This is a genomic window from Rhizobium sp. 10N414 (assembly GCF_056394785.1).
Genome location: NZ_JBFTIN010000001.1, coordinates 165,813 through 221,918, shown reverse-complemented (window position 1 = coordinate 221,918; position 56,106 = coordinate 165,813). Strand labels below are relative to the sequence as shown.

Here is a 56,106-nt window from a genome sequence, read left to right as displayed (position 1 = left end):
GGGTGTCGAGACGCTGCAGATCAAAGGGGAGCCACCTTCCAAAATCGGTCAAGCCTACTGTGCACGCTGATCGGGCAAGCCTGCCTACAGCGAAATGTTGCCTTCTTGGCATGCGTCCAGCGCATTGCCTTGCCGGAGAAATCGAATTGCGAGCGGCTCTTTAGATCCCGACCTTACGGCCGGTGACTGAAGCGGGCGATTTGCGCGTCCTTCATCAGGTTCCGGAAGCTGGGGCCGCTCATATGCACCAGCGTCGTGTGGTCGCCGCCCTCGAAATAGACATCACTGGCGTCGCCGAGGCTTTCGTCGAGGATCACAGGCACGTTGTAGGCCGATCCGATCGGTGGGACAGCGCCAATGTCGCAGTCGGCGAAAAGCGAGCAAACCTCATCTTCCGAGGCGAGGCCGAGGCGCCTGTCCATGACATCTTGCAGCGTGCCGAGTTCGATCCGGTGCGTGCTGGGAACGACCGCCAGGACGTAGCCCATTTCATGATGCACGACGACGGATTTCGCCAGTCGGCTGCCCGGAACATGGGCGGCTTGCGCCGATTGGCTGGTTGTCGCTGTGCGATGATGCGGGACGGTATCATACGCGATACCCTCACCGTCGATATAATCCTGAAGTTTCCTTGCTATCGTCATCGTGGGCACCCCTTATATTGCGTGGGGAGGCATAACAGGCATTCTCCTCTCATCGTCTGTGAAGTCAACGGCGAACGGGTCTGGTCGGTCGGTTGGCCGATGACCGCCACGGGACGATGGCGGTCATCTGGGCTCTTCAGAGTCAGCCCGCGTCGAATGGCGCCCGATGCCGCCCCCTCTAAGCCGTGACCCTTAATTCGCCGCGCATGGCGAGTGCCTCGTTGGTCGAGAGCACGGAGGCGTAGGCGAAGGCGAGTGCCGCCATGAAGGCCGCATGCGCTTGCGCGGCAGGGACGAGCGTGCCGTTGAATTCGAGGTCGCGCGTTGCGCAAGCGTCATGGATGACCGTCACCTGATAGCCGAAATCGTTGGCGGCCCGCGTCACGGCGTCGATGCACATGTGGCTCATGCTGCCGACGACCGTGACGTCCTCGATACCATGGCGGTCGAGTGTCGCTTTCAGATCCGTTTCACGGAACGAGTTGATATGGTTCTTGACGATGACGGACTCGCCGGGTCGGTTCAGCACCTTCGGATGAATCTGGGCGCCCTCTGAGCCGGCCAGGAAAAAGGCGGCATTCTCGCTCGCCGACTCATGTCTGACGTGAACGACAAGATCGCCTGCATCTCGAGCAGCCGCGATGGTCCGCGCCGCATTGTCGGCAGCCGCCTCGGCACCGCTCAACGGCCATTTGCCGTCCGGAAAATAGTCGTTCTGAATGTCGACGACGATGAGGGCTCGCTTGCTCATGTGCTTGTGTCCTTTCGGTTCTTCCGGGGGCGATCCCCGCCGTTGATGGACAAACTATGTCTGAATCGGCATGGTGTGGATTGGCGAAATTGACATTATCGAGGCGAAAACTGACAAATGAGCCAAACCGACGCGCCGGCCGAGATCGGCATCCTGCTTTATCCGAACGTCCAACTCGCAGCCGTCCACGGTCTGACCGATCTCTTCCACCTGGCCAATCGGTTCGCAACTGCCCGGCAGCCGTCAGGAGGCCCCGCCCTGCGCGTCAGCCATTGGCAAGGGGCAGAAACCTCGCCAGCGGTCGAGCGCGTCTTCGATACGGCACCCGGCACTCCCGGATCGCCGGCCGTGCTCATCCTGCCGCCGAGCTTCGGCGACCCGATGACGTCAGAGCAAGCCGCTCCGCTGGCGCAATGGCTTCGTGCGCGGCATGCCGAGGGAACGACGCTGAGTTCCGTCTGCGTCGGCGCCTTCCTTCTTGCTGAAACGGGCCTTCTGGCGAACCGTTTGGCGACGACCCACTGGGTCTGCGCGGACGCGCTGGCTCAGCGCTTTCCCGAGGTGAGGGTCGACGCCGACAAGCTTATCATCGACGATGGCGACGTGATTACCGCGGGCGGCCTGATGGCCTGGACCGATCTCGGCCTCAAACTCGTCGACAGATTGTTGGGATCGACGATCATGCTCGAGACCGCGCGCTATCTTCTCGTCGATCCGCCGGGCAGGGAGCAGCGCAACTACAGCAATTTCTCGCCGCGTCTCAATCATGGCGACGAGCAGATCCTGAAGGTCCAGCACTGGCTGCACGCGAGTGGTGCGCGCCAAGTGACGCTTGCGGCGATGTCGGAGCGTGCCCGCCTGGAGGAGCGCACGTTCCTGCGTCGTTTCCGCAGGGCGACCGGCCTTCGCCCGACTGAGTATTGCCAGCATCTGCGGATCGGCAAGGCGCGCGAAATGCTGGAGTTTTCCAACCGCACGGTCGAGCAGATTGCGGGTGCGGCCGGCTACGAGGATCCGGGCGCGTTCCGAAAGGTGTTCCACAAGATCACGGGGCTATCGCCCGGAGACTACCGCAACCGCTTCGGATTGACCGGGCGGGCATGAAGGCTGCTGCAGAGCTGACGCGCTAGCTTGGCGCAATATTACGACGCCATGGTGAACTTGGCGCTGCGTGCAGCGGTTCGTGGCGCATGGCCGGAGGGAATATGTTGAGGGGTATGGGGCGAGCGTTTGCGTTGTGCGTGGTGGTTGCGGCGCTTGCCGGTTGCGTCGACTCCAATGCGCCGACCCTCGTGCCCGTGGCCACGCCTTTCGATCCACCGCTCAATCCGCCGGGCATCGCGCATCACATCTGCGCCGGCGATGGCAATTTCATGTATCGCGAGGCGAAGAAGCAATACGAACTGCGCGTCGGAATGGCCGGCGCTCCGATCGATCCGGCCCAAGAGGAAGCGAATGCGACCGCTGCCGCACACCGGCAGTATATCGCGTGCCTGTCGAGCCAGGGATACCGAATCGCAAATAGATGAGTTTGCGGGCCTGCTGAGTTCCGAGGCCGGATCACTTGATCCGCCATGCCACGATCGAGTGCGCGCTGTAAAAAATCAGGACCCACACATCACGCACAGTCGCTGCCGATCACGAATGCAGGAACCCGCGTGTGATGGCGGAACTTTGCTACGGTAGAACGCATTTTTCTAAGGTAAATCCAGAAGGAGGATTTATCATGAAAATGTTCAGCTTCGCTTCCACTCTCTCGGCCGGAACTCTTCTCGCGCTGGCATCAATCACTCCCGTTCAGGCGGCACCTGTGCAGCAGGTTCCTCTCCCAGGTGCCTCGAACGTTGAGATGGTGCAGTACAATCAGCGGGCAGGTCACTTGAACGGCTATCGTGGCTCGCGCACCGAGCGCCCCGGCACCCGCCGCGGTCCGGATGGCTACTGGTATCCGCTGGCAGCCTTCGGTGTCGAGGGCGGTACGACCGGCTCGATCGGCACTCAACCGGCACGGCCGATGCAGCGGCAAACCTACTGTCAGAACACATTTGGCGGCACCAATGGCGATGGCAGCATGCCATGCGATAACGGCTATTGATGGGGTTGAGCCGAGGGAAAGGCGAGACGAATTCTCGCCTTTCCGTCATCTTCTTTCTTCAACCTTTGGTGATGTTTTTCTGTGCTGGCGGGGTCTCCGGGCCAACCAGGAGATCTGCGGTGCCCCGAGATCGTTTCGGGACGGCGTTACCCGATTGCCGTCTCTCGCCGCCGCAGGCACAATCTCACGGCCGACGTTGTTTAAGAAAAATTGATCAGTCGATCAAATATGCCGCAAAAAGAGGCTGCAAGATTGGTGGAGCTATGCGGGCACCGCAATGCTGCATTGCGGTAATCTCCCTATTCCTGATCGAAACAATGGGCTATCTATTACCTCGAAGGCAGCGCACTCCTCCTCCCAGCGCTCCTTCATCGGACTGACAACACTCCTCCTCCCAGTTGTCAGTCAGGATCAAGAGCCCGGTGCACCTCCTCCCGCACCGGGCTCTTTTCTTTTTCGGTCCTTCCTGCAAATCATCAGCGCTGTGCCGGCCCAGTTTTTCGGAGCTGCGGTACGCTGGCTTTATGCCGTCAGCCGCAGTGTCGCCTGGAAGTTTTTCACCGGCGAAGATTCCCCGTAGGCAATCGACTGCGATCTGATATATCAGGAATACTGGCTGCAACGACACTCACGCGCCTGCGGATACGCGAGATCTGAACCAAGCTCATTGGCGAAATACTGGATTGCTGCCGGAGGGTGTCGACAATATTGCCGGACAATATTCGCGTGATGGCGAGATCACGCGCTTGAGAGGAGTTGACGAATGAGATGGAAGCGCACGATCCAGCTTCTGGATGTCCACGCGGAAGGTGAAATCGGCAAGGTCGCGATCGGCGGTGTGCCGAAGATCCCCGGCAATACGGTCGCCGAACAGCTGAACTGGCTGAACACCGATCCGAAGGGCCAGGAACTGCGCCGCTTTCTCTGCCTCGAGCCGCGCGGCGCGCCGATCGGCTCCGTCAATCTGCTGTTGCCGCCGAAGCATCCGGCTGCCGATGCGGCCTTCATCATCCTGCAGCCTGACCAGGCGCATGCAAGCTCGGGCTCGAACTCGATCTGCGTCACCACCGCATTGCTGGAATCCGGCATCGTCGAGATGAAGGAGCCGGAAACCATCGTCACGCTGGAGACGGCCGCGGGCCTCGTCAAGGCGACGGCGACCTGCCGCGACGGGCGCTGCGAGAAGGTCAAGCTCACCATGGTTCCGTCCTTCGTGCATGAGCTCGACGTGGACGTCGACACCCCGCACTGGGGCAAGATCAAGGTCGATATCTGCTACGGCGGCATCTTCTACGCGCTGGTCGATGTCGGACAGATCAACCTGACGATCGAGAAGGGCAATGCCGCGGCGCTCGTGCAGGCCGGCATGGTGCTGAAGGAGCTGATCAACCGCAGCATCGAGGTTGTCCATCCGGAAATTCCAGCGATCTCGGGCGTTGCCTACGTCATGTTCCGCGACCTCGAGCCGGACGGCACCGTTCGTACCTGCACGACCATGTGGCCGGGGCGCGCCGACCGCTCGCCCTGCGGCACGGGCAATTCCGCCAACCTCACAGCACGCCATGCGCGTGGCGAGGCAAAGGTCGGCGACATCTTCAAGTCGCGCTCGATCATTGGTTCGGAGTTCGAGGTCGGTCTGCTGGCGGAAACCGAAGTCGCCGGCCGTGCCGCGATCATTCCGACGATCGCCGGGCGTGGCTTTACCTTTGGTCTTTCGCAGGTCGCGCTCGATCCCTTCGATCCGCATCCGGGTGGCTTTGCCCTAACTGATGTCTGGGGGCCATTGGCAGGGGAAATCTGACGCTCAATAGGTAAAGGGGTCGACCTCTGCCTTTTCAACGGCGTGGTCGCCCGCCTGCTCTGGGTAGATGACGCCCTTCCGCAGGATGACGTTGGCGTAAAGTCGCGGTTCGCTTGTTTGGATGACGGCGTGAGCGGCCCGAACGCGATTGTAGAAGTCAGCCCCGACCAGCGGCACGACCTGCCGGTGTGGCTCGTGGCGGGCGCAGCAATCGATTATCTCTTCATGAACAGGGTCGAGCTTGTCGCGCTCGGCCTTTACGGTCGACCGGAAAATCGCATCCGGAACGAAGTCGTCGATCGGCAGGACGCTGAGAACGGCATCGAGCACGGGTACGATACCGTGGCCATCGAGGCGGATCAGCCGCCTTGCATGTTCGACACCGGGATAGTTGCCGTCAACGATGGCGATTTCGTCGCCATGCCCCATGGCGCGTAAGGTCGAAAGCAAGTCCGGGCTCAGAAGCGGGTTAAGTCCCTTCAGCATATTCGACCTCCTTGAATAGAACGTTCTGGTCCGTAAGGTAGCGCGCGAAGATCGGCAGGCTGGCGCCGCCGATGGCGCGCGCATGAGCGCCGACCGCGCCTTCGATAATGTCCGGCATGACAACGCCCTGCAGATCGAGCATCGCTGCTTCATGGATCGTCGCTTGCACAATCCGTTCCCGTACCCATCCGGGAAAGCCACCGTCGATGACGGCCGCACTGAAGTCGATGATCGAGGCCGCGGCGACGATTGCCTGTGCGAGCGCTTTGGCGGTGTCCTGGATCCACGTCTCAAGAGGCTCACCGAAGTCGATCCAGTCGTCGGCCGAATACCAGAGCGGCTGCGGGTCAATGCCGCGCTCGCGCAGCATGTTCTCCAGCACGAAGATCGAGGCAACTTCGAGCAACTGCAGTGTTTCGCCATTCTTGCCGCGAACGGGAAGGGGGCCGATGGCTCCGGCTGTGCCCGTGCGACCGGAAAAGATTGCCGAATTGAGAACGATACCGCCGCCGATGAAGGAGCCGATGAAGAAATAAACGAAATCGGGATAGGACGGCCCGATACCGAACACGAGTTCGGCGCCGCAGGCACTTGTCGCATCGTTCTGCAGGTAAACGGGGTAGGGCACGCGGGCGGCGATTTCTGCGTGGAGATCGAAGTCGCGCCACACGTCCATCGCGCCTTTGGGCGATCCCACTTCCTCTTCCCAGTTCCAAAGCTCGAAGGGTGCTGCGATGCCGATGCCGGCAATGCGGCTGCGCTGCTGCTCGTCGAGCCGGCTTTCAAGCTCGCGGATGCCTGACGTAATGAAGTCCAGGAAAACCTCGGGCAGCGGATAGGCATAGGTTTGGTGAAGTTGCAGGCGGATATTGCCCACGAAATCCATCAGCACCAGGTCGGCGCTGCGTCGGCCCATCTTCACGCCGAACGAGTAAACAGCGTCGGCATTGAGGCGCATCGGGATCGAGGGTTGACCGACGCGCCCGCGCACCGGCTCGCCGCGAGAGAGCAGCCCTTCCTTCTCCAGTGCCCGCATGATGACCGACACCGTCTGTGCCGAAAGGCCGGTGCGGCGTGCGATATCCGCCTTCGACTGGGAGCCGTAAAGGCGCACCAGCGACAGCACAAGCCGCTCGTTATAGGCGCGGACCCTGATCTGGTTCGCGCCGCCCGCGGGACTCGATATAGGCGGTTGGGCCGGTGTGTGAACCGGACCGTCTAAAGACGACATTGGCCGCTCCTCCCGTCTCGTGGCCTATGCGCTATTTTTGCTCAGCATGCCATAGCGAATTAATAATTCAATTGGATTTATTTATTGACAAGGCGATTTCTTTCGCTCTTAATTACCCTCGTCAAACGGCACAGAACGGCTTGGAGGAGGCCCGTCGGCGAGACTGCAGCGTTCTTGTGCTCGTCAATTCCGGCACCGCCAGGGGGTGGGTCGGCTATTTCTGGGAGGATTAAATGAAGAAATCAGTGCTTTCCGCAGCGCTTGGCGCGCTCGCCCTCGGTGTCGCCTTCTCGGCGCCGGCAATGGCCGCGGATGTTTCCGCCTGCCTCATCACCAAGACCGACACCAACCCCTTCTTCGTCAAGATGAAGGAAGGCGCGACAGCGAAGGCCAAGGAACTCGGCATGACGCTGAAGGCCTACGCGGGCAAGATCGACGGCGACAGTGAAACCCAGGTTGCCGCAATCGAAACCTGCATTGCTGACGGCGCTAAAGGCATTCTGCTGACCGCCTCCGATACGCAGGGCATCGTTCCCGTGGTGAAAAAGGCGCGGGACGCAGGAATTCTGGTGATCGCGCTGGATACGCCGCTTGATCCTATCGATGCTGCCGATTCCACCTTCGCCACCGACAACTTCCTTGCCGGAAAGCTGATCGGCCAGTGGGCCCTCGCAACCCTCGGCGATGCCGCCAAGGACGCGAAAGTCGCGTTTCTCGACTTGACCCCGGCACAGCCGACAGTCGGCGTCCTCCGGGACCAGGGCTTCATGACGGGCTTTGGCATGGATACGAAGGATGTCAAAAAGATCGGTGACGAGGACGACCCGCGCATCGTCGGCCATGACGTCACCAACGGTAACGAGGAAGGCGGACGCACCGCGATGGAGAACCTTCTTCAGAAGGATCCGACCATCAATGTCGTCTATACGATCAATGAGCCAGCCGCTGCCGGCGCCTTCCAGTCCCTGAAGGCCGTCGGACGCGAAAAGGACGTCCTGATCGTCTCCGTTGACGGTGGCTGCCCGGGCGTCAAGAACGTCACGGAAGGCGTGATCGGTGCGACTTCCCAGCAGTATCCGCTGCAGATGGCTGCGCTCGGCATGGAAGCCATCAAGAAGTTCGCCGACAGCGGCGAAAAGCCTAAGCCGACCGAAGGAAAGAATTTCTTCGATACTGGCGTTTCGCTGGTGACCGACAAGCCCGCTTCGGGTGTCGAGTCGATCGACACCAAGGCCGGCATGGAAAAGTGCTGGGGCTGAGAAGCCGCAGCCGAGATGAAGGCGGGGGCGCGCGCCGCCCCCGCTGCCCGACTCATCTTTGACAGCACGCCGAACTGGGTGCAGCTTATTCGAAAGCGCTAAAATAACTCACGCTGGAAGCGGGGCAGCGATGCGCCCCCGAAAGCGCGGGTCAGGCGGGAGAAAGATCCATGAGCGAGCCTACAACAGCCGCACCGCACCACGAATACGAAAAAGTTCTCAAGGAAAGCTCGACCGAGGTCGCCTCGTTCGACACACATGACCGGACGGCCCTTCAGAAGTTTCAGCATTTCCTGCATTCCAGCCCTTCGGCCGTCTCGCTGATCGTGCTGGTACTGTCGCTGATCATCTTCGGAGCCATGCTTGGCAGCAAGTTCTTCTCAGCATTCGCGCTGACGCTGATCCTGCAGCAGGTCGCGATTACCGGCATCGTCGGCGCGGCCCAGACGCTGGTCATCATGACCGCCGGCATCGATCTGTCGGTTGGCGCCATCATGGTGCTCTCTTCCGTCGTGATGGGGCAGTTCGTCTTCCGCTACGGCTTTCCGCCGAGCATCGCCATTCTCTGCGGCTTCGCCCTCGGCGCGCTCTGCGGCTATATCAACGGGGTGCTCGTCGCACGCATGAAGCTTCCGCCGTTCATCGTCACGCTCGGCATGTGGCAGATCGTGCTGGCGACCAATTTCCTCTATTCGGCCAATGAGACGATCCGGGCGCAGGACATCGAGGCGACGGCACCGATGCTGCAGTTCTTCGGCAACACGTTCCGTTTCGGCGGTGCGGTTCTCACCTATGGCGTCATCGTCATGGTGCTGCTGGTGGCTCTGCTCTGGTACGTGCTCAACCACACAGCATGGGGCCGGCATCTCTATGCAGTCGGCGACGATCCGGAAGCGGCGCAACTATCCGGCGTCAACGTCAAGCGCATGCTGATTTCAGTCTACGTTCTTTCGGGCGTGATCTGTGCGCTCGCCGGCTGGGCCTTGATCGGCCGGCTTGGTTCCGTCTCTCCGACCGCGGGCCAGTTCGCCAATATCGAATCCATTACGGCGGTTGTCATCGGCGGTATCTCGCTCTTCGGCGGGCGCGGCTCGATCCTCGGCATGCTCTTCGGCGCGCTGATCGTCGGCGTCTTCTCGCTCGGTCTGCGCCTGCTCGGCACAGACGTGCAGTGGACTTATCTCTTGATCGGCGTGCTCATCATTGCTGCCGTCGCGATTGACCAGTGGATTAGAAAGGTAGCAGGCTGATGGCTCAGGAACCGATTCTCACCGCACGCGGCCTCGTCAAACGTTATGGCCGAGTCACGGCCCTCGACCATGCCGACTTCGATCTCTACCCAGGCGAAATCCTTGCCGTTATCGGCGACAACGGCGCCGGCAAATCCTCGCTCATCAAGGCGATCTCCGGGGCTGTCCGTCCGGACGAAGGCGAAATCCGCCTGGAAGGACAGGCGGTGCATTTCCGTTCGCCGATCGACGCCCGCAAGGCGGGTATCGAGACGGTCTATCAGAATCTGGCTCTTTCGCCGGCACTATCGATTGCCGACAACATGTTCCTTGGCCGTGAAATCCGCAAGCCGGGCTTTATGGGGCAATACCTGCGCAAGCTCGATCATAAGGCGATGGAAAAGACGGCCCGTGCCAAGCTTACCGAACTCGGCCTGATGACCATCCAGAACATAAACCAGGCGGTGGAAACGCTCTCGGGCGGCCAGCGCCAGGGTGTGGCGGTGGCGCGTGCGGCCGCCTTCGGCTCGAAGGTGGTTATCATGGACGAACCGACGGCGGCTCTCGGCGTTAAGGAAAGCCGGCGGGTTCTGGAACTGATCCTCGACGTGCGCTCGCGCGGTCTGCCGATCGTGCTGATCTCGCACAACATGCCGCATGTCTTCGAGGTTGCCGACCGTATCCATATCCACCGGCTCGGTCGTCGCCTGACGGTCATCAATCCGAAGGAATACACGATGTCCGATGCGGTCGCCTTCATGACCGGCGCCAAAGCCGCTCCGACGGAGCCGGTTGCCGCATGAGTGCAACGATCGATGAAATCGCCGGCGAGGTCATCGATCGCGCCGGTGACACCAAGCGCTTCCTGATCGCCATCGCCGGCCCGCCCGGCGCTGGCAAGTCCACCATGGCGGACAACCTCGCCGACGCCCTGAAAGCCAGGGGCGAAACGGCCGAGGTCCTGCCGATGGATGGCTTCCACATGGACAATGCCATCCTCATTGAACGCGGTCTTCTGGCGCGCAAGGGTATCCCGGAAACCTTCGACGTCAGGGGCTTTCTCGATATCATCCGGGCCGTGCGTCCCGCCGACCAGGACGTGCTGATCCCTGTCTTTGACCGGTCCAGGGAAATCGCCATCGCCTCGGCGCGTGTGGTTTCGCCGGAGCATCGCTTCATTATCGTCGAGGGCAATTACCTGCTCTTCAGCCAGGGCAAATGGGCAGAGCTCGAAGGTATCTTCGACTACTCTGTCATGCTCGCCCCGCCGATCGAGGTGCTCGAGGAACGGCTGTGGGCGCGTTGGCGCGGCTACAAGCTGACAGAGGAAGAAGCGAGCGCCAAGGTTTACGGCAACGATTTGCCTAATGGTCGATTGATCCTTGGCAATCGCCGCAGGGCCGATGTGACGCTCGAGATCGCCTGACCTGTCTGGCGGTCTGGCTGAATGCCGGGACTTGCATCGCCTGATGGAATCGTTGCAGGCTCACCTTCATACAACTTTTGCGGTTTGGCACCCTGTGTGGACATGAAGGAAGAGCGCATGAGTTTCACGGAAGCAGTCTCATCGGTCTTCTCTAAATACGCGGTTTTAAGCGGCCGCGCCGGTCGCCCGGAATTTTGGTGGTTTGCGCTCTTCAACGTCATCGCCTCGGTGATTCTGGGCGCCGTCGACTATCTTCTCTTCGGCCGCGAAATACTCGGCGCCGTCTATGGGCTTGCCGTGCTGCTTCCGGGTCTCGGCGTGGCGGTCCGCCGCCTCCATGATATCGGCCGCTCCGGCTGGTGGATTCTCGTCGGCATCATTCCGCTGGTGGGCTGGATCGTTCTGCTCGTGTGGTATCTCACCCCCGGCACGCCCGGCTCCAACGAATATGGTGCAGCACCAGCCTGAGTGTCGCGGGCAAAGTGTTTGCCATGGCCCGCTTCGGGGTGATAATGCGCAGGGCTGAACCTTATAGGCCAGCCTCCGGAGTCCAGCGCATGCAATCGATCACCATCCGTCGCCCCGATGATTGGCACCTGCACCTGCGGGACGGCGCCATGCTGGAAGGTGTGATCGGCGATACCAGCCGCGACTTTGCCCGCGCGATCATCATGCCGAACCTCGTGCCGCCGGTGGTGACCACGGCGGATGCCGAAGCTTATCGCGGCCGCATCATGGCGGCGCTGCCGAAGGGCGACATATTCCAGCCGTTGATGACGCTCTACCTGACGGAACATACGAATCCCGATGATGTCGAGGTCGGTAAGACGAGTGGGCTGATCACGGCGGTCAAGCTCTACCCGGCCGGTGCCACGACCAATTCACATGGCGGGGTGCGTGATATCGAAAAGGCGATGCCGGTGCTGGAGCGCATGGCCAAGATCGGCCTGCCGCTCTGCGTTCACGGGGAGGTGACGACGCCTGAGGTCGACATCTTTGACCGTGAAGCGGTGTTCATCGAGACGGTGCTCGATCCGATCCGCAAGCGCTTGCCCGAACTCAAGGTGACGATGGAGCACGTCACCACGAAGGACGGCATCGACTACATCAAGTCCGCGAAGGGTGGTCTCGCAGGCTCGATCACCACCCACCACCTGATCATCAACCGCAACGCCATCCTCGTCGGCGGCATTCGCCCGCATTACTATTGCCTGCCGGTGGCCAAGCGCGAAAACCATCGTCTTGCGTTGCGTGCCGCTGCAACGAGCGGCGATCCGCGCTTCTTCCTCGGTACGGATTCGGCGCCGCATGTCGATCCCTTGAAGGAGTGTGCCTGCGGCTGCGCCGGCATCTATACTTCGATCAATACGATGAGCTGCCTTGCGCATGTCTTCGAGCAGGAAAATGCGCTCGACAAGCTCGAAGCCTTCGCATCGCTGAACGGACCTACCTGGTATGACCTGCCGGTCAATGAAGAGAGAATAACGCTGGTCAAGCGTAACGAACCCGTCAGTTTTCCCGCCAAGATCGAAACCGGCGCTGGCTCCGTTACGGTTTTCGATCCGATGTTCCCGCTCCATTGGGATGTCGTGCGCTAAAGCTTTCCATTGGCAATTTTTCGCGTACTGCAGTCCCTCCCGCTTAGATGAGCATCAAGGCGCGGACGAAGGCCATGGATGCGAGCAGCGAGGCGATTGTCCTCACATGGTTCCACCACGTCCAATCCTTAAGATAGCTCGCCCAGAGCGCGGTCGCCTCGGCGCCGCCACCGCCGACTTTCGCCAGCGCGTCGTTCATCGGCACGTTGAAGACGATCGTCGAGAGGAACGATGCAAAGATATAGAGCACCGCTCCGGCCAGCATCCAGACGCTGATGCCTTCGCGCCAGTTGAAGAATGCGAAGGCAGCGATCACAAGGCAGAGGACCGCGGTCGGCACGAAAAGCAGCATGAAGGGCGAGCGCACGATCGTGACGTTGATGGAGTTCATGGCCGCTATGCCCTGTTCGGCGGGAATGCGGGCGAACGACGTCATGATGAAGGTCGAAAAGGCAAAGAAGATGCCGGCGACGAGGCCGCTACCGATCGCAGCAGCCGCCAGAACGATCCAGAGAACCAGTGTCATGTTCATATCCTCCACGGGCCATTGGCGGCAGCATCACGCAGATGGGGCCGAAAATCCTTGGCGGGGCGGTCGAAAAATTACTGGGTCCCGCGCGTCGGTGAGAATGGAATGCCGCATAAGAATACTCCTCCGGCAAAACAAGAGAAAGTCTTTCATTTGTAAAATGAGATAAGCTCTCTTATTTTCGTCGTCAAGGAAAAACGGAGAGTGGAATGGGCGAAGAGGTTTCCGTGAGCCGCAGAAGACAGCCGGAATCAACCGGCCAACCGCGCCGGATTCCGCAGCAGAAGCGCGGGCGGGAGCGCTTCGAGAAGATCCTTTCGGTGGCGCTCGAGCTCATCGAAATGAATGGCAGCGATGCGCTGAAGATGAGCGAGATCGTTGAAAAGGCAGAGCTATCCTTCGGCGCGCTCTACCAGTATTTCCCGGACAAAAGCTCGATCATCCGCACACTGGCCGAACGCTTCAACGAGCAGGGCAAAGCCTGCGTCAAAGCCGAGCTTGCGGCGGTAAGGGACGCGGCGACGCTGCGGCAGGCGCTTTGTAACATCGCCGACCAGTATTACGACTTTTTCCGGCAAGAGCCGGTGATGCGCGATATCTGGGTCGCCACCCAGGCCGATCGGCTACTGCAACAGATCGATGCCGAGGACATGGAGTTTCATGCCCAGGCGTTGCTTTCGGTTCTCGCCACGCTGGAACCAGGGCGGAGCAAGGGCGAACTTGTCGCCATTGCCAGGCTGACCATGCAGCTGCTGGCAGCCGCCGTCCGCTATGCGATCTCGCTGGATGATACCGAGGGACGGGCTGCGATTGTGCTTTACCAGCGAATGCTCCCGATCGATATCGGCCGGTTGTCGTAGTCACGGCGACTGGTGGAACTGGTCACGCCGGTCCAATTGTTCAGGCCGGCAAAAAGCTGCGCGCCGCGAAATAGCCGATGGCTCCGAGCGCGACCGCCACGACCGAAGCCAGCCCGAGCGCCATCGCGTACTCCCGCCGGCCGGCGGTGAAGGCAAGCACCACCTTTGTCACCGCGTTGACCGCGACGGCGATCAGAATGACGTCAGCCGCCTTAATCACGTCGATCGTCGAGCCGGCGAGGCGCGCGGTGGATAGCGTGATGGCATCGACGTCGACGAGGCCGGAGATCGCCGCCACGACGAAGAGCGCGGACGGGCCGACATATTCGATCGCGATCTTCGACACGAGACTGATCAGGCCGAGCAGCAGAGCAAAGGAAATGACCGTGGTGAGCTCGAAGGGGTTCTTGAGGTCGATCTCCGGCGCCTTTGTCGCGGTCTCCGAACGCCAGACCGAAAACAGCGCCGCTGCCAGGAAACCGATGATTGCAGGGACCAGCGCGGCGGCGAGGGGCGCCAGCAAGGTGAAGGAAAGCGCGCTGGCGATGACGAGAACGCGGGCGAAGGAGAGGGCGCCGGCAATGCCTGCCCCTGCCGCAAGGTGGCGTGCGCCCTCCGGCGCCTGCGCCGAATAGCGGGCGAAGGAAAGCGTCAAGGCGGTGGACGAGACAAGCCCGCCCGCGGCACCTGCCAGCAGAACGCCACGGCCCGGGCCCATCAATCGAATGGCGGCATAGCCGGCGAAGGACAGGGCTGCGATGGTGATCGTCAGCAGCCAGAGCGAGTAGGGGTTGAGCGCGCCCCAGGGATCCAACGCCCTGTTAGGCAACAGCGGCAAGGCGATGACGGTCATTGCAAGCAGCACCAGCGCCGAGCGGAGCTCCACCCACGTCAATCCTCTGAGGAAGCCATGCAGGCTATGGCGAGCCGCAAGAATGACCGTCGTTGCGACACCGCCGGCTGCCGCGGTAACGATGTCGCCGACAGCTGCCAGAAAGCCGAGCCCGAACACCACCAGGGCGGCCACGACCGAGGTGATGCTGTAGTCTTCATTTTCCTTCGTCTCCTGCCACTTGCCGGCAATGTAAATGGCCCCCAGGAGCACGGCGATCGTCGCAGGCAAAAATGGGCCGGTCATCGCTTGAAGCGTTCCGGCTATTCCGCCGAGAAAACCGGTAAGGCCGAACGTCCGGATGCCCGCCGCTCTGCCGCCAGCGCGAATGTCGCGCTCCTGCCATCCCCGCTCGACCCCGACGAGCAGGCCAATAGCAAGGGCGACGCCGAGCCGCTGAAAAACCTCAATATGCTCCATGACGTGACGATATCGCCGCCGCGCCGGCGCGCAAGCGCAAATAACTGAAAGAATTGATGCATTGCTGGCTCAGCGCAACGAAGGCGGTGCCTTCAGGCACCTCTGGACAAATGCCCGGCCGACGTCTTCAAGCGCTGTCGCGTTTTTCTCCCTCATTGACGGCGTGGAATCGCTCGCCGTTCTGGAAAACTGCCGCGCTTGCTGCTATTGGCCCATAAATTTGACCAAAGGAGAGAGCGATGATCCAGACGACATTCACCGACCGCGCCGTGATGGCGGAACTCGTGGCGAAGATGCTCTGGGAGATCAAGGCGGTGCACTTCAATGCAGCGCAGCCCTACAAATTCGCCTCCGGCATGGCGAGCCCGGTCTATATCGATTGCCGCAAGCTGCTCTCCTTTCCGCGCGTGCGCTCGACCGTGATGGATTTCGCTGCCAGCGTCGTTCTGCGCGAAGCCGGTTTCGAGCAGTTCGATTGCGTGGCCGGTGGCGAGACTGCGGGCATCCCATTTGCAGCCCTTCTCGCCGATCGCCTCAGCCTGCCGATGATCTATGTCCGTAAGCAGCCGAAGGGTCATGGCCGCAACGCGCAGATTGAAGGCAACATGCCGGAGGGCTCACGCGTCCTCGTCATCGAGGACCTGACGACGGCAGGCGGCAGCATGTTCAAGTTCATCGATGCCGTCAGGGCTGCTGGCGGCGTGGTCGATCATGGTATCGCCCTGTTCTATTACGGTATTTTCGATGAAGGCGCGCTGCGCTTTGCCGATGGCAAGGTGAAGCTGCACTACATCGCCACCTGGCGCGATGTGCTTGCGGTTGCCAAGGCGCAGAAGCTGTTCGACGAGAAAACCTTGAGCGAAGTCGAAGCCTTCCTCGATGCGCCGCTCGCCTGGTCGGGACGCAATGGCGGCATTTCATCACTTTGAATGAAGAATTGCGTCGTGGCGCTTTGCTTTTGCCACGAAATTATCTAATCGATTTGAGCATCGATGGATCGTAATGCTTGGGAGGCCGGAATGATTTTGTGCTGTGGCGAAGCGCTGATTGACATGCTGCCGCGGGAGACGACTCTGGGCGAGAAGGGCTTTGCCCCATATGCAGGGGGCGCGATCTTCAACACGGCGATCGCACTCGGACGCCTCGGCATTCCGACAGCCTTCTTCACCGGCCTCGCCGACGACATGATGGGCGAAATCCTGCGCGATACGCTGCAGGCGAGCAATGTCGACTTCAGCCTCTGCGCCATCACCCCACGCCCGTCGACGGTCGCCTTCGTCAAGCTGGTCAACGGCCAGGCAACCTATGCCTTCTACGACGAAGGCACGGCCGGGCGCATGATCACGACCGACGATCTGCCTGTCCTCGGCGACGATTGCGAGGCGTTGCATTTCGGCGCGATCAGTCTCATCCCGAGCCCCTGCGGCGAGACCTATGAGGCGCTGCTCGACCGCGAATGCGACAAGCGGGTGATTTCGCTCGATCCGAACATCCGCCCCGGCTTCATCAAGAACAAGGACGCCCATATGGCGCGCATCAAGCGCATGGCGGCGAAGTCCGACATCCTGAAATTCTCTGACGAGGATCTGGAATGGTTCGGCCTCGAAGGCAGCCATGACGACCTGGCGGCCTACTGGCTGAAGCAGGGCGCCAAGCTCGTGGTCATCACCAAGGGTGCCGAGGGCGCGTCGGGCTACACCAACGAGCGCAAGGTCACCGTGCCGAGCGAGCGCGTCACTGTCGTCGATACCGTCGGCGCTGGCGACACCTTCGATGCCGGCGTGCTTGCCTCGCTGAAGATCGACGATCTCCTGACCAAGGAAAAGGTCGCTTCGCTCAGCGAAAAGGCGCTGCAGAACGCGCTTTCGCTTGGTGCCAAGGCCGCTGCCGTCACCGTCTCGCGCGCCGGCGCCAATCCGCCCTGGGCGAAAGAAATCGGCCTCTGAGACAGGCTATAGCCGATCGAGAAAGGCGAGCACTTCGCGGTTGAAGTGCTCTGGCCGCTGCAGCGGCGCGAAATGGCTGACCTCCGGAAGCAGGATGAGTTCGGCATCGGGAATGCTGCGGGCCAGATAATCGGCGTGCTCGCGCTTGATGAACTCGTCATTGTCTCCGAGCACGACCGCGACCGGCACCTTGATGCCAGCGAGATCGGTAGCCGTATAGTTTGGCTCGCTTGCCATCATCTTCGACACATCGCCCACGAAGCTCTCGAAGGCATCGGGCGTGGCGGATAGCGCCTGATAATCCTTCCGATGACGACTGAAGCAGCGATCGATGACCGGTGTCGGCTTGAATTCAAGCGTGCCACTGGGATCCATATTGCAGGCGAAGAAAAACACACCGGGTACCCGCTCTGGCCGCTGGTCGGCGAGGATCAGCGCCGTACAGGCCCCGTCGCTCCAGCCGACAAGGGCGGACTTCGTAAGCTCAAGGCAATCCATCACCGCAAGAACGTCGCCTGCCATCTGGGCATAGTGATAGGGGCGCATGTCGCGCGTGCTGCGGCCGTGGCCGCGACTGTCGATAACGACGACCTGTCGGCCCGCGGCGACCAGTGCCGGCACCTGATAGCCCCAGTTCCCCGCATTGCCGAGCCCGCCATGCAGCAGGATCACGGCTGGGCCGGAACCGTAGGTCGCATACCAGATGCGAGCGCCGTCGTTCTCGACGAAGCCTTCGCGCTGCGGCCTTGGCAGGGGCGCTGCGCCATGTGCTTCGAAATTCAGAAGCTCGTCGTCGGTCACATCCATTCAACCTCTCCTCATAGCGATGTACCTAAGACGCATCGTGAAGCCGAATTTCGACATTGACCAAGCGCTACCACAAGACAAATGCCGGCGCATGTCATACTTAATAGACTGCTAATATTGCGGCCTGTAGCTTCAGCGTTTAACGTTGGAGGAGAAGAAATGGTTCTACGCGTTGATGGTCAAGGCTGGTCGCTCAGCAGCGTCGAAGCCGGACATTGTTCGGCGGCGACCAAAGCCGCGGTCAAGTGCGCACTGGAAGCGTCATCGGAGTTCGACAGCACGCAGATCGTTGTTTCAATGCTTGGCGATTTCGTGGTGCTTGAAGGCTTCGTCCGCTGTCGCGGAGATGACGAACTAGCCGCGGATGTCGCCGCTGCCATCGTCGGATCGACTCAGGTTCACAATCGACTGATATGTCGAGGCTTCCCGAAGAGGTCGAACTAGAGGACGGGCTTTAAGCCCTCAAGTCAATTCCCAGACTGTGTAAAGCTCCCGCGGCCAGCCGCGGGAGCTTTTTGATCTCAATGCTCTGTTACTTGGCAAGTTTTGCCAGTGCGGCAACGAGGCCCTGCGTCGAGGAGTCGTGGCCGGCAGCGCTTTCCTTGCCTTCCACGACAGGCAGCAGACCAGTCGCCAGTTCCTTGCCGAGTTCGACGCCCCACTGGTCGAAAGAGTTGATGCGGAACAGCACGCCTTCGACGAAGACTCGGTGCTCATAGAGCGCGATCAGGCGACCGAGCGCGTAGGGCGTCAGCTTGTCGTAGACGAAGGTGATCGACGGGCGGTTGCCGGTGAAGACACGGTGCGGTGCGATGAAGTCGGCCTTCTTGTCGTCCATGCCCTTGTCGGTCAGCTGCTTCTTCGCCTCGTCGAAGGTACGGCCCTTCATCAGCGCTTCGGACTGCGCAAGCACATTCGATATCAGAAGCTCGTGCTGGTGGCGCAGATTTGGCTCGAAGGCGTTCGCCGCGATCATGAATTCGGCCGGGATGACGCTCGTGCCCTGGTGGATCAGCTGGTAGAAGGCGTGCTGGCCATTGGTGCCGGGCTCGCCCCAGACAACAGGACCGGAATTACCCTCGACGGGCGTGCCGTCGATCGTAACACCCTTGCCGTTCGATTCCATGTCGAGCTGCTGCAGATAGGCCGGGAAGCGCGACAGGCGCTGGTCGTAGGGCAGGACGGCACGGGTCGGATAGCCGAGTACATTGCGGTGATAGAAGCCGATCAGGCCGAGCAGCATGGGCAAGTTCTTGGTGATCGGTGCGGTGCGGAAGTGGTTGTCGACGGCATGGGCGCCCTCGAGAAACTTGATGAAATTTTCCGGGCCGATGGCGATCATGATCTGCAGGCCGATCGCCGACCAGAGGGAGTAGCGGCCACCCACCCAGTCCCAGAAGCCGAAGACGCGTTCGCTCTCGATGCCGAAGGCCGCGACCTTGTCGAGTGCGGTCGAAACGGCAGCGAAATGATGCTGGACGGCGGCCTCGCCGAGCGCGTCGGCGATGAACTTGCGCGCCGTTTGCGCGTTCGTCATCGTCTCTACGGTCGTGAAGGTCTTGGAGGCGACGATGAACAGTGTCGTCTCGGGCTGAACGAGCTTCAACGTGTCGGCGATATGGGCGCCGTCGATGTTGGAAACGAAATGCGCGCGCGGTCCATCATGGAAGGGCGCCAGCGCCAGCGTTGCCATCACGGGGCCGAGGTCAGAGCCGCCGATGCCGATGTTGATGACGTCGGTGATGGCCTTGCCGGTCGCGCCCTTAAGACTGCCAGAGCGGATGCCATCGGCGAATTTGCCCATGGCGCCAAGCACGGCGTTGACATCAGGCATGACATCCTTGCCGTCGACAAGCACCGGCGTATTGGAGCGGTTGCGTAGCGCCGTGTGCAGAACGGCTCGGTTTTCGGTGAAGTTGATCGCCTTGCCGGCGAACATTTCGTCACGCTTGACTTCAACGCCGCCCGTCTCCGCGAGCTTGACCAGGAGAGCCAGGATCTCGTCGTTCACGGCCGTCTTGGAATAATCCATCAGGAGGTCGTCGAGCGACACGCTGAAGCGCGAGAAACGCTGCGGGTCGGCGGCAAAGGCGGCGCGCAGATCGGTTGCCTTGGTGGCGGCTGCAGTGCTCTTCAATTGTTCGACGATGGCATTCATGGGAGGCTCCTTTGCAGGGCGAGAGGGTCGCGGAAACTATTCGCTTTGTAGGGCGCAAATCAAGTTCGGCGACCTCTCGGAACGCAAAAAAGCCATCTGAACAAACGGATGGCTCATAATTTCACGCGACCGTCAAACTTAGCCGCGCAGATCCTTGCGCAGGATTTTTCCGACTGGCGTTTTTGGCAGTTCGGTGCGGAATTCCACGAAGCGCGGCCGCTTGTAGTTGGTGAGGTTTGCCGCGCAATGCGCCTTGACGTCTGCCTCCGTCAACGCCGGGTCCTTGCGAACCACGAAGAGCTTCACGGCTTCGCCGGAATGCCCGTCGGGGATGCCGACAGCCGCCGCCTCGAGGATGCCGGGATGCATCGCCGCCACTTCCTCGATCTCGTTCGGATAGACGTTGAAGCCGGAGACAAGGATCATATCCTTCTTCCGGTCGACGATCTTGGTGTAGCCGCGCGCATCCATGAAGCCCATGTCGCCGCTGCGGAAATAGCCGTCCGGCGTCATCACGCGGGCGGTCTCCTCCGGTTTGTTCCAGTAACCAGCCATCACCTGCGGGCCGCGGATACAAATCTCGCCGATCTCACCAAGCGGCAGCGAATTGCCGTCCTCGTCGCGAATGTCGAGATCGGTGGATGGAATCGGTAGCCCGATGGAACCGGTGAACTCTGCCGAATCGAAGCGGTTGGCGGTAGCGACCGGCGATGTCTCGGAGAGACCATAGCCTTCGGTGATATGGGAGCCGGTGATCTTCATCCAGCGCTCGGCGACCGGTCGCTGCACCGCCATGCCGCCACCGAGCGACATCACGATGGAGGAAAAGTCGAGCTTGGCGAAATCGGCGTTGTTCATCAGCGCGTTGAAGAGTGTGTTGAGGCCGGGGAAGATGTGGACCTTCACCCTGCCGAATTCCTTGACCAGCGCCGGAATATCGCGCGGGTTGGCGACGAGGATATTGTGGGCGCCGAGCGACATGCCCATCAGCGAATTCACCGTCAGTGCGAAGATATGATAGAGCGGCAGGGCACACAGGAAGTTCAGAACCTCTGGGCGCGGCTTCTTGTCGAAAGCCGATCGCAGCCACAGTTCGAGCTGCAGCTTGTTGGAGAGCAGGTTCCGGTGCGTCAGCACCGCGCCCTTGGCAATGCCGGTCGTGCCACCGGTATATTGCAGAAAGGCGATGTCGCCCCCCGTCAGGCTTACAAGTTTGAAAGGTTGGCCGGCACCTTCCGCGAGCACCTGCTTGAAGGTCTTGTGCTGCGGAATAGACCATGAAGGAACGAGCTTCTTGACCCTGCGCACGAGAAGATTGACGATCAGCCCCTTGGCGCCCAGCATCTCGCCGAGCGACGTGACGACGACATGGCGCACATCGGTTTTGACCAGTACCTGCTCGACCGTTCGCGCGAAGTTTTCGAGCACGAAGATGGCCTTGGCGCCCGAGTCGCGCAGCTGATGTTCCAGTTCGCGGGGTGTGTAGAGCGGATTGACATTCACGACCACGAAGCCGGCCCGCAGGATCCCGTAAACGGCGACCGGATTCTGCAGAACGTTCGGCATCATGACGGCAACGCGGTCACCCTTCTCGAGGCCGATGCTCTGCAGCCACGCTGCAATCTTGCGGGTCTGGCTCTCAAGCTCGCCATAGGTCAGCGTCTTGCCCATGCTGGAAAAGCCGATGCGATTGGCATAGCGCGCGCAGGATTTCTCGAGCAGTTCCGCAAGCGATTCGTATTCCAGCGGTGGAAGCTCTGCCGGCACGCTGTTGGGATAGGTCGCAAGCCAGGGCTTTTCGGGCTTCGCACCGCCTGGATGGACGGAAATGCTGTTCATATGGTCTCTCTCCCTGTCGCTGCCGGCCGGTCCCACCGGCAAGCCGATTGGACGATCCTCCATCTTCCAACGCGGCAGCTTATGTCATCGCCTGAATGGTTCAAGCTGAGAATAGAGCTACACTAACCTTAACGTAAACGTCAATAATCATGTATTGGCGGTTGCTGTGAGTAAATTGGGAACATCGAGTGCGGGGCAGCGTTTTTTCTCCGTGGGCCAACCACGAGGAAACAAAAGGAGGTGCACCATGCTGCATCAGGACGCTGACAAAACCCGCCGTGACCCAAATGTGAAGGACACACCGACACTGATTGCCAGCGACCGCGTGGAAGGCACCCGCGTCTATGGAGCCGATGGCAAGCATATTGGCTCTATTGAACGATTGATCCTCGGCAAGCAGGATGGCCGCGTTGCCTATGCCGTACTCGAGTTCGGCGGCTTCTTGGGCATCGGCCACGATCACTATCCGCTGCCGTGGGAAAAGTTGACCTACGATACCCAGCTGGACGGCTATCGCATCGATCTGACGAAGGATCAGATCGAGGGCGCGCCGAGCTATGCGGACGATGACGACACCTGGTACAACGATAATGGCCGCCGAGTTTACGACTACTACGGCGTGCCTCCCTACTGGATGTAACGTCGTCCGCACACGCGCGGTCCCTTGATCGCGCGTAGATGCGCTGCGCCGCACTCTGCCCACTTGGCGCGCGGCGTGGTAAAACGACCTGGATGGGCCCCGTCGCAGACGGGGCCTTTTCAGTGTGTGGCGACGAGATCGTTGGCGGAGCGCAACACGGTGCCAATGCTGATGTCGCTTACCGACATCGCTTTTGCAGTCCGTAGCGCGAATATGTGACTTTCCCCCGGCAGCAGCGTTACCAGCATCGAATCGACGACGCCATCAGGATCGAGCCGGTCGGCCATCAGGCAAAGGTCCTTCAGCAGGGTCTCCGCTGTCACCTTCACCGCATATCCATCCGTCGTGGCAGTTAGCTCGAGTGACGCCCGCGGTGCCGGGAGCTTCAAATCGATGTCCTCGACAAAATAATGGAATGCGCGCCGGTCGAGCATCTGCACGACGATCAGCTCGTCACCGGCATTGTCCGGCGTTGCGATATCCGCCGGCAGCGGAAACTCCTTCGCTTCGAAGCGGTCGCAGAGCAGCCGCCAGAACTCGAATTCGGCGAGCACCGTACCATCAAGCCGCAGGCGCTTGCCCGATATCTTCGCCCGCCAGAACAGCGTGCGCTCGTTGACGGCGACGGCTGCCAGCCCGCCATTGCGTGGCTGGATAGTCAGCAGTCTGGGATCGAATGCCTGTTGCATCGCATACCAGAGCGGTTTGCGCCGTCCGGCTGAATCGAGCGCCGCCCATGAGGTCACTGGCCAGCAGTCGTTGAACTGCCAGACGACGGCGCCCTTGCAGATGGCGCGGTGCGAGCGCATGTGCTCGATCGCGAAGCGGATGGCGCGTGCCTGGTTGAGCTGCGTCGCGAAATGCCAGTCGTCCATCGTCCGTGGCACCGGCAGATGCCCGGCGAGACCGCGGATCAGCTTGTCGTTGCCCTGTGTCGCCTTCTGATGATGGAATACGCCGTTCGAAACAGGTGTCAGCGGCGTGTCATGGACGCTTTCCTCGATCGTCGCCCAGTTCGGAGGCGCCTGCCAGCCGAATTCCGAGCAGAAGCGAGGGATGTAGTTGCGATAGACCTCGTAGCCGACATCGTTCCAGACATCCCAGATATGCTTGCAGCCGTGCTCGTCCGCGTTCGGCTCGATCTCCATTGTCCCGGAGTAGGGGCTGCCCGGATAATACGGCCGATCTGGGTCCAGCTCGGCGCAGAGCTTTGGCAGAACATCGAGATAGTAGCCGAGCCCCCAGCTTACGCCCTCCTTGATGATCGGGCGCCATCCCCATTCGTCGAAGCCCCAGATGTTCTCGTTGTTGCCGTTCCAGACAATCAGCGACGGATGTGGCATCAGGCGCACCACATTGTCGCGCACCTCCGCCTCGACCTCGCTGTGCAACGGTTGTTCTTCCGGATAGGAGGCGCAGGCAAACAGGAAGTCCTGCCAAACGAGCATCCCCGCGCGGTCGCAGGTCTCGTAGAACTCGTCTCGCTCGAAGATGCCGCCGCCCCAGACGCGCAGCAGATTGATGTTTGCAGCCTTCGCCTCCTCGATCTGGGAAGCATAGCGCTCGGCGGTTACCCGTGGCGGAAAGCAGTCGTCCGGAATCCAGTTGGCGCCGCAGAGGAAAAGCGGCACGTCGTTGATGACGAAGGTAAAGGCGGAGCCGTGTTCATCGGGTGCTGTGTCGAGTCTGACGGAGCGGAAGCCGATCTGCTTAGAGTAGCTGTCGAGTAAGTCGTCGCTTACGCTATTCCGCAATTCGACCTGCAGCGGGTAGAGTGGCTGTGCGCCAAGGTGATGCGGCCACCAGATCTGCGGCGCTGGAACAGTCAGCTGGAACTCGACCGCATCGGCTCCTTCCGCCAACTCGGCGACGTGGCTGACGCCGGCAATGCTCGCGACGATCTTCGCGCCAGCGCCGTCGCGGCGCTCGATACGAGCGCGAACCGTCACGAGCCCCTCGCCGCCTGCAAGCGTCGCCGAAACCCGCGTCTCCGCAAGCCGCGCCCGCTCCCAGCTTTCCAGCCGCACCGGGTTCCAGATCCCCGAGGTCACCAGCGTCGGACCCCAGTCCCAGCCGAAGTTGCAGGCCATCTTGCGCATCAGGTTGCCAGGGCCGGGATAGTTGTTCGGCCGGTAACCGTAATGCGCCTCCATCTCGGCGCCGTAGGCATAAGGGGAGCGGAAGGTCACAACGAGTTCATTCGCGCCCTGCTTCAGCCGCTCCGACACGTCGAAGCGATAGGTGCGGTGCATGTTGAAGGTGCGGCCTAACTCTTCGCCGTTCAGCACGATCGTCGCGACCGTATCGAGGCCTTCAAACACCAGTCCCTGGACTTTTCCGGCATCCGGCGCTGCATCGAAGCTGCAGCGATAGGTCCAGTCTTCCTTGCCGATCCAGTCGTTGGTGATCTCGTTGACGTCGAGATAGGGGTCCGGGATCAGACGGTTGGCCAGAAGGTCGAGATGTACGCAACCCGGCACCTGTGCAGGAATTTCGGCCGGCAGGTCGCGTCGACCGGCAACGTTGCAGGAGAGCGTCCAGCCACGGTTCAATTCGGTCTTTTCAATCATGTGAAGCTCTTAGAGATAACGGCCGTGACGCTGCAGGACTTCGATCTTGTAGCCGTCGGGATCTGTGATGAAAAAGAACAGCGCCAGCAACTTGCCGTCGCGATTGAGCTCGACGATCTTGCCGGGGTTCAATCCCGCCTCCGTCAGACGCTTGTGCTCCATCTCCACTTCCTGAACCGAGAGGGCAAGATGCCCGTAGCCGTTGCCGAGGTCGTAAGGCTCGATGCGCCCCTTATTGACCGTCAGCTCCAGCTCGAAGCCGGTCTCGTCATTGCTCATGTAAATCAGGGTGAAGGTGTCGAAATCGATACGATCGGCGACCTTGAGGCCGAAGACCTTGCCGTAGAACTCGACCGAGCGCGCCTCGTCGAGAACGCGGATCATGGAGTGGATCATCTTGGCCAAGGCTGCCTCCCATTGCCGATATCACGGCAGCCTTGGTAGCCGTCGCCTCATGCCTGGCGCAAGCCAATTCTTTCAGTGATGGCGTTTTCGATCAGCCCCATCGCATCATAGATCAACACCGCCATCAGGCCGACGATCAGGCCGCCTTGCAGGATGAAGGCGGTATTGTCGGAGATCAGCCCGGCAATGATGACTTCGCCCAAGCCCTTGGCGGCCACCGTCGAGCCGATCGTTGCCGTGCCGATGTTGATGACGGTCGCAACCTTCAGACCCTCGAGGATCAGCGGCAGGGCAAGCGGCAATTCCACCTGAAAGAGCCGCTGCGTGCCATTCATGCCCATGCCGTCGGCGGCATCCAGCACGGAGGGAGAGACTTGCTTGAGGCCGGAGACGGTGTTTTCGAAAATCGGCAGGAGGCCGTAGAGAAAGAGCGCGATCAACGTTGGCCCGGCGCCGAAGCCGGTTGCAGGCACGGCAAGGGCGAGCACTGCCACCGGCGGGAAGGTTTGGCCGGCATTGGCGATCGCCCGGGACAGCGGCAGGAAGTCCTCACCGCTTTTGCGGGTGACGAATATGCCGCCGAGGATCGCGAGAACGGCGCTGCCGACGATCGAGATCGCCACGAGAAACAGATGCGAGGCGGCAAGATGCGGAAGGCTGTTTTGGGTATAGACCGCCGGCGCATTGTTGCTCGTCAATGGTACGAGCAGGAAGGACAGCCACTCCGTCCGGAACAACAGGATCAGCAGCAGTACCAGTGCGGCAACACGGAAGAGGTTCGCAAGGACGAGCTTCATGCCTTCCGGCCCAGTTCGAGCAATCGCGTCATCGAGATCGAGCCGACAGGCGCCTTGTCCGCATTCTGGACGGCGGCTTCGCCAACGCCCTGCCAGATCATCTCTGCCAGGGCATCTCGCAGGCTGAGCGACTGCGGCAATGCGTAAGCGAGGCCTGACTTTGCCGGCTCCATGCTTTCCTTCAGCGGCAGCAGCGACATCAGCTTCAGCGCCCGGTCGGAGGTGCCGGTCAATTGTTGCACGAAGGGATCGGCTGGCTCGGTCAGGATCTTTTCCGGCGTCGAGCATTGCAGCAGCTTGCCGGCGCTCATCACGGCGATCTGGTTGCCGAGATGGAAGGCTTCGTCCATGTCGTGCGTGACGAGGACGACGGTCGTAGCGAACTGCTTCTGGATCGCCAGCAGATCGTCTTGCGCCTTGCCGCGGATGACTGGATCGAGCGCGCCGAAGGGCTCGTCCATCAACAGCAGTTCCGGCTCCGCCGCCAGCGCCCGCGCAACGCCGACACGTTGCTGTTGGCCACCGGACAGCTGATGCGGATATTTCTCGGCAAAGGCCGCGGGATCGAGGTTGAACAGACCGAGCAGTTCCTCGACGCGGCTCTTGATTTTCGCCGTATCCCAGCCAAGAAGCTGCGGCACCGTCGCGATGTTTTGCGAAACGGTTCGATGCGGAAAGAGGCCGTGCCCCTGGATCGCGTAACCGATCTTGCGGCGTAATTCTGTCACCGGGACGTCCATGATGTTCCGCCCGCCGACGAAGATCTCGCCCGACGTGATGGGCACGAGACGGTTGATCATCCGCATCAGCGTTGATTTGCCCGAGCCGGAGGTGCCGACAATAGCCGTGATCGAACCTTTCTCGACTTCCATCGAGACGTTGTCGACGACGGCCGCCGTGCCGTAGCGCTTGGTGACGTTCCTGATTTCGATCATACTCATGCGGCGGATCCCCGTATGCTGTCGATGACCGCATCGAGGATGACGGCCGAAGAAAAGGCGAAGAAGACGGTCGGCACGGCGCCGAGCAGAACGAGGTCCATGGCTGTTTGACCGAGCCCTTGGAAGATAAAGATGCCGAAGCCGCCACCGCCGATCAGAGCCGCGACCGTCACCAAGCCGATCGCCTGCACCAGGACGATACGAATGCCCGTCAAAATGACGGGAAAGGCAAGCGGCAAGTCGATGCCGGTCAGAATTTGGCGACGCGTCAATCCCATGCCAGCCGCTGCATCACGTACCGAGGGATCGACTCCCTGCAGACCGACGACGGTGTTGGCCACGATCGGCAACAAAGAATAAAGGACAAGCGCGATCAGCGCCGGCGCGGCGCCGATGCCGCGAATGCCGATCGAGGCGGCGGCGGGCAGGTGCGTCGCGAGATAGCCGAGCGGCAGCATCAGGATGCCGAAGAGCGCAAGGCTCGGGATCGTCTGGATGAGGCTGAGGCCCTGCAGGACGACGGCACGCAACTTTGGAACCCAGAAACACAGGATGCCGAGCGGCAGGCCAATGACGATGGCGATCGCCAGTGAGCCGAGTGCCAACAGCAAATGGGCGACCGCTTCCGTCCAGAACTGCGCGGATCGGGTCGCGAATTCCTTCATGATCGAGAGATCGTCGAGCAGTCCGGAAGCCAGGAAGATGCCGAGCAATCCGGTGTAGGCGACAAGGGCCGCAATACGCATCCACGGCGTAAGCTTGATCTTCACGAGCGCGTCCGAAACGACGAGCCCGATCACCGCAAACAGCACCCAGAACCCACCGCCCGGCGTCATGCGCGCGGCATTGCTGGCCGGTGGCGTGAATGCCGAAGCTGCAAATCCAATGGTCGCGAGCAGCGCAGCAAAACAAAGGGTGGCGATCACCAGCCGCAGCAGCGCATTTTGAAGAAAAAGTACGGCAAAGGCCGTGGCCAGCAGGAGGATCGTCAGGATGAGGGCGGAGGGTTGATTGAGTAGCTGCGTCAGCAGCATGGGCTTTCCGGCGGCGATGCGGTTTGCCTTCACATAGATGAAAGGCAGGAGCGCAGTTGCGACAACGCCTGTTGTCACCAGCACCACGCCGAGCCGGTCCAGTTTGCGGACCGCTAAGGTTTCTTCCATCGATCCATCCTGTCCGGTCGAAAGGCTGCTCCGCCCGTGGGCAGGCGGAGCATCGGGCAACGAGATTACTTCAGGAAGCCCTTTTCCTTCAGGAAGCCTTCGGCAACCGACTTCGCCGGTTCGCCGTCGACCTGGATCTTGCCGTTCAGCTTGCGCAGTTCATCGGCGTTCAGGCTCTTAAAGATCGGTGCGAGCACTTCCTCGATCTTCGGGTTTGCCTTTAGCACTTCCTCGCGGATGATCGCGGTCGGCGCATAGACTTGCTGGACGTTCTTGTCGTCCTCGAGAACCGTCAGTTCCGCGGCCTGGATCGCACCATCTGTACCATAGACCATGGCGGTGTTGGCGCCGTTCGTCTGGTCGGCTGCCGCCTTGATGGTCGCGGCCGTGTCACCGCCCGAAAGGACGATTTCCTGGTCTGGCTTCAGCGTGAAGCCGTAGGTCGACTGGAATGCCGGAAGCGCGCCAGCCGAGTTGACGAACTCGGCGGAAGCCACGAGCTTCGCCGCACCACCGCCTGCGACCCACTTGCCGAAATCCGACATGGTCTTCAGGTTGTTCGGGCCGGCGACGTCGTTGCGGACCGCGAGCGCCCAGGTGTTGTTGGCGGGGGAAGGCGTCAGCCAGACGATCTTGTTGGCATCGTAATCGAGCTTTTTGGCCAGTTCGTAGCCCTGTTCGAGGTTCTTCCAGGCCGCATCGTCGGCCTTGTTGAAGAAGAAGCCGGCATTGCCGGTATATTCCGGATAGATGTCGATTTCGCCCGATGTGATTGCCTTGCGAAGAACCGGCGTCGTCCCAAGCGCAACACGGTCCTGCGTCTTGATGCCGTTTGCGTTGAGCGCGAGCACGATCACGTTGCCGAGCAGCGTGCCTTCAGTATCGATTTTCGATGAAACGACGACGTCTGCAGCATGGGCCGCCCCTGCCGCAAAGGCGGAAAGCGTGACGGCAAGAGCGAATTTCTTCAACATGGATTGTCCCCTTGATTTACACCGTTTGACCTCGTGGCGAGCCCTGGCGGGAGCCTTCCACGTATAAAATCACCGGCGAAAGCAGCCTGGCTGCGATCATGCCGGAAATACGTGCGTCATGGAAATAGCGTTCGCGTTCGAAAAATCGATGCAAGCCTCTCCAGTTTTGCGGTCGCGGCGCGATTATGGCGGTGAATGCAAATGCTTGCGTGAAAATGCATTTCCTTTTCCATCGCTGCCGCGATTTGTTTTTGTTCCCTTGCGTGTTTCCGCAGATGTCCGGTGCTCTTCAGTGCTTCTACTGTCCAACCCGGTTTTGTTCTTGGCGGGAACGATAGCCGCCGGATTCCCCGACAGGGATATCTTTTTTCGCGAACACATCATATCGTTCGATTTTTCATACTGTTACGGAGAAAGCGATTGCAGCTCGGCACGTTGTTTGTCGCCAGTCACGTGCTCACATCGGGTTCGGTCAGAGAGACGGCGCGAAGCCTTTCGCTTGCAGCATCGACGGTCTCGACCGCCGTCCGCAATCTCGAAACGGAGCTTGCCCTGAAGCTGACAGAGCGCAGCTCCGGCGAGCTTGCGACGCTCCTCGCCAGCAACGACGTGCGCGAAAAGCTCGCCCCGATCGTGCGGGCAGCTGAAGAGCTCGCGAACTGGATGGGGACCAACGAACCGTCGCGTCTGCCGATCAAGATCACCACGATGGAGCGGTTCCTTGAGGTCGCTGACCAAGGCAGCATCAACCGGGCGGCGCGACGGCTGAAGCTCGGTCAGCCGCAGCTTTCGCTTCAGATCGCGACTTTGGAGAAGGCGCTCGGTCATCGCCTCTTCGAGCGGCAGGCTAATGGCTCCGCGCTGACAGAGCAGGGTAGCCGGATCTATGCCATCTTGCAGGCCATCACGCAGGAGTGGAATGATCTGAAAGCGTCCGCTGACGAACGCTATCAGCGCACGGCGCGGGCGCTGCGCATCGGTTCGATCATTCCGACAGGATCGGAAAGTTGGGTTGCACGATGCCTTGGCGCTCTCGTCGCCGAATGGAACGCCCGCCGCAGCAAGAATGCCCTGTCTCTGGTGTTGATGACGGCGGATGACTTGCGGGAAGCTTTGAAATCCGGCCGGATCGACGTTGCCATTCTCGACTCCGTTTTTGGTCTTGAGCGCTTCCAGCATCGCGAGTTGCTGAAGACCGAGATGGTCCTGATAGCACCGCTGCAAAGCCGAGAGCGGACGGTGGCCGAGCTTGTCGAAGGTCACGCGATCTGCACGCCGAGTTCGAGGACGGGGCTTGGACACGCCACGATGGCGCTAAGCCACGAGCGCACTGCCAATCGCAGGCACCGCAACCAGGATATCACTGCCGCCGACTCTCTGCCTGTGATCGTCGACCTTGTCGCCAACCATGGCTATATCTCGTTTCTTGGCCGCGTCAGCGCCATGCCCATTGCCGACAAGGTTCGCATCGTCGAACTTGAGGAGTCCATCCCGATGTCCTATCACGTCGCCTTCAACCATCGGAAAGCCTCGGCTGACGCAAGTGCCGTGATTGTCGCCGCCGTTGCCGAAATAATTGCCGAACCCGTCGCGCAAGAAAACGCTTTCGCTTAAATGGACGGCGCGGCGGACAAGGAGATTCGAGCGTGAGCGTTTTGCTGGAAGTGTGCGTGGACAGCCCGCAGGGGCTTGCGGCTGCAATTGCCGGCGGTGCGGGCCGTATCGAACTCTGCTCGGCGCTGGAGCTTGGCGGGCTGACGCCGGTCGCCGGGCTGATGAAAGCTGCCGCGGCTGCGCCCATTCCGGTCTATGCAATGATCCGCCCGCACGCCGGCCCTTTCGTGTTCGATGCGGCTGACGAAGAGGCGATGATGGCCGATATCGATGCCGTGCGCGCCTTCGGCCTTGCCGGCGTCGTCATCGGCGCCAATCGCCAGGACGGCAGGCTGGACATGCCTCTGATCAGCCGGCTAAGGGCGCGTGCCGAGGGACTTGGATCGACCCTCCACCGTGCCTTCGATCTCGTCCCTGATCCCGGCGCAGCACTGGAACAGGCGATCGAACTCGGCTGCGAGCGCATCCTGACGTCAGGCTGTGTGCCGAAGGCGATCGACGGCCTGGAAACGCTGAGCCGTCTCTCCCGCAAGGCGGCTCGCCGTATCTCGATCATGCCCGGCAGTGGCGTGCGTCCAGGCAACGTCGCTGAGATACTGCGGGCCACCGGCACAAGCGAGGTTCACGCCTCCTGCAGCTCACGGGTCGACAGCATCGACCCACGGGCGGTTACCTTCGGCTTCGAAGCAGCGACAACGAACCGGACGGATGCCGACGTCGTTCGCCGGATGCGGGCGGCGATCGACGCGCTTTAAGCGCCGACCTTGATGACCGCTTTGATCAGGCCGCTCTTTTCATGAGCCCAGCGTGCCAGGTCCCGTGGCGCATTCTCCAAAGTCGTACGGTGGGTGATCAACTGCTCGACCGGTACGAGGCCCTTGGCGATCGAATCCGCGACATGTTCGAAGTCCACGCGGGTCGCGTTGCGGCTGCCGATGACCATCATTTCGCGCTTGTGGAACTCCGGATCGGAGAAGCGAATATCGTCCTTCACGACGCTGACCAGCACCAGCGCGCCGCCATGGGCGACGAAGCCGAAGGCTTTCTCCATCGATGGGCCATAGCCGGTGGCATCGAAAACGACGTCAAAACCGTCGCCGCCAGTCATCGCCCTGACAGCATCGGCGGCACCTTCGCCTGCAACGATGCTAGAGGAAAAGCCGAACCGATCAACGGCCATCTGCAGTCGTTCCTGACTGGTGTCGAGCAATGTCACCTCATGCCCTGATATCCGCGAGAAGATTGCGGCCCCAAGCCCGATCGGGCCGGCACCGATGACGAGCGAGCGTGATCCGGTCGGCGCCATCGAACGGCGAACGGCATGGGCGCCGATTGCCAGAAACTCCGTTGTGGCTGCAGCTTCCAGGCTCACGCCCTTCATCGCATAGAGATTGCCGGCAGGCACCGCGATTTCGTCGCAGAAAGCACCGTCGGTATGAACGCCAAGCACCTTGATATTGGTGCAGCAATTCGGCTTGTTTTGGCGGCAGGCGACGCAGGTGCCACAAGAGAGATACGGGTTGACGACCACAGGCGTTCCGACCGCCATGGCAACGCCTTCGCCCGCTTCGACAACCGTCGCCGAGATCTCGTGCCCCATCACGCGGGGATATTCCAGGAACGGGTGCTTGCCCTCGAAAATGTGGTAGTCCGTGCCGCAGATTCCGACATGGCTCACCGCAAGCCGTACCCAGCCGGATTCAGGCGCGCCGGGTGAGGGACGTTCCACGAGTTCGAGGACGCCAGGTTCTTGGCAGAGCACTGCTTTCATAATGATCTCGCATTCCCTAGATGGAAGAAGCCGGCCTTTGGGCCGGCTCCCTATCTCGCTGCCGGCTTACGGCGTGCGGCGGCGGCGCAGCTGGTCGAAGTAGACGATGACGATGATCAGCAGGCCGGTGATGATGCGCTGCCAGAACGAATTGACGTTCAGCAGGTTCGCACCGTTGTTGATGGTCGCCAGAATGAAAGCGCCGATGAGCGGTCCGTGCACGGAGCCGATGGCGCCGAACAGGCTGGTGCCGCCGATAACGGACGAAGCGATCGCCTGCAGTTCCCATCCGTCGGCCTGTGTGGCGTTGCCGATCGCGATACGGGAGGCAAGCAGAACACCAACGAAGGCGGCAAATGTCGCCGAGAGAATATAGGCGAGATAGATGATGCCGTTCACCCGGACACCCGACAGACGGGCCGCTTCGCGGTTCGAACCGACGGCGAAAAGATAGCGCCCCCAACGGCTGAGATGCAGGAAGACGTAGGACGGGACTGCAACAAGAATAACCATCCAGAACAGGCTCGGCACGCCAAGGAAGTCGGCGCGGGCAAAGTTCGTGAAGGGCTCGTTGACGATGTTGATCGTCGAACCATTGGTGATCAAAAGTCCGATGCCGCGCAGCGAGGTCAGCGTTGCCAGCGTGATAATGAAGGGCGGCAGTCCCATCTTGACGATGCCGAAGCCGTGGAATACCCCGATGCCGACGCCGATCAGCAGTGTGATCAGGATGGACGCCCAGACCGGCACGCCTGCTTGCAGCAGCCAAGCCAGGATAACGGTGCAGAATCCGACGATCGCGCCGACCGAAAGGTCGATGCCGGCGGTGATGATTACGAACGTCTGGCCGAGCGCCAGAATGGCCGTCATTGCGCCCTGCCGCAGCAGGTTGGAAATGTTCAGCGGCGTCCAGAAGCTGGCTGTGACGAAGCCGAGAACGATCCAGAGGAAGGCCAGGAGACCGATGAGGGTCAGGCCGAATAGGATATTGACTTTTCGGCGCGGCGGCGGCGCGGCGATATCGGTGGGGGTTACGGTCATTGGTTCTCTCTCCCTCTTTTTCTTTTAGACACCGATCGCTTCGCTGAGCACTTCTTCATGTGTCGCCGCGTGGAAGTCGTGGCTTGCAACAAGCTGGCCGCGGCGGAAGACGTGCAGCCTGTCGGCGAGCTCATAAACCTCAGGCAGATAGGAGGAGATCAGGATGATACCCGCGCCTTGCTTGAGAAGCTTTGCAAACAGCCGGTAGATTTCCGCCTTCGTACCGACGTCGACGCCCACCGTCGGCTCATCGAAGATGAAGAGGCGAGCGCCGTAGCTCAGCCATTTGCCGATGACGACTTTCTGCTGGTTCCCGCCCGACATGGCCGAAACCAGGACACGCCGGCTCGGCGTCTTGATCGCCAGGTCACGGATCTGTTGGTCGGCATTCTGCGATTCCTCGCTGTGGCTGATGACAGGGCCCTTGCTCAGCCGTTTGAAGACCGGAAGATTGATATTCAGTCCGATCGGCAGGTTGAGGCAAAGTCCCTGGTCGCGGCGGCTTTCCGGCGCCAGCGCGATCCCGAGTTCCATTGCAGTGCGCTCGTTGGTGATATCGACCTTCTTGCCCATCCAGTGGATCTCGCCGGCCGTGGTCTTTTCCCGCCCGAACAGGCCAAGAGCGAATTCGCTGCGCCCTGCGCCGATCAGGCCATAGAGGCCCACGATCTGGCCGGCCTTGACCGAGAGCGAGACGTTCTCGAAGCCCGGTCCGGAAAGCCCGCGCACGTCAAGGATCGTGTCTCCGATCGGGATCTCTTCCTTGTGATAAATCTGCTCGATCGAGCGGTTGATCATCAACGCGATCAGCTCGGCTTCATTCGTCTCGCCGATGGTGCGTGTGCCGACATGCGTGCCGTCGCGCAGCACCGAAACGCGGTCCGCGAGTTCGAACACTTCTTCCATGCGATGACTGATGTAGACGATCGTGACGCCTTCGCTTTGAAGGCGGCGGATCAGCTTGAAAAGCTGCGCCGATTCCTGGCGGGTCAGGTAGGCTGTTGGCTCGTCGAAGATCAGGAATTGCGTGCCGCGCATGGCCGCGCGCGCAGTCGCAACGAGTTGTTGTTGGCCGATCGTCAAATCGGCGAGAGGCACGCCGGCAGGCAATCCGAAGCCAAGATCGTCGAGGACGGCCTGCGCCATCTTCTCCATCTCTTTCTTGCGCATCAGCCCGTATTGATTGACCTCGTCGCCGAGAAAGAGGTTGGCCGCTACCGTCAAGTGCGGGCAGAGAACGACTTCCTGGTGGACGGCGTTGATGCCGCGCGCTATCGCTTCGTTGGGCGTTGCCAGGGCGACGGGGTGGCCGCACCAGAGAATCTCGCCCGCCGTTCTGGCAATCACACCGGTCAGAAGCTTGATCAGGGTCGACTTGCCAGCCCCATTCTCGCCGACGATCGCGTGGATCTCGCCGGCCAGGAACGTCATCGTCGCCGGCTTCAGCGCCTGGACGTAGCCGTAATTCTTTTGAAGTCCTTTAAGTTCGAGGATCGGGGCGCCCGCAGGAATGCGGCTTGCCTCCGTCAGCGTGGCGCTGTCATCGTGGCGATGACTGACCTCTTCCAGGCTCATGGGCGTCTCCTCCTCGCGAATTGCCGTCTCTCCACCAGCAGTCCGCGCTCCTCATGCGGACGATAACACAGGTGAAGGAAAGGCCGCGCGGGATTTCTCTCGCGCGGCCACGTCGTGTGATTTACTTGATCTTGGGGTTCAGCAGAGCGTCGATCTTCGGGTCGCTCATGTTGGCCTTGGTGACCAGGTTTGCGCCGGTGTCGACGTTGGCCTCGACCTTCTCGCCCTTGGATACGGCGAGCGCCGTCTTCACGCCGTCATAGCCCATGCGGTAGGGATCCTGCACGACGAGACCTGCGAGCGAGCCGTCCTTGAGGAAGCCGACCGTCTTGTCGTCGCTATCGAAAGCGATGACCTTGATCTTGTCGCCGAGCTTGTTCTCCGCGATTGCCTGGCCGACGCCCTGTCCCAAGATGAGGTTCGAGGCGAAGGCGCCAACAAGGTTCGGGTTAGCCGTGATCAGATCGGTCATCATGTTGAGACCGGTCGTGGCCTGGCCGTCGCCGTACTTGTCAGCAATGACCTTAAGGCCGGGATGCTTCGTCTTGATCTGATCCAGGAAACCTTCACGGCGCTGCTCGAGCGAGCCGACGCCCGGCAGGTTGGTGAGGATGACGACTTCGCCCTCCTCCTTGCCGGTCATTTCCTTAATGGCGGCAGCAAGGCCGTCAGCCGCGATGCGGCCGCCCTGGACGTTGTCAGTCGTCAGGAACGACTTGAAAGCCTTGGAATCGGCGGCCGAGTCGATGCCGATGATCGGAACGGACTTTGCAGCTTCATCGATCGGCTTGCCAAGCGCCTTGAACTCGGTCGGCGAGATCACGATTGCAGCCGGCTTACCGGCAACGGCGTTTTCAAGAATGCTGATCTGGCCGTTGATGTCGGATTCGGCCTGTGCGCCGAGTTCCGGAACGTTGACACCTAGATCCTTACCGGCAGCGCGGGCGCCGGCCAGAACGATCTGCCAGTAGAAAGAGGTCGTGTCCTTGACGATGATCGGAATCGTCACGTCAGCTGCAAACGACGTTACCGGCATTGCGGTGGCGATAGCGGCAGCACCCGCGAGAGCCGTGAAGGCTCGGCGCGACAGAATGGATTTCATGCGCATGTAGTTCTCCTCCTAGGTGCGTTCTCCTCCAAGAAACCGTACCGCTGAACGCAGGCGGGCGATTTTTATCGATAAAAAACAGTTACCACGAGAAGCTAGCCGAGCGAAAGTCAAATTGCAAGTACTGCAAGCGGCTCGCTCATTGTTTCTTTATCTATCGCAAGTAATTGTTTTTCCAATCGTTCATCCGCAGTCTAAAGTGTTGTCAGCCGCGATAGACTTCGTCCGGGCGAACAACACCTTTCTTCAAAATCAGGTTACCGTACAGCCGGAATTCTGTCGTCGCGACAATATAGGCGGCCGTGCGGGCACGCTCATAAAAGGCGAAGCGTTCGAGGGATGCGATCTTGAAGTCGCCGGCGCGCCTCGAAACGATTTCCTGAAATTCGGCGCAAACGTCGGGCACTGCGGTCGGGTCGCCGACAACTTGCATGCGCCACGCCGTTTCCGGCACGAACGTATCGAGCGGAAAATGCGTCAGGATCGCCTCGGCCATGTCGGTGGCGCTGACGCCATCGGCACGAATGACTTCCGGACCCATTGTGCTCGAGGGAAAGTTGGCGTCGGCGATGACGATATCGTCGCCGTGCCCCATGCGGGCGATCGCACGCAGCAGGTCGGGATTGAGGATGGGGTGGATACCTCTAAGCATGGTCCGTCCTTATACACGCACGGCGTCTTCGCCGAGCGGCGGTGCGACGAGCGTCAGAGAGTCGAATTCCGGAAAGATCGAGTCCGGCAAGGCTGGCTCGAAAAGCTCCATGTTGCGTGTCAGGCTCGAAGCCTTGGCCGTGCCGATCAGTACCGAGGAGACGAGCGGATCGCGGAGCGGGAACTGGAGCGCCGGGGCAGCCAGCGACACGCCATGTTTGGCAGCGATCTTCTCCATGCCCCCGACCTTGGCGAGGACATCGTCCGTCGCCGGCATGTAGTCGAAATGCGAGCCGGGCACGGGGCCCGTCGCAAGGATGCCGGAATTGAAGACGCCGCCAACAACGAGCGAGGTGCCCTTTTTCCGGCAAAGCGGCAGCAGTTCGGCAACCGCCGACCGGTCGAGCAGCGTATAGCGCCCGGCCATCAGGATGCAGTCGATGTCGGCATTGCGCATCACGTCGAGGCAGACCGGAATCTCGTTGACACCGAGTCCGAAGGCATTGATCGCTCCGGAGGACTTCAGTTCCTCGAGCGCCTTGATGCCGGTGTCCAGGAAGTGCTTCTGAAGGACAGCGTTCTTCGCCGCGCCGTGGGTGTATCCGCCAAGGTCGTGAACGTAGAGTATGTCGATCCGGTTCAGTCCGAGACGGGCATAGCTGAATTCCACCGAGCGCATGATGCCATCGTAGGAATAGTCGTAGTCGGCATCGAAGGAGAGCGGGTCGACATAGCTATAGTCTGGAACGGTTCCCGTCGGCACCGGGCGCAGCAGCCGACCAACCTTGGTCGAGAGCACCCATTCCTTTTCCGGCTTGTCGCGCAGGAAGTCGCCGAAACGACGCTCAGCGAGACCGAGGCCATACCACGGTGCGACATCGAAATAGCGAATGCCGCTGTCCCATGCAGCCTCAAGCGTCTCCATAGCCTGTTCGCGCGGGCAGGCGCGATACAGGCCACCGAGAGCGGCGCCGCCGAAGCTTACTTCGGTCACCTCCAGCGCCGTGCTGCCGATCCTCCTCGTCTTCATTATTCCTCCCCTGAAGACTTGATATGCATCTGATTTAGAGTGTCGCACCCAAATGCCACGGCACAAACTCATTGTCGCCGTAGCCGAATTCCTCGCTCTTCGTCTTCTTGCCGGATGCCGTGTCGATGATCAGGTCGAAGATCTCGCGGCCCTTGGCGCTGATCGTCGCATCGCCTGTCGCGATCGTGCCGCAGTCGATATCCATGTCCTCTTCCATCGAGGCATAGAGAGCCGAATTGCTGGAAAGCTTGATCGAGGGCGCCGGGCGGCAGCCGAAGCAGCTGCCGCGGCCGGTGGTGAAGGCGATCATGTTCGCGCCGCCGGCTACCTGACCAGTTGCGGAGACGGGGTCGTAACCGGGGGTGTCCATGAAGACGAGGCCCGGTGCGCTGACGCGCTCGGCATAACCATAGACGGCTGTCAGAGGCGAGCGTCCGCCCTTGGCGACGGCTCCGAGTGATTTTTCAAGGATCGTCGTCAGGCCCCCGCGCTTGTTGCCGGGCGACGGATTATTGTCGAGCGATGCCCCGTGCATCGCCACGTACTTCTCCCACCAGGCGATCTTGTCGTCGAGCTTGCGGGCAACCTCGTCGCTGACGGCGCGGCTGCGCAGAAGGTGCTCGGCACCGTAGATCTCGGAGGTTTCGGAGAGGATCGCCGTGCCGCCGGCAGCTGCCAGCAGGTCGGCTGCAACGCCGAGCGCGGGGTTGGCGGTGATGCCGGAAAAGCCGTCCGAGCCGCCGCACTGCAGGCCGATGATGATATCGCTGATCGGCAGCGCCACGCGCTTTTCCTTGCCGACATCCTGCGCAATTTCACGCAGCATGCCCATGGCGCGCTCGACGGCGCGTCGCGAGCCGCCGGCATCCTGAATGTTGAAGTGACGCTTGGAGTTCCCCGCGCCGCTTTGGCCGTAGAGTGTCAGCTGGTTGACTTCGCAACCGAGGCCGATCATCAGCACGCCGCCGAAGTTCACATGCCTGGTGTAGCCGGCAAGGGTCCGGTGCAACACGGCCATGCCGTCACCTGTGGAACTCATGCCGCAGCCCTGGTCATGGACGATCGGCACGAAACCGTCAATACCGTCGAAATGCGGCAGGATCGTCTTGTTGGCCTCGTCGGCGATCGCCCGACAAACCGTGGTGGAACAGTTCACGCTGGCAATGATGCCGATGTAGTTGCGCGTCGCCGAGCGGCCGTCGGCACGACGATAGCCCATAAACGTGCGCGCACGATCCGCTGCAGTTGCTTCCTCAGGCGCCGAGTTGGCGGTCGCGGCAAGACGGTCGTTCTCGAAGTGCAGATTGTGACTGTGAATATGGTCGCCGGCCTTCACGTCCGCCGTCGTCCGCCCGATCGCCTGCCCGTATTTGATGATGGGCTGGCCAAGCGGAATATCGGCGAGTGCGATCTTGTGACCGGGGTCGATCTTCTCGCGGGTCTGGATGCCGGCGACCGTCGCGCCGGATGGGATCGCCGCCGTCGCAACCGCAACGTTGTCGCCGGCAGACAGGATGATCCAGGGGTCCTTGGTCAACATTCTTCTCCCTAGGGGAACACTCGCTTCGTCAGCGAATGTTCATTGATTTTGTTTTTTATCTACAATAAACATTTTCAAGTCAACGGGATTATTCATCCTGTGGACGAGGGAGGCAAACAGCCGCATGCAATCCAAAATAAGATAAGGATTGCTGACAGATAAGCTTCTGCCACGCTTCGCGCCGCAACTTCGTGGCCGTCCGATCCGTGTTGCCGAGGCAAAAGGGCGGGGTGTGCATGGCAAGGCAGAATACAGTCTTCAAGGAAGCGTACAACCGCTATGCCGCCGCTTTGCGGACGGATGCGGCATTGCCCTCGGAGCCCGAAATAGCGGCGCAGCTCGGCATCAGTCGCAGCACTGCGCGCGCGATTCTGACACGGCTCAGCGATGCCGGCATTATTCGTTGGAACAAGCGTCAGAAGATCGTCCTCAGGCAGCCGACCGAAGCCGATTTCTTTCCATCAGAAGAGACCAACTCACTTCACGACATCATCGAGCGAAGCTTCATGCAGCGCATCTTGTCGGATGATGCCGCACCGGGCATGCAGATCAACGAATTGGAGCTCGCGCGCGAGATCGGTACCGGCACCACGAGTGTCCGCGAATTCTTGATCCGCTTCTCGCGGTTTGGCTTGATCGAGAAACGGCCGAACAGCCACTGGATTCTTAAGGGCTTCACACGCGATTTTGCGCTTGAGCTCGCAGACGTGCGCGAGATGTTCGAGCTGCATTCGGCGGCGGAATTCGGCAAACTTCCGCCAGAGAGCGACGCGTGGCGCGCGCTGTCTGACATCAAGGCGGATCATCAGGCGATGCTGCGTGATCTCGACACGCGCTACAAGGATTTCTCCACTCTCGACGAGCGCTTCCATCTGCTCATCCACGCGGCTTCGCGGAACCGCTTCATTGCCGATTTCTACGATGCTATCGCGATCATCTTTCACTATCACTACCAGTGGAACAAGGCTTTCGCTCGCGAGCGCAACGAACGTGCCATTCATGAGCATCTGGATTATATCGCCGCGCTGGAGTCTCGTGATCAGGCAGCGATCGATTCCGCCTGCCGTCTGCACTTGCGCTCGGCGCGCCAGACCCTGCTGCAATCAATTCCACTGACGCCCTCCGACGAGGTTCTGGCGGAAGGCCAATCTTGAGAGAAAACCCGGCCGGAACCGGGCTAAATTCTATTTCACGCCTGCTTTCTATCAGGCGCGACTTTTGCTCCTCTACCGGCGAAGGGGAGCGCACGTTCCGCAGGCAGTCATTTGCGTCGTCAGCGACAAAATCCTCCTCTTCACCTCGATAGAGGCAATTCCTTCGCGTGTTATTTTGGGGCTTAGAAAGGCCTGCTCACCATTCGACGTTATCGGCAGCGGCGTACTGTCTTGGTGACCTCATCGCCATCGTCGGTCATCGTTCTGACGGTCTTGGTGTAGCAGCCATCGCGATAATAGCGGTCACGATCGCGAACCGCGCCAACTCTGATGAAAGACAAACGAAGGAGAACAGACCTGGTTCCTTAAGAAATGACGCCCTGGTTGGCCTGACGACCCTCTTTCGAGCATCACATGTGGTCCAGGTTGAAGGTTTAGTGCGACGCTTCGCTGGCGGCTGACGTCACCGATGCCCGGCCTTGCTCGCGTCCCACAGGAATGAGCCAGGCCGACAGGAACGTGAGAACGGCAACCACCGCCACGCCCCAGAACGTCCAGTGAAGCGATGCATCGAAGACGGTGCGGATTGCGGGATCGGCGGCCAATTCGGAAAGCCCGGTTGGCTGGTTCAGAACATCATGCAGCGAGCTTGCTGCGTCCCCGGCGGCATAGTGGCTGATGCCGGCGTTGAGAATGGCACCGAGCACGGTTGCTCCGAGGGTATTGCCGAGGCTGCGGGCGAAGATGATCGACGCTGTGGCGCTACCGCGCATCGACCATTCGACACTGTCCTGTACAAGCGCGATACTGGTGAGGCTGATCAGCCCCATGCCGAAGCCCATGAAGAACGAGCCTGCTCCCGCGAGCGCGGGGTGGCTGTCCGGTGTCAGGAAGAGCAGGAAGGAAGCTCCGAAGGGAAACATCAGGCTTCCAACCCGTAGCGTGCGTCGGATGCCGAACGCCCTGAACAAGCGGCTGGAGAGCATCACAGCCAGTGGCCACCCGACGACCAGCATGGTCAACGTGAAGCCCGCGACGATCGACGACCGTCCGAGGACGCCTTGGACGTACATGGGCAATACGGTCGAAAGCCCGATCAGCGCCATGCCGGCAAGCAGTGTTGCGGCGTTGCTGGTCGCGACCAGCCGGCGGCTCCAGAGAGCAATGGAAATGATCGGCTCGGCCGCCCGCTTCTCCTGCAGCAGGAAAAGGACGGCGGCGACGGCGAACACCAGGGCGAGCAACGCCAATACCCACGCCTTGGCATCCGCGGCTTCAGTCAGGATGACGAGTAGCGCAATGACGGCGATCGAAAACAGGATGGCGCCGAGATAATCGATCTTCGCCTGCTTGTGCGCGACCGATTCCTTGAGGAAGAGGGAGAAAGCGGCGATTGACACGATTCCGATCGGCAGGTTGATCCAGAAAATCCAGGCCCAGGAGATGGTATCGACGATCACACCCCCGGCGAGCGGCCCGACAACCGCCGATGTGGCCCACACTGTCGCCATGACACCCTGCACGCGGCCTCGCTCCTCGAGCGTGAAGAGGTCGCCGATGATTGTCATTGTTACCGGCTGGATAGCCCCGGCGCCAAGCCCTTGCAGCAGGCGGAAAACGATCAGCGAAGCCATCGACCATGCCAGCCCGCAGAGTAGGGAACCAAAGAGAAAGATCAGGATGCCCGAAATCAGCACCGGTTTGCGCCCGAAGATGTCCGAAAGCTTGCCGTAAATGACGGTTGTCGTCGACTGGGCCAGAAGAAAAGCCGAGAAGACCCAGCTGTAATAGGTAAAGCCACCCAACTGCCCAACGATCTTCGGCATGGCGGTCGCGACGATCGTGGCCTCGATCGCGACCATGAAAGTCGCGAGCATGATAATGGCGACGACGAGCGCGCGGTTCGAGCGCAGAGCTGTGTGGGACATGAGATCTTCTCCGGGTGCTCCGCGAAGTGCCAAAAAATGACCGGCAAGTCGGCTAGGCGGGCTGGCGCGGAGTGTAGCAGCGGTTCTAGGCCGCCGACCGGAAGGCGTCAATTATTATCCGTTTGGTTACGAGTGCGGCTTCCGCGCGGGAGTCGCATCTGGATGGCGCACGCTTAGGGCGAGTTGGGGCGCCAAGAAAGCAAGACGACATATGCGGTATGCGCGGCGCCTCTGCCACCTCAATTGGCTTGAAGTTCAATTACCGGATGTTAATAGTCTCTCCATCGGTTGCAATAATATATACCCCTATTGTTGTAATAAACTCGCGTCATTTTACATTTTACAACAAGAGAGCGCATGCTATTCTTAGAATCTCTAGTTTAGGGACACGTGGCGAGACTATTCTCGGCACGGCGTGCATTTTCAGCGCTGTTTGGTGCTTGAAAGGCCAAATGAGCGCTTTTGGCTTGTGATCGGCATCGGCCGAGCAAGTTGAGGACAAAAAGACTCAATCTTGAGGAGGCATCCGATGTTTCATAAAGAGCCTTGGCTTTTCATCGGCTTCTCTTGAGGCCGCTGAGGGCGTGAAGCCGACAGGCAAGTGGCTGGGAACCACCTTCGACCGCATGGTCGGACCGGGATCAAGGTAGCCTGAAAACACTCATGAGGCGAATGCGCGGCAATGGTGCCGCAGTAGGCGATATCGAGCGGCAGCGTTCTGAAACGACGCGGCCGGGCCTAAAAATCTTAGAAATTCGCCAAGCGTTGGAGTGGGTCCGATGATCAATAGCTTTGGTGAAGACATTTACTTGCCTTTGGTACAACTAATCTACGAAACCGTGGTAAGCCCTCCCGAATGGGAGAAGGTCATAGCGGAGCTGATCAATGCCACCAAGGCTGCCGCCGGGGCAGTCGTGGGCTTCAAGGGGGCAGAGGATCGGCGCGCGAGCGTGTTTGCAAAGGGCGTCCCGAAAGCCGCGCTCTGCAATCCGCAGATGATCGCTGCACTGCACGCGGCGACGCTTACCTTGGGACAGGGGGCGTTCCTGACGATCGACCTGAAGGCCAAGCTCAATCCGCAATGGGACAAGCCCGTGCACGAGTGCTTTGGTGTCGAGGGCAGCCTTCTGATACTCGTTCTCGTCAAGGAAGGCGGACGCAGGATTGCACTGATGCTTCATTTCGATCGCCCGGGTCGGAGTGAAACAGATAGAGCGGCCGAAGCGCTGATGAAATTGCTGCCGCACTTTCAGACGGCCTTTGCAATCCAGAAGACCACGCTCTTGGAGCGTGAGAAATCCGCACATATGGAGAGCGCCTTCTTCAGTTCGTCCGCACCCTCTGCGATCATTACGGAAGACTATCAGGTTCGCCTGGCGAATGGGAGCTTCGAGAAATTTGTCGAAGCGTCGCATCTGCTAGTCGAATATAGCGACTCCGTGATCGATTTCGTCGACACGGCACTTCAGGACGAGGTTGCCCGGCTGATCGGTATGGCGTCGTCGCATGGACGTGTTCGACACGTTGCCTGGGTTGAAGACAAGGTGAAGAACGTCAAATGGCTCATCAGCGTCGATGCGCTGTCGGGACGTGTCGGCCTTGGCTCGCAGTTCAAGAACGTCTTTGCGACCAACGAGCGCGTTTACATGCTCACGATACGCGAGCTCGGCGGAAACAGTCTGTTGGCGCCTGACACCATCAAGTCCATCTTCGGCCTGACACCGACGGAGGCCGATCTTGCCTATTGCCTCTTGCGGGGGGAAACGGCATCCGAAATCGCGCGGCAACGTGGTGTCTCGAAAAATACAGTCCATAATCAGCTTGCCTCTGCGATGGCACGCGTGGGCGTGAACCGGCAGACGCAGTTTCTGCACTGCCTTTCCATGCTCTCCGCGATGTGCTGATCGTGCTGCTTAGAACCGCCAGGTAACGCTGACGGAGACGTTGTAATCGATGGCATGACTCATGCCTATCGTGGGCGATACGCCGCCCGCATCTGCGACATAGTTGATCGTCGGTACCTTGTTAATGTAGTTCACGCCGGCGTCCAGGCCGACCTGCAGATTCTCCGTGGGCGCGTAGCGCAGCCCGGCGCCAACGCCGGCAAGCAAGCTGGCGTCGTCGCGCGTCTGGGAGACAAAGTCGAAGGCGCCCGTCGATACGCTCGGCAGAACTGCGGAATAATGGCTTCGATAGTGGGAATGCAGGTAGGCCCCGCCAAATCTCGCATCGAACGAGACGCTGAGATCCGGCTGCAATGCCTTGGCGACCGAGAGCTCAGCCAACGCCCCGACATAGCGTGCATCGAGTTCGTCGTCCTGCGCGACGCTGACCTGCGGTACCACCACGCCCGGGTAGTTCGCGGTAATTTGGAGCGTCCGACGAAAATCCACGTGGCGATCGATGGACCTATACATCGGGCCAAACTTGGGCGTGATCGTCCAGCCGCCTTGAAGGTCGATCGGAGCGCCAAGCAGTAGTGTCTGATCGATGACCGTGGCGTCCTCGCTGCGCTCATCGACGATTGAGCTGTTACTGAGGTCGCCGGTAGCTCGAAGGGTCATCCCAGTGTTGTCGGCATAGGCAGCATAGGCCGCGGCGCTTTGTGTATCGCCGTTCGTGAGGAGCGCGGCAAAGGTGCCGCCGGTTATCGCGCTATTCGAGGCAAACTGAGTCACACGTCCGCCCACCGGTGAGGAGCTTGAAATAAGTGTGCCGACTGTCCCGCCTGCGCTGTCGTTGACTGTAACATTAACCGTTGCAACCGCTGGTAGGGTGCCGGCAGGTGACGCGAATAGCGTGCTGATGTTGCCGTTTGCGGAATTACCATAGACCAGGTTCAGGGAATTTTGCCCGGAAAGGCTCGTACGGTCCGTGGAATTGGAAGAAAGGTCTGAGATGCTGCCGTTCCACTCCAGGATCAGCGGCTGTGATCCTATCTGCCCGAGCGGCACATCCAGGCTGATGCCAAAATTCGGGCCGTCGTCAACGACCCTGCTGTCCCCGCTTCCGAAGAAATCGGGTCGATGCGAACCCCAGCTTGGCAAGCTCAGCCAGTTGATGCCGGCCCCGATCTGCAAGGTTAGTGCAGCTTCCTCGTTCTGCGCTACGAGCGCAGGCTTGGTGTCATCCGCAGCCGCAATGGATGTCGTAGTTGCAAGGTTTGCCAAGGCCACAGCGAGGACAGCAGGCAGCTTGTGCGACCGAACAGCCAGGCAGATCCCCATTCCCTCGTCACCCCAAGATAGCCGCTAACACACGCCGACGCGACGCACCGAGGTCTATTACTATTATAATTTAGTGTACAATCAATTAGCGGCCGTTTTGCGTGCGGGGAAGATCGCACCAACGGTGCATAAATGTCACGGCACCGACACCACGCAGAGCTTCTCGCCATTCGGACCATAGACAGTCAGGCGGGCGCTCCATCCGTTTGGCGACGCGGAGACTGTTGATCGCGAAAGCGCGAGCCGTCCCGGGTCATCCTTCTGGAAATCGCCGCCTTGAACGTTGCTTGAGGTGTTGCCATTGGAGTTCGAGAAAATCTCGAACTGATAGCTACCTCGGCCACGGCCGTCGCTTTCGATCGTCGGGACGAGGGTCATGGCGCCCGCTTTCTCATGATGCTCGATGATGCAGTGAACGGGTGGCAGGGCAGCAATCATTGTGGGACTCCAGAGCAAAAGAGGTCAGCGGCACCGCCGCTGACCTTCAAGGATACTCGACTAATGCTGAATGGTCACAGAGTTGTTGCCAACGCCGGACTGATAGGTCTGCGAGTTGTTTCCGCGGCCAAACTGCAGCGTACCAGAGACGTTTCCTAGGCCCTGTTGTACGGTAAGTGAGTCATTGCGGCGACCGAATTGGGCCGTTCCGGATTCATTGAATGCGCCATGTTGAATGGTCGTCGAGCTGTTTCGAATGCCGACTTGGCCTGTGCCGCTGAAGTTACGGAAGCCACTCTGGAACGTGCCGGCGCTGTTTCCCCAACCGGTTTGATCCGTGATGGCTTCATTATCCGCAGCGAATACGCCGGAGATCGACGAAAGAGCAAACACGGTTGCAATTACTAGGCCCTTGATTTTCATTGTATCTCTCCTCTTCCTCCCGCCGGAATTGACGGTTGAGAGACACTACCGCATCGCCATTCGCGCGAGGGTTTCAAAGCTTGCCTAACGGAATGGGGAATTTCCCTGCTTCAGCCAAGGAACATGGTGTCGCTTAGTGATGTGGGAGGTGGCAAGTGTATTCGTAGCTATGTCAATAGTGATATTTGCCAGAAAAATAGGTTGGAGAACTATAGTTCCGAAGAGGTTCGGCTCGTGCGACAAATCGCGCGACGACATACGCTTTACAATGGTTCGATACAAGCGATTTGTAAAGAACGGCACGGATGCGAGATCCTCCATCTCTTCCATCCGACAGTTGCTGCCTGCTCCGCCAGGCGGTTGATGAAGGCGATGATCTCGGGGTTGTGTGTGGCTTTTGCATTTTTCCAATCCTTTCAAGCCAGGGTCATGCCGCCGTCGACGTGAAGCTCGATCCCATTGACGAAGCTTCCTGCATCGGAGGCGAGAAACAGTGCGGCGCGCGCCAGCTCCTCCGTCCGCCCCAGCCGGCCTGCGGGGATAAGCGAGGCCATGTAGTCTTCGAATGCCGGGCGTTCTGCTTCCGATACGCCGAGCTTGCCGAGGATTTCGGTCTCGACTGGCCCCGGGCTCAGGATGTTGACGCGGATCCGCCGCGACTTGAATTCGATCGCCCAGTTCCTGGCAAAGGCGGCGACGGCGGCCTTCGACCCGGCATAGACCGTATGATTTGGGAGGATCTTCGTGGCCGCGAGCGAGCTCGTCACGATGATGCTGCCGCCGTCGCGGATCAGCGGCGAGATTGTCTGCACGCCGAAGAATACGCCGCGCGTATTGATGGCGAAGTGCCGATCATAGTCTTCGGGCGTGACATCGGCGGACGCGGTAAGGTTGATAACACCGGCATTGGCCACGTAGATGTCGATTCCGCCGAAGCTCCTCTTTACGATATCCGCCAACTTGCTGTGATCTTCGAGATCGGCAACATCGCCCACGAAACCAATGGCTGAATAGCCGATGTTCTTCACGGCCCGATCGACGACATCCTGCCGCCGGCCGGTGATGATGATCTGCGCTCCCTCTTCCGCGAAGAGCTGTGCGGTCGCTTTGCCGATGCCGCTATTGCCACCGGTGATGATGGCGACCTTGTCTTTAAGGCGTTGCATTGCTTATCTCCTTTTCAACAAGAGATGAGATAAGCGTTGCCTCCCGGCGTCATTAGATCATGGGCGGGCACATGATCTGTGCCGCGGAGGTGCAAGTGGCAAACCTGCTGAACGAGACGTCGGGATTGATGGCTTTCGTAAGGACCGTGGAGGCCGGTTCGTTCAGCGCGGCCGCGCGTGACCTGGACACGACGCCGTCCGCCGTGTCGAAGAGCGTGGCGCGGCTGGAAAAGAAGATCGGCGCGCGCCTATTCCTGCGCTCCACCCGTGCCCTCACGCTGACCCAGGACGGTCAGGTTTTCTTCGACCGCGTTGCGCCGCTATTGCGGGATCTGGATTCGAGTGACGAGGCGATCAGGTCCGATGCCTCGCCGTCGGGCCGCTTGCGCATCAGCATGCCGAGCGAACTGGCGCCTCTTCTGCTCCCGCGTCTCTTTTCGAGCTTTGCCGCCGACCATCCGAACCTTCATCTCGATATCGGTCTCACGGATCGGTTCGTCGATCTGATCAGGGAGGACTATGACGTCGTGCTGCGTACAGGTAGATCCCTGGAGGGTGATCTGATCGTGCGCCGCCTGGCCGACCTGCGGATGGCGATCGTCGCATCTCCGGCTTTTCTTGAAGCCTGGGGCAATCCCACCAGCGACGAAGCCCTGGCAGCGTTGCCCTTTGCCCGATATGCGCCGGGCGGCGTGATACAGCCTTTGCCCCTGGCGGATGGGAAGAGCTTCATTCCGTCAGGGCGCGTGGATTGCGACTCGGGAGCAGCGCTCATTCAAGCTGCGCTCGGCGGGTTGGGGGCCGCCTATGTTCTGCGATGCCTGGTCGCCAAAGAACTAGAATCCGGTGCGCTTGTCGCCGTCGAGTCGGGGATAGGGTTTCCCAAGCTTCCATTCAACGTGCTGCACGCGTTTGGCCGCACGGTGCCGCTGCGCGTAAAGTTATTCTGTGACTTCATGGCCCGCGAGGCAAAAGCCATCGAAGCGATCTAACCAACGGCGCATCATCGCCAATGCCGGCATCTGTTCAGCCAACTCAAAATTTCGAGCCACCCGCCTCCCGCATCGCAGTCGGCAACGTTTCCCATGCCCTGATCAACTCTCCGATCGAGCCGGCGCCCATCTTGCGCATGACGTTGGCGCGATGCAGCTTCACCGTCACTTCGCTGATGCTGAGGTCGAAGGCGATCTGCTTGTTCAGTCGCCCGCGTGCGACTTCGCGTAGGATTTCGCGCTCCCGGTGCGTCAGTGTCTCCAAGCGCTCGAGATTGCGCTTGACGACAACAGCCTCCGCGCGCCGCGCCACATCGAGCTCAATCCCGGCGATCACCGCATCGAGCAGCGTCTGATCCCGCACCGGTTTGGTGAGAAAGTCCACCGCGCCGGCCTTCATGGCCTGCACCGTCATCGGGATGTCGCCGTGTCCGGTGAGGAAAATGATTGGCTTGAAATTGCCGTTTTGCGCCAGATGGTGCTGCAGATGAAGCCCGCTTGCTCCCGGCATGCGCACATCGAGGATCAGGCAACCTGGGCTGTCCAATATGTCGGCGTCGAGCACTTCTTGGGTTGAGGCGAAATCGACTGACCGGAAACCCGCCGAAAGAATCAACTCAGACAAAGCCTCGCGGACAGCCGCGTCGTCATCGACGATGATGACGATTGGCTGCTCGGCATCATTCTTGTGCTGTGGTAACAGCGGCGCCGATCTCCGCGGCAGTTGTTCAACTCTCATGTCACCCTCCATTTTTCGATTTTTGCAAAGCGTCTGCGATGGCTACGAGCAGGGCAGGGGCGTCGAAAGGCTTGCGGAAGAAACCGCTGATGCCTTGGGCGCGGCCGTGGTCCGCGATTTCATGGCGGCCGGTGATCAGGAAAACCGGCAGTTCCGGACGCGCCTTCTTCACGATGTCGCGAAGTTCGAAACCGTCCGTGCTGGGCATGCCGATGTCCGTTATGAGAAGGTCGAGGTCCGAGAGTCCGCGAACGAGCAAGTGCCCGGCCGAGCGGAAGCAGCAAGCCGTATAGCCGGCGGATTCCAGCAGTTCCTCCAGCGATTCGAGCAACCTCGGATCGTCATCGATGACCGCGATGGTCGGTCTTGTTCTCTCCATGACTAATTTCCTCCCGCGCGGCGCGAGTGGGTGATCGGTATCTCCAACCTCTCCGCAATTCGCACGAGATCGGCGAGCGATGCTGTTCCCATTTTCTGCATTACATTCCTTCGATGAATTTGCAGCGTGACTTCGCTGATCCCCAGTTCCGATGCTGCCTGCTTGTTGAGGAGACCACTGACCACGAGCGGCAGCACCTCGCGCTCCCGTGGGGTCAGCTCCAGATATCGCTGCCTGAGCAGGCTCAGTTCGGCCCGCTCCGATCGCTTTTCCCGATCCTGGGAAATCGCCGTGTGGACCGCTGCCATGAGGTCCGCATCGCTGAAGGGCTTGGTGAGGAAGTCCACCGCGCCATGCTTGATCGCCCGCACCGACGACGGAATATCGCCGTGTCCGGTGATGAAAACGATCGGCGGATGATCGCCTTCGGCGATCTGCCGCTGCAGTTCGAGGCCGTTGATATCAGGCAGTTCGACGTCGAGGATAAGGCAGGCAGGGACATCCGGTTTCTTACCGCCGACATATTCGCCCGCCGACCCGAAGGCGATGGTGTGTATGCCGTGGGTCTCGAGGAGTTCGCCGAGCGCCTCCCGAATGCTTTCATCATCGTCCACGATGAAAACAACATGGTCGTCCGTCGTCATGAGGTCTCTTTCGCTGCAATTGGTAAGGTGAAAATGAACCGCGCGCCGCACGGTTCATTCTTCTCGGTCCACAAACGCCCGCCATGCGCCTCGACGATCGATCGACTGATGGCCAGTCCCATACCCATCCCGTGCTGCTTCGTCGTGAAGAAGGGCTCGAACACACGATCGGGAGATTCGACGCCGCGTCCACGATCGCTGATTTCCGTCTGAACCTCGCTGCCCGCGCGATGCGCATGCACCTCAAGGACTTTTTCGCCTTCAACGAGATCCATCGCATCCATGCCGTTGCGGAAGAGATTGATGAGGACCTGTTGAATTTGGATGGAATCCAGTGTGACGGCAGGAAGGTCGGCATCGACATGAAAGTCCATGCGAATGCGGCGTCGGGCGGCCTCCTCGGCCATCAGGCCACGCGCTTCGGCTATGACGCTCGAGAGCGTCGCGCGGCTCCTCGTCTCCGTGGATTGCTTGAACAGGGCCCGAATGCGGCTCACGACATCGGCGGCGGCGTTCGCGTCACGGATCAGGCGCTCGATCACGGTGTTGGCGCGTGCCACGTTCGGAGGCTCGAACGACAGCCAACGATGGCAGGCATGCGAGTTGGCGACGATGGCGGCCAGCGGTTGGTTCACCTCATGGGCGATGGATGCCGAGAGCTCCGCAAGGCTTGCCGCCTGCGAAGCGACCGCTAGCCTTTCCTGCGTCCGGCGCAATTCCTCTTGGGTGCGCACGTCGTCATCGATGTCGAAGCTCACGCCGTACCATTGCAATATGTTGCCGTTTGCATCGCGAAGTGGCTCGGCTCGCCCGTTGATCCAGCGATAGACGCCGTCGGCCCGTCGTTGCCGGTATTTCATCGTGAAGGTGCTGCCCGTTGTAAACGAGTGCATGAGAGCTTGCCCGACTGCGGAGGCATCGTCCGGATGGACGGAATTCTGGATCGCCATCTGCAACCGGGTGGCTTCAGGAGAACTGAGATCGGTCAATGTCAGGCCGACATACTCGGCCAATCGCCTGTTCAGGTAAGACGGCTCGCCATCGGCCGCCGCTGCCCAGATCTGTACCGGGAGGGCATCCACGAGCCGCCTCAGCTGCGACTCGCTCTCCCGAAGAGCTTCCTGTGCCCGCATCTCATCTTCGATATCGATCGAAACCTGGTACCATTGCACGATCGCGCCAGACGCATCGCGCAAAGGCTGCGCGCGGGCCTCGATCCAGGGATAGGCGCCGTCCTTGGTACGCCGCCGAAAACGATTAACGAAAGGCGTTCCTGTCGCAAAGCCATCCAACGCCCTCCGCAGCATGACCGGGAGATCGTCAGGGTGAGCCAGATGCCGGGCCAGCCCCTCAAAATCCGTGACGTGATCCGGCACCGCTCCAACATTGTCCAGATATCGCTTGCTGGCGGAGGTGAGCTTGCCCTCGGGATCGTAGCTCAGGATGTTGATCGGCACTGCGTCGATCATCTGCTCCAGTTGCCGCTTGCTGTTGCGCAACGCCTCTTCACTCTGCAATTGATCATCGATGTCGTGGCAGAGGCCGTACCATTGGGCGATGCTACCGTCCTGATCTCGCATCGCTTCGGCGCTTGTCGCCATCCACCGATACGTGCCGTCAGCTCGACGCATCCGCCATTTCATGGAAAGTGGCTCACCACTCGCCAGGGAGCGTTGGAACGCGTCCGCAACCTCAACGGCATCATCGGGATGAATCGCGGTCTCGATAAATGCGTCGAGCCGGCTCATGTCCGGCTTGTCCAGGCCCGCAACATCCAGGCCCAGGTAGTCGACAAGTCTTTTGTTGAAAAAGACGGGCTGGCCGTCTGGTGAGATCCGCCAGAGATAACTCGGGACCATGTCCACGAGGAGCGACAGTTCCTGTTCCCGGCTGCGCAATGCAGCTTCCGCACGCTTGTGTTCGGTCAGATCGAGAATGTACGCAACCCCTTGTCGAGACTGCCCTTCGAAGCAGGCCGCCCCGATCAAGACCGGCACTCGACTGCCATCCTTCCTGAAATACTCCTTCTCCCGGGCTTGCATCTTGCCCGTCGCCGCAAGTTCTTCCGCCTCTTCGCGGGCATGCACGGTCTGCCATTTGGGAGGCGTTATATCGAACCACCGAAGGCCGGCCTGCACATCCTCCCGTTCGTACTGGATCATACGGAGAAACGCGTCATTGGCGTCGATGACTGTTCCGTCCAGATCCCATATGACGATCCCGATAATGTCTGAATCTATCAGTCGCCGGATTCTGGCTTCGCGCTCGGCTATGTCGCTGTAGAGGCGCGTCTGATCGTCTATGTCGTGCGAAAGGCCGTACCACTGGATGATCTGCCCCTTTTCGTCCCGCATCGGCTCCGCCCGGCCTGACATCCATCGATAGACGCCGTCTGCGCGACGCAGGCGGTAGTCCATCGCGAAATGCTTGCCGGTCGCAAGGCTGTCACGGAGTGACTTGGCGAGCCCCGGTGTGTCATCGGGGTGGATAGCGGCGTTGAGGATCGCTGCCATCTGGCTCGTATCCAGCTTGCCGGCGTCGGGCCTATCCACACCGAGGAAATCCATCATGCGCTTGTTGAAGTAACTCGGCTCGCCGCTTGGATTAAGTCTCCAAAGCAGGCTCGGCACCATGTCGACGAGCTGCGAGAGTTCCCGTTCCCGGTCGCGCAATGCCTCTCGCGCGGTCACCAGGTCATGTATGTCGACGCTTACCGCGTACCAAGCGAGGATGGCGCCTGACTCATCGCGCAAAGGCTCTGCGCGACTCTCGGTCCAGCGATAGGAGCCGTCGCGCCGTATGTGGCGATAGTGCACGAAATAGGGCGTGCCGGTCTCGAATGCGTGGGTGCGCACCTGCGCCCTCATGGCCCTGTCGTCTGGATGGATGACGTTTAAAGGGAACGCCGGCGTCCCGCCGTTGGCGGTAAAGTCCTCAAGAGTGGCGCCAGTTACGTCCGTGTACCACTTGTTGAGGTAGGTCGGCGTTCCTTCAGGGGTCGTGGTCCAAATCATGGCGGGCACGGCGTCGATCAGCTGCTGCAGCTGCCGCTCCCTGCGCCGCAACGCCTCTTGGGCGCGCACTTCGTCATCGATGTCGATGGAGATGGCGAACCATTGCACAATCGCGCCGTTTTCGTCGCGTAGCGGTTCTGCTCGACCATCGACCCAGCGATAGACGCCATCCGCACGGCGCATGCGATACTTCAAAGAATAGGGCTCTCCGGTGGCGACGGAACGACGGACCGCTTGCAGTAGGACGGGTGCATCATCCTTGTGGACCAGGGTTTCTATGTTCGTCGCCAGCCGGCTCGTGCCCGGCTTGTTCAACTGATCCAGGTCAATCCCGAAAAAATCCACCAGACGCTTATTGAAGAAGGTCGGTTCGCCTTCCGGCGTCAGCCGCCTGATGTGGACCGGGACCATGTTCACGATTTGCAAGAGCTCCCGCTCCCGGTCGCGCAGGGTCTGTAGCGTCAGCTGATGCTGCCGGGATATGGCAGCAACGATGAGCGCGGAAAATGCCGAGATCGCCAGGAAGAGCTGCAGCATGATCTGGTTGTGGCGCTGGGTCTCGGCATCGCCGGCAAATTGGCTGGCGCCAGATATCGTGAATGTCGCCGTGATCAGTGCAAGAAGGGCCAGCGTAACGGCGGCACCCTTGAATTCGAAGCGCACCGAGGCCCAAAGAAGTGGCGGCATGATGATGTAGGCGAAGGGCAGAAAGCCACTCAGCGAAAGGGTGGCGACGCCGAGCAGGATTACCCCCAGAACGCAAGCCTCCGCCCACCGCGCTGCCGAAAACTCGGCCTTGCCACCCCAACTCTGGAACACGACAAGTGCGAGCGGCGCCACGATCAGGACCCCGGTGGCATCCCCGATCCACCACAGAGCCCAGGCGTCCAGCAAGGTTTGCGAAGACATGCCGAACCAGACAAGCGTCGCACTTCCGACCGTTGCGCTCAGCATAGGTGCAATTCCTGCGCCGACGACAACGAATGTGACAACTTCCTGCAAGGTTTCCAATCGAACCGACCCCTTCAAGGTTCGGTTCACGAGCCATGCGCCGAGCGTGGCTTCGAGCGCGTTGCCCGAATAAATAAGGAAGGCCACAGGCAGCGGACTATGGAACCACAGGACATTGCCAAGCAGTTCCGCCAGACCGCCCGCCAGCACCCACCACGGCCAGCTCCACATGGGAGCGAGGATCAGAGTCGCAATGAACAGTCCGCTCGGAGGCCAGATGGAGATGCCCGTTCCGGGCACGATTGCGAGCGCCTGAGCGAACCCGCAGCCTAGGACATAAGCCAGAATAAACAGGCCGAGATGCAGGAGTTGCGGGCGATACGACCAGACGCGCGTCATTGGGGCTCCTGCAAGGTAAAATAGTCCGGGATCGTCAGCCTTTTGTATTGAACTTGTTGTCAATCCCGGTGCTGGCGAAGCTATGCCGCACCCTAATCGCGCCACCGCACCGCCGCAACTTATGGAAATCCATATGTTGGTGGCGATGCTGCCGCGGAGCCGAAGGAAACCAGGCCCAGAAGAATGCACCCGACCTGAGGGCCGGCAGCAAGATGTGCCAGCCGAGCCCCCCAGGCAAATCCTATGCGGGAAGGAAATGCCGCATCGAAAACCCTGTAACGGTTCCTGTCTCAGTCCAGAAGTGGGAGGGGAGTGGTCGGCTCGTCGAAGTCCGTCGACCGGCTGATCTTGTCCCAATAGAGAGCGGCTGCGGATCGAACCGCATCGCTTTGGGCAATCCGTCCCAGGGCATCGCTTCCGAGGACGAGTTGTTCAGGCAGATCATCCTGGCGCGAAAGATCGAAGATGACGACGGCCACCTTGTCGGGGTCGCCGGGCTCGGTGCCGGCATAGCCCTCGGTCATCCTCATGATCGCGCCGATGGTCGGTTCGTATTCCCGCAGCAGCGGCGGGACGTGGCCACGGGCAACCCGCGTCCAGTTCGTGCGGATGCTGCCAGGTTCGATGGCGATGGCCTTGACGCCGAACGGCTTGACCTCCTTGGCGAGCGAAGCGGTGAAACCGCTCACCGCCCATTTGGCGGCAGTATAGGCGGTCGATCCGGGACTGCCGAAGCGCGCCGAGCTGGACGAAATATTGATGATATGCCCTGATTTTTGCCGGCGCATCACGGGGAGCGCCGCGCGCGTCAGATTGACCACACCGTAGAAATTGGTGTCGATCTCCGCCTTGAAATCATCT

The 56,106-nt window shown here is 60.4% G+C and carries 52 protein-coding genes (1 of these 52 cut by a window edge); 20 read left to right on the top strand and 32 right to left on the bottom strand.

Annotated features, from left to right (window positions below):
* Window positions 1–173: 173 nt before the first annotated feature.
* Both AC1DE4_RS01110 and AC1DE4_RS01105 read right to left on the bottom strand, forming a co-directional pair.
* The gene (locus AC1DE4_RS01110) at window positions 174–644 is read right to left on the bottom strand and encodes an aminoacyl-tRNA deacylase (protein WP_025658755.1); all 471 of its coding nucleotides are present in this window, start codon (window positions 642–644) and stop codon (window positions 174–176) included.
* A 178-nt stretch (window positions 645–822) separates the two neighbouring features.
* Window positions 823–1,395, bottom strand: coding sequence for a cysteine hydrolase family protein (locus AC1DE4_RS01105; protein ID WP_477879534.1), 573 nt, complete (start codon window positions 1,393–1,395; stop codon window positions 823–825).
* 117 nt (window positions 1,396–1,512) lie between these two features.
* On the opposite strand from AC1DE4_RS01105, the gene AC1DE4_RS01100 reads away from it, so the two are divergent.
* From AC1DE4_RS01100 to AC1DE4_RS01085, 4 genes are all read left to right on the top strand, one after another.
* Window positions 1,513–2,499, top strand: coding sequence for a GlxA family transcriptional regulator (locus tag AC1DE4_RS01100; RefSeq protein ID WP_477879532.1), 987 nt, complete (start codon window positions 1,513–1,515; stop codon window positions 2,497–2,499).
* 101 nt (window positions 2,500–2,600) lie between these two features.
* The gene (locus AC1DE4_RS01095; protein ID WP_477879530.1) at window positions 2,601–2,924 is read left to right on the top strand and encodes a hypothetical protein; all 324 of its coding nucleotides are present in this window, start codon (window positions 2,601–2,603) and stop codon (window positions 2,922–2,924) included.
* A 197-nt stretch (window positions 2,925–3,121) separates the two neighbouring features.
* A complete protein-coding gene (locus AC1DE4_RS01090) occupies window positions 3,122–3,490 on the top strand; it encodes a surface protein (RefSeq protein WP_477879528.1) in 369 nt (122 codons plus the stop codon).
* A 763-nt stretch (window positions 3,491–4,253) separates the two neighbouring features.
* Window positions 4,254–5,291: a 4-hydroxyproline epimerase gene (locus tag AC1DE4_RS01085; protein WP_477879526.1), complete on the top strand. Its 1,038-nt coding sequence runs from the start codon at window positions 4,254–4,256 to the stop codon at window positions 5,289–5,291.
* A 3-nt stretch (window positions 5,292–5,294) separates the two neighbouring features.
* On the opposite strand, the gene AC1DE4_RS01080 is transcribed toward AC1DE4_RS01085, so the two are convergent.
* Together AC1DE4_RS01080 and AC1DE4_RS01075 are read right to left on the bottom strand one after the other, a co-directional pair.
* On the bottom strand, window positions 5,295–5,777 hold the full coding sequence (locus tag AC1DE4_RS01080; protein ID WP_062372941.1) for an RbsD/FucU family protein: 483 nt from the start codon (window positions 5,775–5,777) through the stop codon (window positions 5,295–5,297).
* Complete coding sequence (locus tag AC1DE4_RS01075; protein ID WP_018857692.1) at window positions 5,761–7,008, bottom strand: ROK family transcriptional regulator; 1,248 nt, start codon at window positions 7,006–7,008, stop codon at window positions 5,761–5,763. The genes AC1DE4_RS01080 and AC1DE4_RS01075 overlap by 17 nt, the downstream gene beginning before the upstream one ends.
* Window positions 7,009–7,241: 233 nt before the next feature.
* Here AC1DE4_RS01075 and AC1DE4_RS01070 point away from each other — a divergent pair, with 233 nt between their 5' ends.
* The 6 genes from AC1DE4_RS01070 to pyrC all read left to right on the top strand — a co-directional run bounded on the left by AC1DE4_RS01070 (window position 7,242) and on the right by pyrC (window position 12,520).
* The gene (locus tag AC1DE4_RS01070; RefSeq protein WP_477879524.1) at window positions 7,242–8,267 is read left to right on the top strand and encodes a substrate-binding domain-containing protein; all 1,026 of its coding nucleotides are present in this window, start codon (window positions 7,242–7,244) and stop codon (window positions 8,265–8,267) included.
* Window positions 8,268–8,437: 170 nt separating this feature from the next.
* On the top strand, window positions 8,438–9,517 hold the full coding sequence (locus tag AC1DE4_RS01065) for an ABC transporter permease (RefSeq protein ID WP_062372933.1): 1,080 nt from the start codon (window positions 8,438–8,440) through the stop codon (window positions 9,515–9,517).
* Complete coding sequence (locus AC1DE4_RS01060) at window positions 9,517–10,299, top strand: ATP-binding cassette domain-containing protein (protein ID WP_062372930.1); 783 nt, start codon at window positions 9,517–9,519, stop codon at window positions 10,297–10,299. Before AC1DE4_RS01065 ends, AC1DE4_RS01060 begins: the two co-directional genes overlap by 1 nt.
* On the top strand, window positions 10,296–10,922 hold the full coding sequence (locus tag AC1DE4_RS01055; RefSeq protein ID WP_018857688.1) for a nucleoside triphosphate hydrolase: 627 nt from the start codon (window positions 10,296–10,298) through the stop codon (window positions 10,920–10,922). Before AC1DE4_RS01060 ends, AC1DE4_RS01055 begins: the two co-directional genes overlap by 4 nt.
* Before the next feature lie 117 nt (window positions 10,923–11,039).
* The gene (locus AC1DE4_RS01050; protein WP_477879521.1) at window positions 11,040–11,390 is read left to right on the top strand and encodes a DUF805 domain-containing protein; all 351 of its coding nucleotides are present in this window, start codon (window positions 11,040–11,042) and stop codon (window positions 11,388–11,390) included.
* Window positions 11,391–11,479: 89 nt separating this feature from the next.
* Window positions 11,480–12,520: a dihydroorotase gene (pyrC, locus tag AC1DE4_RS01045; protein ID WP_477879519.1), complete on the top strand. Its 1,041-nt coding sequence runs from the start codon at window positions 11,480–11,482 to the stop codon at window positions 12,518–12,520.
* Window positions 12,521–12,563: 43 nt separating this feature from the next.
* Here the strand turns inward: pyrC and AC1DE4_RS01040 are convergent, their stop codons facing one another.
* Complete coding sequence (locus AC1DE4_RS01040; RefSeq protein ID WP_018857685.1) at window positions 12,564–13,052, bottom strand: anthrone oxygenase family protein; 489 nt, start codon at window positions 13,050–13,052, stop codon at window positions 12,564–12,566.
* A gap of 206 nt (window positions 13,053–13,258) precedes the next feature.
* On the opposite strand from AC1DE4_RS01040, the gene AC1DE4_RS01035 reads away from it, so the two are divergent.
* Window positions 13,259–13,909 (top strand): TetR/AcrR family transcriptional regulator, encoded by a 651-nt coding sequence (locus AC1DE4_RS01035; RefSeq protein ID WP_477879516.1) that lies wholly within the window; start codon window positions 13,259–13,261, stop codon window positions 13,907–13,909.
* Between the two features lie 40 nt (window positions 13,910–13,949).
* Here AC1DE4_RS01035 and AC1DE4_RS01030 read toward each other — a convergent pair whose 3' ends face one another.
* A complete protein-coding gene (locus tag AC1DE4_RS01030; RefSeq protein ID WP_192240344.1) occupies window positions 13,950–15,221 on the bottom strand; it encodes an MgtC/SapB family protein in 1,272 nt (423 codons plus the stop codon).
* Window positions 15,222–15,460: 239 nt separating this feature from the next.
* On the opposite strand from AC1DE4_RS01030, the gene AC1DE4_RS01025 reads away from it, so the two are divergent.
* Together AC1DE4_RS01025 and AC1DE4_RS01020 are read left to right on the top strand one after the other, a co-directional pair.
* Window positions 15,461–16,150: an orotate phosphoribosyltransferase gene (locus tag AC1DE4_RS01025; RefSeq protein WP_025658768.1), complete on the top strand. Its 690-nt coding sequence runs from the start codon at window positions 15,461–15,463 to the stop codon at window positions 16,148–16,150.
* A gap of 90 nt (window positions 16,151–16,240) precedes the next feature.
* The gene (locus tag AC1DE4_RS01020; protein WP_477879514.1) at window positions 16,241–17,167 is read left to right on the top strand and encodes a carbohydrate kinase family protein; all 927 of its coding nucleotides are present in this window, start codon (window positions 16,241–16,243) and stop codon (window positions 17,165–17,167) included.
* A gap of 6 nt (window positions 17,168–17,173) precedes the next feature.
* On the opposite strand, the gene AC1DE4_RS01015 is transcribed toward AC1DE4_RS01020, so the two are convergent.
* Window positions 17,174–17,974: an alpha/beta fold hydrolase gene (locus AC1DE4_RS01015; RefSeq protein WP_477879512.1), complete on the bottom strand. Its 801-nt coding sequence runs from the start codon at window positions 17,972–17,974 to the stop codon at window positions 17,174–17,176.
* Window positions 17,975–18,133: 159 nt separating this feature from the next.
* Between AC1DE4_RS01015 and AC1DE4_RS01010 the strand changes: the two genes are divergently transcribed.
* Window positions 18,134–18,418, top strand: coding sequence for a BON domain-containing protein (locus AC1DE4_RS01010; protein ID WP_018857679.1), 285 nt, complete (start codon window positions 18,134–18,136; stop codon window positions 18,416–18,418).
* Between the two features lie 88 nt (window positions 18,419–18,506).
* Here AC1DE4_RS01010 and pgi read toward each other — a convergent pair whose 3' ends face one another.
* Together pgi and AC1DE4_RS01000 are read right to left on the bottom strand one after the other, a co-directional pair.
* Window positions 18,507–20,132, bottom strand: a complete 1,626-nt coding sequence (pgi, locus tag AC1DE4_RS01005; RefSeq protein ID WP_477879510.1) for a glucose-6-phosphate isomerase — start codon at window positions 20,130–20,132, stop codon at window positions 18,507–18,509.
* Window positions 20,133–20,270: 138 nt separating this feature from the next.
* A complete protein-coding gene (locus AC1DE4_RS01000; protein WP_477879508.1) occupies window positions 20,271–21,971 on the bottom strand; it encodes a long-chain-fatty-acid--CoA ligase in 1,701 nt (566 codons plus the stop codon).
* A gap of 247 nt (window positions 21,972–22,218) precedes the next feature.
* Between AC1DE4_RS01000 and AC1DE4_RS00995 the strand changes: the two genes are divergently transcribed.
* Entirely contained in the window at window positions 22,219–22,611 is a 393-nt protein-coding gene (locus AC1DE4_RS00995; protein WP_018857676.1) for a PRC-barrel domain-containing protein, read from the top strand.
* Between the two features lie 119 nt (window positions 22,612–22,730).
* Here AC1DE4_RS00995 and AC1DE4_RS00990 read toward each other — a convergent pair whose 3' ends face one another.
* The 6 genes from AC1DE4_RS00990 to osmF form a co-directional block, all read right to left on the bottom strand.
* Complete coding sequence (locus AC1DE4_RS00990) at window positions 22,731–25,181, bottom strand: glycoside hydrolase family 2 protein (RefSeq protein WP_477879505.1); 2,451 nt, start codon at window positions 25,179–25,181, stop codon at window positions 22,731–22,733.
* 9 nt (window positions 25,182–25,190) lie between these two features.
* On the bottom strand, window positions 25,191–25,586 hold the full coding sequence (locus AC1DE4_RS00985) for a VOC family protein (RefSeq protein WP_025658774.1): 396 nt from the start codon (window positions 25,584–25,586) through the stop codon (window positions 25,191–25,193).
* 47 nt (window positions 25,587–25,633) lie between these two features.
* The gene (locus AC1DE4_RS00980; protein WP_477879503.1) at window positions 25,634–26,383 is read right to left on the bottom strand and encodes an ABC transporter permease; all 750 of its coding nucleotides are present in this window, start codon (window positions 26,381–26,383) and stop codon (window positions 25,634–25,636) included.
* On the bottom strand, window positions 26,380–27,324 hold the full coding sequence (locus AC1DE4_RS00975) for an ABC transporter ATP-binding protein (RefSeq protein ID WP_477879501.1): 945 nt from the start codon (window positions 27,322–27,324) through the stop codon (window positions 26,380–26,382). Before AC1DE4_RS00975 ends, AC1DE4_RS00980 begins: the two co-directional genes overlap by 4 nt.
* Complete coding sequence (locus AC1DE4_RS00970) at window positions 27,321–28,487, bottom strand: ABC transporter permease (protein WP_025658777.1); 1,167 nt, start codon at window positions 28,485–28,487, stop codon at window positions 27,321–27,323. The genes AC1DE4_RS00975 and AC1DE4_RS00970 overlap by 4 nt, the downstream gene beginning before the upstream one ends.
* Before the next feature lie 65 nt (window positions 28,488–28,552).
* Entirely contained in the window at window positions 28,553–29,461 is a 909-nt protein-coding gene (gene osmF, locus AC1DE4_RS00965; protein ID WP_477879499.1) for a glycine betaine ABC transporter substrate-binding protein OsmF, read from the bottom strand.
* A gap of 420 nt (window positions 29,462–29,881) precedes the next feature.
* Here osmF and AC1DE4_RS00960 point away from each other — a divergent pair, with 420 nt between their 5' ends.
* Entirely contained in the window at window positions 29,882–31,075 is a 1,194-nt protein-coding gene (locus tag AC1DE4_RS00960; RefSeq protein WP_025658779.1) for a LysR family transcriptional regulator, read from the top strand.
* A 32-nt stretch (window positions 31,076–31,107) separates the two neighbouring features.
* Entirely contained in the window at window positions 31,108–31,830 is a 723-nt protein-coding gene (locus AC1DE4_RS00955) for a copper homeostasis protein CutC (protein ID WP_477879497.1), read from the top strand.
* On the opposite strand, the gene AC1DE4_RS00950 is transcribed toward AC1DE4_RS00955, so the two are convergent.
* From AC1DE4_RS00950 to AC1DE4_RS00920, 7 genes are all read right to left on the bottom strand, one after another.
* The gene (locus AC1DE4_RS00950; protein ID WP_477879495.1) at window positions 31,827–32,846 is read right to left on the bottom strand and encodes a zinc-binding alcohol dehydrogenase family protein; all 1,020 of its coding nucleotides are present in this window, start codon (window positions 32,844–32,846) and stop codon (window positions 31,827–31,829) included. The genes AC1DE4_RS00955 and AC1DE4_RS00950 overlap by 4 nt on opposite strands.
* 66 nt (window positions 32,847–32,912) lie before the next feature.
* Entirely contained in the window at window positions 32,913–33,887 is a 975-nt protein-coding gene (locus tag AC1DE4_RS00945) for an ABC transporter permease (RefSeq protein WP_018857666.1), read from the bottom strand.
* A 24-nt stretch (window positions 33,888–33,911) separates the two neighbouring features.
* Complete coding sequence (locus tag AC1DE4_RS00940; protein WP_062373439.1) at window positions 33,912–35,462, bottom strand: sugar ABC transporter ATP-binding protein; 1,551 nt, start codon at window positions 35,460–35,462, stop codon at window positions 33,912–33,914.
* A 121-nt stretch (window positions 35,463–35,583) separates the two neighbouring features.
* Window positions 35,584–36,570 carry an ABC transporter substrate-binding protein gene (locus AC1DE4_RS00935; protein ID WP_062373436.1) on the bottom strand — a complete coding sequence of 329 codons (987 nt, stop codon included), beginning with the start codon at window positions 36,568–36,570 and terminating at the stop codon, window positions 35,584–35,586.
* Between the two features lie 205 nt (window positions 36,571–36,775).
* A complete protein-coding gene (locus tag AC1DE4_RS00930; protein ID WP_025658784.1) occupies window positions 36,776–37,222 on the bottom strand; it encodes an RbsD/FucU family protein in 447 nt (148 codons plus the stop codon).
* A gap of 9 nt (window positions 37,223–37,231) precedes the next feature.
* Window positions 37,232–38,251, bottom strand: a complete 1,020-nt coding sequence (locus AC1DE4_RS00925) for an aldo/keto reductase (RefSeq protein ID WP_477879492.1) — start codon at window positions 38,249–38,251, stop codon at window positions 37,232–37,234.
* Window positions 38,252–38,285: 34 nt separating this feature from the next.
* The gene (locus AC1DE4_RS00920) at window positions 38,286–39,788 is read right to left on the bottom strand and encodes a UxaA family hydrolase (RefSeq protein WP_025658786.1); all 1,503 of its coding nucleotides are present in this window, start codon (window positions 39,786–39,788) and stop codon (window positions 38,286–38,288) included.
* A gap of 239 nt (window positions 39,789–40,027) precedes the next feature.
* Between AC1DE4_RS00920 and AC1DE4_RS00915 the strand changes: the two genes are divergently transcribed.
* Entirely contained in the window at window positions 40,028–40,945 is a 918-nt protein-coding gene (locus tag AC1DE4_RS00915; RefSeq protein WP_062373498.1) for a GntR family transcriptional regulator, read from the top strand.
* Window positions 40,946–41,379: 434 nt separating this feature from the next.
* Here the strand turns inward: AC1DE4_RS00915 and AC1DE4_RS00910 are convergent, their stop codons facing one another.
* On the bottom strand, window positions 41,380–42,873 hold the full coding sequence (locus tag AC1DE4_RS00910) for an MDR family MFS transporter (RefSeq protein ID WP_025658788.1): 1,494 nt from the start codon (window positions 42,871–42,873) through the stop codon (window positions 41,380–41,382).
* 779 nt (window positions 42,874–43,652) lie between these two features.
* Between AC1DE4_RS00910 and AC1DE4_RS00905 the strand changes: the two genes are divergently transcribed.
* Window positions 43,653–44,777, top strand: coding sequence for a helix-turn-helix transcriptional regulator (locus tag AC1DE4_RS00905; protein WP_025658789.1), 1,125 nt, complete (start codon window positions 43,653–43,655; stop codon window positions 44,775–44,777).
* 9 nt (window positions 44,778–44,786) lie between these two features.
* On the opposite strand, the gene AC1DE4_RS00900 is transcribed toward AC1DE4_RS00905, so the two are convergent.
* From AC1DE4_RS00900 to AC1DE4_RS00885, 4 genes are all read right to left on the bottom strand, one after another.
* Window positions 44,787–46,100, bottom strand: coding sequence for a hypothetical protein (locus AC1DE4_RS00900; protein ID WP_477879488.1), 1,314 nt, complete (start codon window positions 46,098–46,100; stop codon window positions 44,787–44,789).
* A 135-nt stretch (window positions 46,101–46,235) separates the two neighbouring features.
* Entirely contained in the window at window positions 46,236–46,538 is a 303-nt protein-coding gene (gene csgH, locus AC1DE4_RS00895) for a curli-like amyloid fiber formation chaperone CsgH (protein WP_477879486.1), read from the bottom strand.
* A gap of 60 nt (window positions 46,539–46,598) precedes the next feature.
* Window positions 46,599–46,961: a hypothetical protein gene (locus AC1DE4_RS00890; protein WP_018857653.1), complete on the bottom strand. Its 363-nt coding sequence runs from the start codon at window positions 46,959–46,961 to the stop codon at window positions 46,599–46,601.
* 416 nt (window positions 46,962–47,377) lie between these two features.
* Window positions 47,378–48,127 (bottom strand): SDR family NAD(P)-dependent oxidoreductase, encoded by a 750-nt coding sequence (locus AC1DE4_RS00885; RefSeq protein ID WP_477879484.1) that lies wholly within the window; start codon window positions 48,125–48,127, stop codon window positions 47,378–47,380.
* A 59-nt stretch (window positions 48,128–48,186) separates the two neighbouring features.
* Here AC1DE4_RS00885 and AC1DE4_RS00880 point away from each other — a divergent pair, with 59 nt between their 5' ends.
* Window positions 48,187–49,119, top strand: a complete 933-nt coding sequence (locus tag AC1DE4_RS00880) for a LysR family transcriptional regulator (protein WP_477879482.1) — start codon at window positions 48,187–48,189, stop codon at window positions 49,117–49,119.
* 43 nt (window positions 49,120–49,162) lie between these two features.
* On the opposite strand, the gene AC1DE4_RS00875 is transcribed toward AC1DE4_RS00880, so the two are convergent.
* From AC1DE4_RS00875 to AC1DE4_RS00855, 5 genes are all read right to left on the bottom strand, one after another.
* A complete protein-coding gene (locus AC1DE4_RS00875) occupies window positions 49,163–49,858 on the bottom strand; it encodes a response regulator transcription factor (protein WP_062373389.1) in 696 nt (231 codons plus the stop codon).
* 1 nt (window position 49,859) lies between these two features.
* A complete protein-coding gene (locus tag AC1DE4_RS00870) occupies window positions 49,860–50,237 on the bottom strand; it encodes a response regulator (protein ID WP_477879480.1) in 378 nt (125 codons plus the stop codon).
* A gap of 2 nt (window positions 50,238–50,239) precedes the next feature.
* Window positions 50,240–50,881 carry a response regulator transcription factor gene (locus AC1DE4_RS00865; RefSeq protein WP_112823918.1) on the bottom strand — a complete coding sequence of 214 codons (642 nt, stop codon included), beginning with the start codon at window positions 50,879–50,881 and terminating at the stop codon, window positions 50,240–50,242.
* Window positions 50,878–55,245, bottom strand: coding sequence for a PAS domain-containing protein (locus AC1DE4_RS00860; protein WP_477879478.1), 4,368 nt, complete (start codon window positions 55,243–55,245; stop codon window positions 50,878–50,880). Before AC1DE4_RS00860 ends, AC1DE4_RS00865 begins: the two co-directional genes overlap by 4 nt.
* 290 nt (window positions 55,246–55,535) lie before the next feature.
* Window positions 55,536–56,106, bottom strand: partial view of an SDR family oxidoreductase gene (locus tag AC1DE4_RS00855; RefSeq protein WP_062373376.1) — the 3' portion only. The gene runs 290 nt beyond the window's last position; the window shows 571 of its 861 coding nt (coding positions 291–861); its start codon lies off the right edge, out of view; it ends in the stop codon at window positions 55,536–55,538.

What these genes read in the sequence shown, in the direction of transcription:
- AC1DE4_RS01110 (WP_025658755.1), bottom strand. Translation starts at nt 644, where the DNA reads ATGACGATAGCAAGGAAACTTCAGGATTATATCGACGGTGAGGGTATC.
- AC1DE4_RS01105 (WP_477879534.1), bottom strand. Translation starts at nt 1,395, where the DNA reads ATGAGCAAGCGAGCCCTCATCGTCGTCGACATTCAGAACGACTATTTT.
- AC1DE4_RS01100 (WP_477879532.1), top strand. Translation starts at nt 1,513, where the DNA reads ATGAGCCAAACCGACGCGCCGGCCGAGATCGGCATCCTGCTTTATCCG.
- AC1DE4_RS01095 (WP_477879530.1), top strand. Translation starts at nt 2,601, where the DNA reads ATGTTGAGGGGTATGGGGCGAGCGTTTGCGTTGTGCGTGGTGGTTGCG.
- AC1DE4_RS01090 (WP_477879528.1), top strand. Translation starts at nt 3,122, where the DNA reads ATGAAAATGTTCAGCTTCGCTTCCACTCTCTCGGCCGGAACTCTTCTC.
- AC1DE4_RS01085 (WP_477879526.1), top strand. Translation starts at nt 4,254, where the DNA reads ATGAGATGGAAGCGCACGATCCAGCTTCTGGATGTCCACGCGGAAGGT.
- AC1DE4_RS01080 (WP_062372941.1), bottom strand. Translation starts at nt 5,777, where the DNA reads ATGCTGAAGGGACTTAACCCGCTTCTGAGCCCGGACTTGCTTTCGACC.
- AC1DE4_RS01075 (WP_018857692.1), bottom strand. Translation starts at nt 7,008, where the DNA reads ATGTCGTCTTTAGACGGTCCGGTTCACACACCGGCCCAACCGCCTATA.
- AC1DE4_RS01070 (WP_477879524.1), top strand. Translation starts at nt 7,242, where the DNA reads ATGAAGAAATCAGTGCTTTCCGCAGCGCTTGGCGCGCTCGCCCTCGGT.
- AC1DE4_RS01065 (WP_062372933.1), top strand. Translation starts at nt 8,438, where the DNA reads ATGAGCGAGCCTACAACAGCCGCACCGCACCACGAATACGAAAAAGTT.
- AC1DE4_RS01060 (WP_062372930.1), top strand. Translation starts at nt 9,517, where the DNA reads ATGGCTCAGGAACCGATTCTCACCGCACGCGGCCTCGTCAAACGTTAT.
- AC1DE4_RS01055 (WP_018857688.1), top strand. Translation starts at nt 10,296, where the DNA reads ATGAGTGCAACGATCGATGAAATCGCCGGCGAGGTCATCGATCGCGCC.
- AC1DE4_RS01050 (WP_477879521.1), top strand. Translation starts at nt 11,040, where the DNA reads ATGAGTTTCACGGAAGCAGTCTCATCGGTCTTCTCTAAATACGCGGTT.
- pyrC (WP_477879519.1), top strand. Translation starts at nt 11,480, where the DNA reads ATGCAATCGATCACCATCCGTCGCCCCGATGATTGGCACCTGCACCTG.
- AC1DE4_RS01040 (WP_018857685.1), bottom strand. Translation starts at nt 13,052, where the DNA reads ATGAACATGACACTGGTTCTCTGGATCGTTCTGGCGGCTGCTGCGATC.
- AC1DE4_RS01035 (WP_477879516.1), top strand. Translation starts at nt 13,259, where the DNA reads ATGGGCGAAGAGGTTTCCGTGAGCCGCAGAAGACAGCCGGAATCAACC.
- AC1DE4_RS01030 (WP_192240344.1), bottom strand. Translation starts at nt 15,221, where the DNA reads ATGGAGCATATTGAGGTTTTTCAGCGGCTCGGCGTCGCCCTTGCTATT.
- AC1DE4_RS01025 (WP_025658768.1), top strand. Translation starts at nt 15,461, where the DNA reads ATGATCCAGACGACATTCACCGACCGCGCCGTGATGGCGGAACTCGTG.
- AC1DE4_RS01020 (WP_477879514.1), top strand. Translation starts at nt 16,241, where the DNA reads ATGATTTTGTGCTGTGGCGAAGCGCTGATTGACATGCTGCCGCGGGAG.
- AC1DE4_RS01015 (WP_477879512.1), bottom strand. Translation starts at nt 17,974, where the DNA reads ATGGATGTGACCGACGACGAGCTTCTGAATTTCGAAGCACATGGCGCA.
- AC1DE4_RS01010 (WP_018857679.1), top strand. Translation starts at nt 18,134, where the DNA reads ATGGTTCTACGCGTTGATGGTCAAGGCTGGTCGCTCAGCAGCGTCGAA.
- pgi (WP_477879510.1), bottom strand. Translation starts at nt 20,132, where the DNA reads ATGAATGCCATCGTCGAACAATTGAAGAGCACTGCAGCCGCCACCAAG.
- AC1DE4_RS01000 (WP_477879508.1), bottom strand. Translation starts at nt 21,971, where the DNA reads ATGAACAGCATTTCCGTCCATCCAGGCGGTGCGAAGCCCGAAAAGCCC.
- AC1DE4_RS00995 (WP_018857676.1), top strand. Translation starts at nt 22,219, where the DNA reads ATGCTGCATCAGGACGCTGACAAAACCCGCCGTGACCCAAATGTGAAG.
- AC1DE4_RS00990 (WP_477879505.1), bottom strand. Translation starts at nt 25,181, where the DNA reads ATGATTGAAAAGACCGAATTGAACCGTGGCTGGACGCTCTCCTGCAAC.
- AC1DE4_RS00980 (WP_477879503.1), bottom strand. Translation starts at nt 26,383, where the DNA reads ATGAAGCTCGTCCTTGCGAACCTCTTCCGTGTTGCCGCACTGGTACTG.
- AC1DE4_RS00975 (WP_477879501.1), bottom strand. Translation starts at nt 27,324, where the DNA reads ATGAGTATGATCGAAATCAGGAACGTCACCAAGCGCTACGGCACGGCG.
- AC1DE4_RS00970 (WP_025658777.1), bottom strand. Translation starts at nt 28,487, where the DNA reads ATGGAAGAAACCTTAGCGGTCCGCAAACTGGACCGGCTCGGCGTGGTG.
- osmF (WP_477879499.1), bottom strand. Translation starts at nt 29,461, where the DNA reads ATGTTGAAGAAATTCGCTCTTGCCGTCACGCTTTCCGCCTTTGCGGCA.
- AC1DE4_RS00950 (WP_477879495.1), bottom strand. Translation starts at nt 32,846, where the DNA reads ATGAAAGCAGTGCTCTGCCAAGAACCTGGCGTCCTCGAACTCGTGGAA.
- AC1DE4_RS00945 (WP_018857666.1), bottom strand. Translation starts at nt 33,887, where the DNA reads ATGACCGTAACCCCCACCGATATCGCCGCGCCGCCGCCGCGCCGAAAA.
- AC1DE4_RS00940 (WP_062373439.1), bottom strand. Translation starts at nt 35,462, where the DNA reads ATGAGCCTGGAAGAGGTCAGTCATCGCCACGATGACAGCGCCACGCTG.
- AC1DE4_RS00935 (WP_062373436.1), bottom strand. Translation starts at nt 36,570, where the DNA reads ATGCGCATGAAATCCATTCTGTCGCGCCGAGCCTTCACGGCTCTCGCG.
- AC1DE4_RS00930 (WP_025658784.1), bottom strand. Translation starts at nt 37,222, where the DNA reads ATGCTTAGAGGTATCCACCCCATCCTCAATCCCGACCTGCTGCGTGCG.
- AC1DE4_RS00925 (WP_477879492.1), bottom strand. Translation starts at nt 38,251, where the DNA reads ATGAAGACGAGGAGGATCGGCAGCACGGCGCTGGAGGTGACCGAAGTA.
- AC1DE4_RS00915 (WP_062373498.1), top strand. Translation starts at nt 40,028, where the DNA reads ATGGCAAGGCAGAATACAGTCTTCAAGGAAGCGTACAACCGCTATGCC.
- AC1DE4_RS00910 (WP_025658788.1), bottom strand. Translation starts at nt 42,873, where the DNA reads ATGTCCCACACAGCTCTGCGCTCGAACCGCGCGCTCGTCGTCGCCATT.
- AC1DE4_RS00905 (WP_025658789.1), top strand. Translation starts at nt 43,653, where the DNA reads ATGATCAATAGCTTTGGTGAAGACATTTACTTGCCTTTGGTACAACTA.
- AC1DE4_RS00900 (WP_477879488.1), bottom strand. Translation starts at nt 46,100, where the DNA reads ATGGGGATCTGCCTGGCTGTTCGGTCGCACAAGCTGCCTGCTGTCCTC.
- csgH (WP_477879486.1), bottom strand. Translation starts at nt 46,538, where the DNA reads ATGATTGCTGCCCTGCCACCCGTTCACTGCATCATCGAGCATCATGAG.
- AC1DE4_RS00890 (WP_018857653.1), bottom strand. Translation starts at nt 46,961, where the DNA reads ATGAAAATCAAGGGCCTAGTAATTGCAACCGTGTTTGCTCTTTCGTCG.
- AC1DE4_RS00885 (WP_477879484.1), bottom strand. Translation starts at nt 48,127, where the DNA reads ATGCAACGCCTTAAAGACAAGGTCGCCATCATCACCGGTGGCAATAGC.
- AC1DE4_RS00880 (WP_477879482.1), top strand. Translation starts at nt 48,187, where the DNA reads ATGGGCGGGCACATGATCTGTGCCGCGGAGGTGCAAGTGGCAAACCTG.
- AC1DE4_RS00875 (WP_062373389.1), bottom strand. Translation starts at nt 49,858, where the DNA reads ATGAGAGTTGAACAACTGCCGCGGAGATCGGCGCCGCTGTTACCACAG.
- AC1DE4_RS00870 (WP_477879480.1), bottom strand. Translation starts at nt 50,237, where the DNA reads ATGGAGAGAACAAGACCGACCATCGCGGTCATCGATGACGATCCGAGG.
- AC1DE4_RS00865 (WP_112823918.1), bottom strand. Translation starts at nt 50,881, where the DNA reads ATGACGACGGACGACCATGTTGTTTTCATCGTGGACGATGATGAAAGC.
- AC1DE4_RS00860 (WP_477879478.1), bottom strand. Translation starts at nt 55,245, where the DNA reads ATGACGCGCGTCTGGTCGTATCGCCCGCAACTCCTGCATCTCGGCCTG.